Here is a 57,671-nt window from a genome sequence, read left to right as displayed (position 1 = left end):
TTGAGCCAGCGATGGGTCAGCGCTTCGTCGTCGGCCATGCCCTTCTTCTGCACCCAGTCGAGCACCTTGTTGTTGCCGAAGATGCGCATGAGATCGTCTTCGAGCGACAGGAAGAACTTGGAGGCGCCGGGATCGCCCTGGCGGCCTGAGCGGCCGCGCAGCTGGTTGTCGATGCGCCGGCTCTCATGGCGCTCCGTGCCGACGACATAGAGGCCGCCAGCGGCGAGGACGATCTCGCGGTCGCGTTCGACGCCGGCGCGGATCTCGGTGGCGATCCGTGCGATCTCGGCGTGGCGCGCCGTCTCGTCGGGGAACTTGGCGACGATTTCGGGCTCGCTCTGGCGCAACAGCATGTCGACGTTGCCGCCGAGCTGGATGTCGGTGCCGCGGCCCGCCATGTTGGTGGCGATCGTGACGGAGCCCGGCCGTCCGGCCTGAGCGATGATCTGGGCCTCCTGTTCGTGATAGCGGGCATTGAGTACGTTGTGCGGAACTTTGCGCCTCTTCAGTTCCTCCGACAGCGCCTCCGACTTCTCGATCGACACCGTGCCCACCAGCATCGGCTGCTGGCGCGCGCGGCATTCCTCGATCAGCTTGGCGATAGCGCGCGTCTTGTCGTCGAGCGTGCGGTAGATCTCGTCGTCATGGTCCTGGCGGGCGACAGGCACGTTCGTCGGGATCTCGACCACTTCCAGGCGGTAGATCTCGGCAAACTCGGCCGCCTCCGTCATCGCCGTGCCGGTCATGCCAGCCAGCTTGGGGTACATGCGAAAGAGGTTCTGGAAGGTGATCGAGGCGAGCGTTTGGTTCTCGCGCTGGATCTCGACCCGCTCCTTCGCCTCGAGCGCCTGATGCAGGCCCTCCGAATAGCGTCGGCCCGGCATCATGCGGCCGGTGAACTCGTCGATGATGACGACCTGGCCGTCCTTGACGATGTAGTCGACGTCGCGGCTGAACAGCTTGTGGGCGCGCAGGGCCTGGGTGACGTGGTGCAGAAGCGTCACCTGGGTCGGCGCATAGAGACTCTGGCCCTCGGGCAACAGCCCGTCGGTGCGCAGCAGATCCTCGACCGCCTCGACCCCGGCCTCGGTGAACGTGACCGTCCTCTGCTTCTCGTCCTTCTCATAGGCGTCGGTCTTGAGGCGCGGGATCACCGCATCGGCGCGCCGGTAGAGCTCCGACGAATCCTCGGCTGGCCCGGAGATGATCAGCGGCGTGCGCGCCTCGTCGATCAGGATCGAATCGACCTCGTCGACGATCGCGTAGTTGAAAGGCCGCTGGACCATCACGTCCAGCCGGTACTTCATGTTGTCGCGCAGGTAGTCGAAACCGATCTCGTTGTTGGTGCCGTAAGTGACGTCGCAGGCATAGGCTTCCTTGCGCTGCTCGTCGCTGAGATCGTGAACGATCACGCCCACCGTAAGGCCGAGGAACTTGTAGACCCGCCCCATCCATTCGGCGTCGCGGCGGGCGAGGTAGTCGTTCACCGTGACGACGTGAACGCCCTTGCCTTCCAGCGCGTTGAGATAGACCGGCAGGGTGGCGACCAGCGTCTTGCCCTCGCCGGTCTTCATCTCGGCGATCTTGCCCTGGTGAAGGACCATGCCGCCCTTGAGCTGGACGTCGAAATGGCGCTGGCCGAGCGTCCGCTTGGCGGCCTCGCGGACCGTGGCGAAGGCCTCGACCATCAGGTCGTCGAGCGTCTCGCCCTTGGCCAGACGCTCGCGATACTCGGTCGTCTTGGCGCGCAACTGCTCGTCGCTGAGCTTGGCAATCTCCGGTTCGAGCGTGTTGATCCTCGCCACGGGCTTGTCGAAGCCTTTGACGATCCGGTCGTTGGCCGTCCCGAACAAGCTTCGGGCGAGCGCGCCCAGCATTGAAAACCTCGTGATCCTAAAGACTTAGGCGGGCACCCGGCCCGCCGCCCGAACAGAGATAGAGAGCGTGCCGGAGAGTGTCAACGCAACCGGCCGGGCAACCCGCCGCCCAATGTGAGCCCATCACGCAAATGTGCCGCAATTGGCGCGCAAGAGTGCCGTGAGCCCGGTGTCGCCGCTTGCTTGCAGGGAGCCAGCCTGTGTAAACGAGGAGCTGCCCCGCGCCGTCCGTTCCTGCCTTCGGAGCCCCGTCATGACTGGTCGTCTGCGCCTTCTGCGCCTCGTTGTCCTGTGTGGCGCGGCCGCGACCGTCTTCGGATCGGCCGAAGCCCAGCAACCGCCGCCCAAGCCGCAACCGCAGGCGCAGGCCCAACCGCTCAAGGACCCGATCGTCGCGCGGGTGAATGGCCAGCCGGTCCGGCTGTCCGAACTCGAGATCGCGCAGCAGGCCCTGCCGCAGCAATATCGCAATATGCCCTTGCAGGCGGTCTTCGCCGCGCTGCTCGACCGCATCATCGACAGCAAGCTGGTCGTCGCCGACGGGCGCAAGAACAAGATCACCGACGATCCCACCTTCAAGAAACGAATGGCGTTCGTCGAGGAGCAGGTAATCCAGGATTTCTGGCTGCAGCGCGAAATTGCCCGCAAGGTGACTCCCGAGATGATGCGGCAGCGCTACACCGAGCGTCTCAAGTCGATCCCCGCGGAGGAGGAAGTGCATGCCAAGCACATTCTCGTCGCGACGGAGGACGAGGCCAAGGCCCTGATCGCCGAGCTGAAGAAGGGTGGCTCCTTCGAGAAGCTCGCCAAGGAGAAGTCGACCGACAAGGCGTCGGGTGCGGAGGGTGGCGACCTCGGCTGGTTCAAGAAGACCGACATGGTGAAGGAGTTCGCCGACTCGGCGTTCGCGCTCAAGAAGGGCGAGCTGACGCCGACGCCGGTGAAGACGCAGTTCGGCTTCCACGTCATCCTGGTGGAGGATCGTCGGCAGGCGCCGCCGCCATCGTTCGAGGAGATGGCCGAGCAGTTGCGCGAGGAGCTGGCCCGCGAGACGGTGTCGACGATGCTCGATCAACTGCGCGCCAACGCCAAGATCGAGAAGTTCAACATCGACGGCAGCAAGCCCGAGACGGCACCGACTCCGACGCCTGCGGCTCCGGCGCGGCCGGCCGCCCCGGCCCCGGGCGCGACCAAGTAAAACTCACGTTTGGCGGCTTTTCTGGTGTAGGCTTTGCGCTTCGGCCACCGGTTTGCCTGTCCGGAGGCTGCAAGGGGAGCCCAATGGCCGTCAAGCTTGCCGTTTCGCCGCTCGCGCCCAAGTCGACGCCGACGCTGCCGCGCATCCCAGGCGTCAAGCTGGCCGCGGCCGCATCGGGCGTTCGCTATAGCGATCGCGACGACGTCATGGTCGCCCTGCTGCCGGCCGGCGCCACGATCGCGGGCGTCTTGACCAAATCCAAGACGAGTTCCGCGCCCGTCGACTGGTGTCGCAAGAACCTCGCGCGCGGCAAGGTGCGCGCCATCCTCGTCAATGCCGGCAACGCCAATGCCTTCACCGGCAAGGTTGGCGACAAGGCCGTCGAGGAAAGCACGCGTGCGGTCGCGCAGACCCTGGGCTGCCCCCGCAACGAGGTCTTCATGGCCTCGACGGGCGTGATCGGCCAGCCGCTCGACTGGGAGAAGATCACCGCCGTCGTGCCGGCGCTCCTCAAGGGCGCGCGCGAAGACGGCTGGGCCGCCGCCGCGGCGGCCATCATGACGACCGACACCTTCCCCAAGCTCGCCACCCGCCAGGCCAAGATCGGCGAGCGCACGGTGACGCTGAACGGCTTCCTCAAGGGCTCGGGCATGATCGCGCCCGACATGGCGACCATGCTGGGCTTCGTCTTCACCGACGCGAAGATCCCCGGCAACGTCCTGCAGAAGCTGCTGGGCGACGCCGCCGACAAGTCGCTGAACTGCGTGACTGTGGACGGCGACACTTCGACCAGCGACACGCTGCTGCTCGCCGCCAGCGGCACCGCCCGCCATTCGCCGATCGATGAGGCGGACGATCCGATGTTGGCCGATTTCAAGCGTGCGCTCGACGAGCTGCTGATCGAGCTCGCCCAGCTGCTCGCTCGCGACGGCGAAGGCGCCACCAAGTTCGTGACCATCAATGTCGGCGGCGCCTCGTCGAACGGCGCGGCGCGCAAGATCGGGCTGGCGGTGGCGAACTCGCCGCTGGTCAAGACGGCGATTGCCGGCGAGGACGCCAATTGGGGCCGCATCGTCATGGCCGTCGGCAAGTCGGGCGAGCGCGCCGACCGCGACAAGCTCAGGATCTCGATCGGCGGCGTGAAGATCACCGATGGCGGACAGGTCGTGCCGAACTACGATGAGGCGCCGGTGGCGCACCACATCAAGGGCTCCGACATCGTCATCGACATCGATCTCGGTATCGGGCGCGGTCGTGCCACGGTCTGGACCTGCGACCTGACGCACGGCTACATCGACATCAACGGCAGCTACCGTTCTTGACGGCATCGTTTGACGAGGAATGCCCGGGCAGCCCACCGCCGCTGGGCGACCGACCGTTGGTGCTGGTGGCCGCCGTCGCGCTGGTCGATGTCGACGGCCGCGTGCTCATCGCACGCCGTCCCGAAGGCAAGTCGATGGCAGGCCTTTGGGAGTTCCCCGGTGGCAAGGTCGATGCGGGCGAGACACCCGAGCAGGCGCTGGTGCGCGAGCTTCGCGAGGAGCTCGGAATCGAAACGGCGACGAGCTGCCTGGCGCCGATCGCGTTTGCCAGCCACGGCTACGATGCGTTCCATCTGCTGATGCCCGTGTTCGCGTGTCGCAAATGGAAGGGCCCGCCGCAATCGCGCGAGGGCCAGGCGTTGAAGTGGGTGTTCCCTAGCGAGTTGTCGCGCTACGCCATGCCGCCAGCCGATCTACCGCTGGTCGGTCTGCTGCGCGACCTTCTCTGATCCGCTATCGCTCCGGCGGCGCCAGCACGGTTCCGTCGCGCCATCCAGTCAGCTTGCGGAAGATCACGGCCTGCGCCGTTGCGAGCAGAGCCGCGCCGCCATAGGACACCAGGATCGCGATCGTCCAAGCGACGATGGCGGCACCGGTCGGTGCACCCATCCCGCGGAACAGGCTGAGCGGGATCAGTATCGACATCATGGTCGCGATGCCGCTGGCGAACATGATCAGGAACAGGCTGGCGACGATCGTCCAGGCGTTGCCGCGGCTGTAGCCCCACGACAGACGCGGCGAGAAGGGGACATCGACCGCCGTCGCGGCGAGGCCGAAGCTCACCCGTAAGGCGAGCAGGGCGGAGACGAGGAATCCTATGGCTAGCGGCGCCGCCGTCGCCTCGCGCTGCGCCAGTTCTGGATCGATGGGCCGCTGGCCGAGCGTCGCCGGGTCGATCGAACCGACGGTGAGGAAGAAGAGGACGATGAGGACGAAGGTTATTCCGGCAACCTTGAGCAAATGCAGGAAGAACCCGCTCTCGCGGGCCGTCCACCCCGTGCCGGGCAGGCGCTCGAGGCGTGCAGGCCCGAGCAGCACCACCCGCATCCAGCCGACCATGAACATGATGGTGGGAACGAAATCGATTGCCTTCTCGACCAGCATGCCAGCGAGCGAATCGACGCCGATCGCCGCGCCGCCGATCCGCAGCACCAGCGAGGCGATCCACGGGATCGTCACGAGATGGAAGAAGAGGCGCAGATTCCCGAAGAGGAAGGTAAAGCTTTCCGACACCACCTCGGCCAGCGACAATTTTGCTGCAGCCACTCTTCAGCTCCGTTCGACCTTGACGCCCGTACTGTACTCCGTTGTGCCCAGCGCCGTCGCCAGTCGTTCGCCGGCGCTTCCCGGCCTCAACGCCTTCTGCTGGGACCCGTGCGGCACCCAGCCGTGGAGGAACAGGACCTCGAAGCTCGCCTCGACGCGGCCCGACGAGCACGTGAAGCGCTCGCCGTAGATCGTCGCCGCCCGTGCCAGCGTGTCACGCCGCGTCGCGCCGCGCCGGCGTTCGACAACGAGGTTGCTCTCGCCCATGGCATTGAGGTCGCGCATCAGCGCCAGGGCATCGTCGTATTCCACCTCGATCGTCTCGCTGTCAGCCACCGGCAGGGCGAAGCCCGCGCGCTGCAGCAGGCCGGCGGCGTCGCGCAGGTCGGCGAACGGCGAGATGCGCGGGCTTAGCCCGCCTTCGATCTCGCTTTCGGCCGCCGCCAGCGCCTGCCGCAACTGCCACAGCGTGCCGCCGCCCAGCATCGCCGCGAGGAACAGCCCGTCCTCCTTGAGGATGCGGCCGATCTGGACCAGCGTGCCGGGCAGGTCGTTGACCCAGTGCAGGGTCATCGCGCTCAACACCAGGTCGAAGACGCGCGGGGCGAACGGCAGCGCCTCCTCGTCGGCGACGAGGGCGGCACCGTCGGCTCGCCGCGCGAAGGCCGGCGACAGGTCGGAGCGGACCAGCCGCTCGACGGCAGGCCTGCCGGCCAGGGCCTGCGCGACCTCGTCGCCGTGGCAACCCAGGTCGAGGGCGAGGGGAAAGATCCGCCTCACGTCGGCAAGCCGTTCGGCCAGCCGTTGCGCGATCTCGCGCTTGAGAAACGCGTGGCGATCCCAATGGTGCGCGCTGCGCTGGCGCCTCAGGCGCAGCGTTGCACGATCGAAGACGAGCAGAGGATCGGGGCCAGCCACACCGGCTATGTAGGGCCAAAGGCCGGTGGCGCCTAGGGCACTCCCGCCTCGATGCGGGCCGATTTGCCGGTAGAATAGGGCGTGGAGTTGATCCAAGCCTGTGCCCGGGCGGGACGTCGTCTGGTCGACGTCGTTCTCCCGCCCTTGTGCCTTCGGTGCGGCGAAATCGTCGCCGAACCGGGCGCCCTCTGTGCGGCCTGCTGGCCGGGGCTGGCTTTCGTCGCACCGCCGCATTGTGCGCGATGCGGTGTGCCGTTTGCGGAGGATCTTGGGCCCGACGCGTGGTGCGCGGAATGCTTGAACCGTCCTCCCGCCTTCAGGCACGCCCGTGCCGCCCTCGTCTACGACGACGACAGCCGCCGGCTCATCCTGCCCTTCAAGCACGGCGACCGCACCGACCTTGCTAAGGCCTGCGGGCGATGGATGGCGCAGGCGGGTGCTCAGCTCGCCGCCGCCGCCGACCTGGTCGTTCCGGTGCCGCTTCATTGGCGTCGGCTCCTGTGGCGACGCTACAATCAGGCGGGCCTGCTGGCGGGCATCGTGGCCCGACAGACCGGGCGCCGGTTCGCGCCCGATCTGCTGCGCCGCCGCCGCTGGACCGGATCGCAGGCCGGCCTGGATTCGAGGGAGAGGCGGCGCAATGTCAGGCTCGCCTTCGACATCCATCCGGACTGGGCGGGCGAACTGGAGGACAAGACCGTTCTGCTGGTCGACGACGTGCTCACGACGGGCGCGACGGTGGAGGCCTGCGCGCGCGTCCTGCGGCGCGGCGGCGCGCGTCACGTCGATGTCCTGACGCTGGCGCGGGTCGTGAGGGCGGCGGTATAGTCGGGTGAAGGAGTTTTCGATGGCCAGGATCGAGATCTACACTACCCCGTTCTGCGGCTATTGCGCGCGCGCCAAGGCGCTGCTTGAGAGCAAGGGCGCGGCCTACGACGAGACCGACGTGATGATGGACGACAGGAAGCGTGGCGAGATGCGCGAGCGGTCGAGGCGCACGACGGTCCCCCAGATCTTCATCAACGGCCAGCATATCGGCGGCTCGGACGAACTCGCCGCCCTCGAACAGGCCGGCAAGCTCGACGCCCTGCTGGCCCAACCCGGCTGAGGCACGTCTCATGTCCGTCACGTTCCGCGCCGGCCTGATCCAGACCAACGTCAGCAACGACATGGCCGAGAACGTGGCCTTCGTGCGCGAGCAATCGCGCCTGGCTCGCGATGCGGGGGCCGATTTCATCATGACGCCGGAGAACACCGGCCTGATCGGCGCCAACCGCGCCGAGACGCTGGAGAAGGCGCAGACGGAGGATACGCACGTCGTGCTGGCGGCGTGCCGTGCGGTCGCGCGCGACACCGGCGCGTGGTTCCTGCTCGGCTCCATCCACGTGCGCGTGCCGGGCGAGGAGCAGATACGCAACCGCTCCTACCTGATCGACGGCGCGGGCGGCATCGTCGCGAGTTACGACAAGATCCACATGTTCGATGTCCAGCTTGCCGGCGGCGAGAATTATCGAGAATCGTCGACGTTCAGGCCGGGCGAACGGTCGGTGCTCACCGAGACGCCTTGGGGCGTGCTCGGCATGACCATCTGCTATGATTTGCGCTTCCCTTATCTCTATCGCGAACTGGCGCATGCCGGTGCCGTCATGCTGTCGATTCCCTCGTCGTTCACGGTGCCGACCGGCCAGGCGCATTGGCATGCGCTCATGTGCGCGCGTGCCATCGAGACGGGTTGCTTCGTCTTCGCGCCGGCGCAGGTCGGCACGCACAAGGGCTCGAACCGCAAGACCTACGGCCATTCGATCGCTGTGGCGCCGTGGGGCGAGGTGCTGGTCGACGCCGGCGGCGAGAAGGCGGGCTTCGTGGTCGTCGAGATCGATCTCGCCAAGGTCGCCGAGGCACGCAGGATGGTGCCGTCGCTCCAACACGACAGGAAGTACGCCCCGCCCGTGATTCACAAGTCGGCGATGCCCAGGGCGGCCGAGTGACTAGAGGCGGCGTGCCGCGATCCGCTGCACCATGGCCATGCGCGGCGTGCTGACGAGGCGCGCCTCGTAGGCGACGACCGAGAAGCGGCCGCGCACCGCTTCCAGCAACTCACCGTCCCTCAGCAGGAACTCGGGCCGGCTCGGCTTTCCGAACCGGTCGTTGCCCACCATGAAGGTCTCGTAGAGCAGCGCTCCACCCGGCTCGACCGCGTTGAGCAACATCGGCATCAGTGGACGGTGAAGATAGTTGGTGACGACCACTGCGGCGAAGCGCCGGTTCGCGAGCGGCCAGGCACTGCCATCCTCCAGATCGGCGGTGACGATCTCGAGGTTCGGTCCGGCAACGAGTGCGGTCGTGTCGCGATCGATCGCGGTGACGCGATGCCCCAGGGACGCGAAATGGCGGGCATGGCGGCCGCCGCCTGCGGCGACGTCGAGCACCGGCGCACCCGGCGGTATCAGGCCCGACCACCGCACGATCCAGGGCGATGCAAACCCACTTGCGTCCACCACACTTAGTCCCCATTCTCTTGGCACTCACCCGGCGCGAGTGCCAACCTGACAAGACAAGTACCTGTTTCAGATGATCCTTTATCGACTCCGCTGCCGCAAAGGCCACGAATTCGAAAGTTGGTTCAAGGACAGCAAGGCCTATGAACGGCAGGAGAAGCGCTCCCTGATCGGCTGCCCGGTATGCGGCACTGCCAAGGTGGAGCGCGCCATCATGGCGCCGCGCATTGGCAAGGGGCCGACGAAGACGGCCGTCGAGGCGGAAGCGCCGGCCGCCGTACCCGCTCCCACGCCGACGCCCGAGCAGCAGCAGATGGCGGCGCTGACGCGCAGGATACCGAAGGAGCTGCGCGAGGCGCTGCTGAAGGTGCAAGCCGAGGTCGAGAAGAGTTGCGAGCATGTCGGTAATCGTTTCGCCGAAGAGGCGCGCAAGATTCACTATGGCGAAAGCGACAAGCGAGGCATCTACGGTCAAACCTCGGACGAGGAGGCCGAGGCACTGGCCGAGGAGGGCATCGAGTTCGGCCGCCTGCCTTGGATCCCGCGCGGCAACTAAGGTTGCGCCGCGCCATACAGCATGTAGTTGACGTCAAGGTCGGTCCGGCTGAGCGACCAGGCGCGGTTGAGCGGACTGTAGACCACGCCCACGACCTCGCGAGCGTCGATGCCGCCGGCTGCCAGCCCGCGCACCGCTTCGGACGGTTTCACGAACTTCCGCCAGTTGTGCGTTCCGCGCGGCAACCAGCCGAGCACATACTCTGCGCCGACGATCGCCAACGCCCAAGCCTTGGCTGTACGGTTGAGGGTCGAGAGGAACAGCAGGCCGCCCGGCTTGACCAGGCGCGCGCACGATTGAAGGAACAAGTCGACATCCGCCACATGCTCGACGATCTCGAGGGCGAGGACGATGTCGTACCGCCGTCCATCGGCGGCGATGGCTTCCGCGCTTCCCTGGCGATAGTCGATCGGCAGTTCCTGCTTCTCGGCATGCAGCCGCGCGACCGCGACGTTGCGGGCGGCGGCATCCACCCCGGTGACGACGGCTCCCAGCCGCGCCATCGGCTCGCACAGCAAGCCGCCGCCGCAACCGATATCGAGCAGCGACAGGTCCCGCAGGGGGATCGCGGCCAGGGGATCGCGTCCCCAATGCGTGGCCGCGTGGTCGCGGACATAGCCGATGCGCATCGGATTGAGCCGATGCAATGGGGCGAACTTGCCCTGGGGATCCCACCATTCGTCGGCGATGCGCGCGAAGCGTTCGACTTCCGCCGGGTCGACGGTGGTGGCAGCGATTTCGGTCATGGCCGGCCTTGACCCCAATGGTTCGAACGGTGTCTATACCCCGCTTTCGAGCAGGTCCATGGCGCGCATTGTTCTCAAATTCGGCGGAACCTCGGTCGGCGACATCGATCGCATCAAGAACGTCGCGCGCAAGGTCAAGGCCGAGGTCGACTACGGCAACCAGGTCGCCGTGGTCGTGTCGGCGATGTCGGGGGCCACGAACCAGCTGGTCAAGTGGGTCAACGACATCGCGCCGCTGCACGATGCCGGCGAGTACGACGTGGTCGTCGCCACTGGCGAACAGGTGACGATCGGCCTGCTGGCGCTCGCCCTGCAGCAGGAAGGTGTCAAGTCGCGCTCCTGGGTCTCCTGGCAGATCCCGATCCGCACCGACGCAAGCCACGGCAAGGCGCGCATCGTCGAAATCGACACCGAGGCCATGGCCGAAACCATGGCCGCCGGTGAGGTGCCGATCGTGCCGGGTTTCCAGGGTGTGGCGCCGAACGGCCGCATCACCACGCTGGGGCGCGGCGGCTCGGACACCTCAGCGGTGGCGCTCGCGGCGGCGCTCAAGGCCGACCGCTGCGACATCTACACCGACGTCGACGGCGTCTACACGACGGATCCGCGGATCGTCGAGAAGGCGCGCAAGATCGACCAGGTCACCTACGAGGAAATGCTCGAGATGGCATCGCAGGGCTCCAAGGTCCTGCAAACCCGCTCGGTTGAATTGGCAATGAACCATCACGTACGTGTGCAGGTGCTGTCGTCGTTCGACGAGGCCCTCGGCAGCGACCTGCCCGGCACGATGGTCGTGGATGAGGATGAGATCATGGCTCAGGGACTCGAGAAATCCGTCGTGAGCGGCATCGCCTTCTCCAAGGATGAGGCCAAGATCACGGTCACGCGCGTGGCCGATCGGCCTGGCGTCGCGGCGGCGATCTTCGGTCCGCTCGCCGAAGCCAACATCAACGTCGACATGATCGTGCAAAATGTGTCGCTCGACGGCAGCTCGACTGACATCACGTTCACCGTGCCGCGTGCCGACCTCGCGCGCGCAGTGCAGCGGCTGGAACAGGCCCAGGCCGAGCTGAAGTTCGCCGAGATCAAATCCGACACCAACGTCGCCAAGATCTCGGTGATCGGCGTTGGCATGCGCAGCCACGCAGGTGTGGCGCTCAAAATGTTCGAGACCCTGGCAGGCAAGGGAATAAACATCCAGGTGATCTCCACGTCGGAGATCAAAGTGAGCGTGCTAGTGGCCGCTGAGTATACCGAGCTGGCGGTTCGCGCGCTGCACACTGCCTATGAACTGGACGCAGCCTGATCGCCCGGGGTGGGTCTGACGATCCCATTTAGCAGGTAGGCAGTTCGGCGCACCTCTTGCTATAAGCGGACCATGCGCGCGCCGTCCGCCCCGGACTTCACCCGACACCTCCATGCCATGACGGCATGGCGCGTCTGCGCCTGCGCCATCGACCGCAGCTTCGTCGTCATCCGACTCAAGTATCCCGCGGTCTGACCATGGAGAGAGCAACTCCTCTGGCCGGACCGCGAATGCTCCTCAAGCGGCTCCGGGACACGATGGCGCGTGTCGGCGAGGCGGAGGAAACGCTGGGCGAGGTTGTGCGCTTGGTCGCCAACGAAATGGTGGCGGAAGTCTGCTCCATCTACCTGCTGCGTGCCGGCGAGGTACTGGAGCTGTTCGCCACCCAGGGCCTCAACCCGACCGCCGTTCACCGCACGAGGCTGAGGGTGGGCGAGGGCCTGGTCGGCGATATCGCCGCCCACGGTCGCGCGCTCGCGCTCGACGATGCACAGAGCCATCCGCAATTCGCGTACCGTCCGGAGACTGGCGAGGAGATCTATCACTCGCTGGCCGGCGTACCGATCGTTCGTTCCGGCCGCGTCCTCGGCGTGCTGGTGGTGCAGAACCGCACTCGCCGCCAGTACGACGAGGAGGAGATCGAGACGCTGCAAACCATCGCCATGGTGCTGGCGGAGATGGTCGCGGCCGGCCACTTCGTCAGCCCCAACGAGGTCGAGCAGGTCGATGGACTCGGGCTGCTGCCGCTGCGCATCGACGGTGTGCAGCTTACGCCAGGCGTTGCCATCGGCCGCGCCGTCCTGCACGAGCCGCGCATCGTCATCCAGAAAGTCGTCGCCGAGGATGTCGCGCAGGAGCACGCACGATTCCAGGAGGCGTTGGGCGCGGTTCGTGACGACGTCGACCGCATGCTCGACGCGCACGACATGCAGTCGGGCGAACACCGCGAGATTCTCGAGACCTTCCGCATGTTCATCGACGACCGCGGCTGGATGGAACGCGTGCGCGAGGCCGTCGACGGCGGCCTCACTGCGGAGGCGGGGGTGCAGCGCGCGTTCGACGACGTGCGTGGGCGCTTGGGCCAGTCGACCGATCCCTACATTCGCGAGCGCCTGAGCGACCTGCAGGACCTGGCCAATCGCCTGCTGCTGCGCCTAACCGGGCGAACCACCGCCGATCCCAGCTCATTGCCCGAAGACATGGTCGTAGTCGCGCGCGACATGGGGCCCGCCGAACTGCTCGACTACGATCGCACGCGTCTGCGTGGCCTCGTACTGGAAGAAGGTTCGGCGATGAGCCACGTCGCCATCGTGGCGCGCGCCCTCGACATCCCCGTCGTCGGCCGCGCGCCCGACGTGCTGTCGCGCGTCGAACCCGGAGATCCTATGGTGGTCGACGGCGACAACGCGCAGGTTCTCGTCCGTCCCTCAGAGGAGGTCGTGCAGTCGATCCACGCTGCGATAGCGGCGCGCGTGGAGCGTCGTCGCAAGTATACCGCGCTGCGCGAACTGCCATCGGCGACGCGTGACCAGGCGCGCATCGGCCTGCACATGAACGCCGGCCTGCTGATCGACATGCAGCATCTCGAGGAGACGGGAGCCGACGGCATCGGCCTCTACCGCACCGAGATACCGTTCATGGTGCGTTCCGAGTTTCCCGACGTCGACGCCCAGGCATGGCTCTATAGTCGCGTGCTCGACCTCGCCGACGGCCGGCCGGTGACCTTCCGAACGCTCGATGTCGGTGGCGACAAGGTGTTGCCCTATGTCGGCGCCTTCGGCGACGACAACCCGGCCATGGGTTGGCGAGCCATCCGCATTGGCCTCGATCGTCCGGCGATGTTGCGCCGGCAACTGCGCGCGCTCGTGCAAGGCGCGAACGGACGGCCGTTGTCGGTAATGTTCCCGATGATCTCAGAGGTTGCCGAGTTGCGTGCCGCGCGTGGATTGCTCGAACTCGAACTCGGACGAGCGAAGAGGCGCGGGCAGGCGCTGCCCGAGCGCCTGCGTATTGGCGTTATGTTCGAGGTGCCCGCTCTGGCGTGGCAACTCGACGGCCTGTTGCCTCACATCGACTTCATATCGGTCGGGACGAACGATCTGCTGCAGTTCCTCTTTGCCGCCGACCGGGGCAACAGCCGATTGTCCGGCCGCTACGACAGCTTGTCGCCGGCGTTGCTCCGGCTACTACATTTTGTGGTCGAGAGGACGAGGCCCGCCGGAGTGGACTTGGCAGTGTGCGGGGAGATGGCCGGGCGGCCCGTCGACGCACTGGCCCTGCTCGCGGTGGGTGTACGAAACCTTTCGATGGCTCCCGGTTCGATCGGTCCGGTGAAGGCCATGATCCGTTCTCTCGATCTCGCCGAAGTGACCGGGTTCATGACAGCGGCTCTGTCTCGACCGGACCAGCCATTGCGCGAGACGCTGCGCTTGTTCGCCGCCGACCACGCCATCGAAATCTGAGCGATCCGGATCGAATCGTTTTTGCCCTGCCATAGGGCCTCTGCTAAAACATCCCTGCGAGGGGACAATTTGGATGCCAGATCAGGTTGATTGGCGATCGGTCGAGCGCGAGGCCACACCAGGCCGTGCGGTTGGTCGACTGTTGCGCGACCAGCGTGAGGCGAAAGGCCTCGGCGTTGCCGACGTCGAGCGCCGACTGCGCATTCGTCATCAGCACATCGAGGCGATCGAGCAAGGCCGGTTCGACCTGCTCCCCGGCGCGGCCTACATTCCGGCCTTCCTTCGCGCATATGCCGCGCATCTCGACCTCGATCCCGAGAAGGTTCTGACGGCCTACCATCTGTCCGGCGCCGTGCCGATCAAGCGGCCGGTCGCCTTGCCGGCGGATTTCCCGATCGTCGAACGACGGGCGCCCGTCGGATTGGCCGTTCTCACCGTCCTGTTGGTCGTCGCCGCGGGTTACGCGGTGTGGCACTACCTGCCGAGGCAACAGACCGTGGTCGCCGAGAAGGTGCCACCGGTTCCCGATCGCTTGCTGGCATCGCAGCCCGCTCCTGCACCTACCGAGCAAACTTCGATCGTCGTGCCCGACGCGAAGTCGGAGGTGAAGGGAGTGCGGCAACCGCAGTCGGTGTCGCCGGCGTATACTTGGCCCGGGACCTCGCCTGTGCGCGGTTCGCAGGAGGAGTCGAGTGCCGTTGCATCGCCGCAGGCGCCGCCGCATCCTCCCACGCCTGCTCCTGCTCCGGTCGTGCCGCCGATCGTCGTCGCGGTTCCCGCTTCACCGCCGCCCGTCGTCATGACCGCGCCCGGTATCGGGCAAGCCCAAGCCGCGCAGCCGGCGCCAGAACCTCAGCAGGCGCGTGCCGTGCCGGCGCCGGAGACCCAGCCTACTCCCGCGGAACCGACGCCTCCTGCCGTGAGCCTGCCGACACGCAGCGATACGCCGGTGCTGGTGCGCACGAATAGCTGGGTCGAGCTGAGGGCGCCCAACGGCGACATTCTCGCCATGACCTATGTCCGGGCGGGCGAAAGTTACGTCGTGCCGGCGGGAATCGCCTACCGCGTCATCGACGCCCGCTAGTTCCCCCGCATCAATAGGCTTAGATTAGGGGCATGAGCATCAGGCCCTATCGCGACATCGTGCGCCGCAAGTCGCGGAAGGTCATGGTTGGCCAGGTTCCCGTGGGCGGCGATGCACCCATCACGGTCCAGACCATGACCAATACGCCGACGGCCGACGCCGCGTCCACCATCGCCCAGATTCGGCGATGCGAGGAGGTGGGCGTCGACATCATCCGCGTCTCTTGCCCGGACGAGGAAGCGACCGCCGCGCTGCCGGCGATCGTCAAGGCGAGCCGGGTGCCGATCGTCGCCGACATCCACTTCCACTATCGCCGGGCCATCGAGGCGGCCAAGGCGGGGGTGGCCTGCCTGCGCATCAACCCCGGCAACATCGGCAGCGCCGATCGCGTGCGCGAGGTGGTGAAGGCTGCGCGCGACCATGGCTGCTCCATGCGCATCGGCGTGAATGCGGGGTCGCTCGAGAAGGATCTGCTGGAGAAGTACGGCGAGCCGTGCCCGGAGGCGATGGTCGAGAGCGCGCTCGACCATGCACGCATCCTGCAGGATCACGATTTCCACGAGTTCAAGATCAGCGTGAAGGCGTCCGACGTGTTCCTCGCGGTCGCGGCCTACCAGCAGCTGGCGGATGCCTGCGACTATCCGCTGCATATCGGGGTGACCGAGGCCGGCGCGTTGCGGACGGGGACGGTGAAGTCGTCGATCGGGCTGGGGTCTCTGCTGTGGGCCGGCATCGGCGATACGATCCGCGTCTCGCTGTCGGCCGAACCGGAAGAAGAGGTCCGTGTCGGCTTCGAGCTCCTGAAGGCGCTCAACCTCCGGTACCGCGGCGTCAACATCGTCTCCTGCCCATCCTGCGCGCGGCAGCAATACGACGTCATCCGCACCGTCGAGGCACTCGAGAAGCGCGTTGCCCACATCACCACGCCCATGACGGTGTCGGTGATCGGCTGCGTGGTCAACGGACCGGGCGAAGCGCGCGAAACCGACATCGGCTTCACCGGCGGCGGCAACGGCACGCACCAGGTCTATGTCGCCGGCGTGCCGCATCATAGGCTCAAGGACGCCGACATCGTCGAGCACCTCGCGGGATTGATCGAGAAGAAGGCTGCCGAGATCGAGTCGGCGAAAGCCGCGGAAGCAGATCGACATCGGGTCGCCGCGGAGTAGCGGCCCGATCACCATCCTTCCGACAACGATCTCATAAGGCAAATTCCCGTGAGCAAGCTTCAACCCGTGCGTGGCACGCACGACATCCTCCCCGACGAATTCCGGCGCTTCGCGCACGTCGTCGACACGGCGCGCGACGTGGCGCGGCTTTACGGCTACCGCGAGATGGCGACGCCGATCTTCGAGTTCACCGAGCTTTTCGCGCGCGGCATCGGCGAGACGACCGACGTGGTCTCCAAGGAGATGTACACGTTCCAGGATCGCGGGAACGAATCGCTCACGCTGCGCCCCGAGTACACCGCCGGCATCTGCCGCGCCTTCGTCTCCAACGGCGAGCTGGCCCAGCAGCTGCCGCTCAAGGTCTTTGCGGCGGGGCCGATGTTCCGCTACGAGCGCCCGCAGAAGGGCCGGCAACGGCAGTTCCACCAGATCGACATCGAGGTACTGGGCGCACCCGAACCGGGATGCGACGTCGAGGTGATCTCGGTCGCTGCCGACATCCTCGAGCGACTCGACATCCTCGGGCGCTGCGTGCTCAAGGTCAATTCGCTCGGCGACCCCGAAAGCCGAGCCACCTACCGCAAGGTGCTGGTCGACTACTACTCGGCGCACACGGCGAAGCTCTCGCAGGACTCGCGTGACCGGCTGCAGCGCAATCCGCTGCGCATCCTCGACAGCAAGGACGAGGGCGACAAGGCGATCAACGCCGGCGCGCCGTCCCTTGCCGATCACCTCAACCAGACCAGCCGCGACTTCTTCAGGCACGTGCAGGACGGGCTCGCCGCCGCGGGCATCTCCTTCGAGGTCGACCCCGGCCTCGTCCGCGGCCTCGACTACTACACGCACACCGCCTTCGAGTTCGTGACCACGCATCTCGGCGCCCAGGGCACGGTCATCGGCGGTGGTCGCTACGATGGCCTGATCGCGGGGATCGGCGGGCCGCCGACCGCCGGCATCGGTTGGGCAGGCGGCATTGAGCGGCTCGTGATGCTGTGCAACGAGCCGAAGGCGTTGCCGCGCCCGGTGGTCATGGCGCCGCTTGGTGGGGCGGCCGAGGCCAGGGCGCTCGCGATCGCGCGCGCTCTGAGGCGCGCCGGCATTGCGGTCGAGCAGGACTATCGCGGCAACATGAAGCGGCGCATGCAGCGGGCCAACAAGATCAACGCGCGGGCCGCGCTGATCATCGGCGACCACGAACTCGCCGGGGGCGTGGCGCAGCTCAAGGATCTCGACAGCGGGGAACAGCGGGAAGTTGCTTTCGACGCGCTTGTCGAGGCGTTGAAGGGTTGACCCGTGTCACTTCTGCAAAAGCTCGATCAGGTCGTTGCCCGGCATGCCGAACTTCAGGCCGCGCTGTCGGGTGGTGCACTCGATTCGCAGAAGTTCGTCTCTGCCTCCAAGGAGTATGCCGAACTCGGTCCACTGGTCGACGCGGTGAACGCCTGGCGCAAGGCCGAGCAGGACCTCAAGGACACGGAGGCCCTCGCTGCCGATCCCGAGATGAAGGCGATCGCGGAAGAGGAGGCGGCCGAGTTGAGGAAGCGGCTTCCCGAGCTCGAGCGGACCGTTAAGCTCATGCTCCTGCCCAAGGACGCGGCGGACGAGAGGAACGCCATCCTCGAAATCCGCGCCGGCACGGGAGGCGAGGAGGCCGCACTGTTCGCCGCCGACCTGTTCCGCATGTATCAGCGCTATGCCGCCGAGCATCGGTGGAAGTTCGAAGTCATGGAGCTCTCCGATACCGGCATCGGTGGCTACAAGGAAGCGATCGCCACCATCTCCGGCCGCGGCGTGTTCGCTCGGCTCAAGTTCGAATCGGGTGTGCATCGCGTGCAGCGCGTGCCGGCGACTGAAGCGTCGGGCCGCATCCACACCTCAGCGGCGACCGTGGCCGTGCTGCCGGAGGCCGAGGACGTCGACATCAAGGTCGACGAGAAGGACCTGCGCATTGACGTCTTTCGCGCCTCCGGGCCGGGCGGGCAGTCGGTCAACACCACTGATTCGGCGGTGCGCATCACCCACATTCCCACTGGCGTCGTCGTCAGCCAGCAGGACGAGAAGAGTCAGCACAAGAACCGGGCCAAAGCGATGAAGATCCTGCGCGCCCGCCTCTACGACGCCGAGCGCCAGCGCCTCGATGCCGAGCGCGCGGCGACCCGCAGGGGCCAGGTTGGCAGCGGCGATCGCAGCGAACGCATCCGCACCTACAATTTCCCCCAGAGCCGGGTGACCGACCATCGCATCAACCTCACGCTCTACAATCTCGCCGAGGTGATGGAGGGGCGCGCGCTCGACCAGATCGTCGATGCGCTGATCGCCGATGACGAGGCATCGCGCCTGGCGGAGATCGCGGCCTGAGCACGTCCTTCGACGCGCTGTTGCGCGATGCGGCCGTCGCGCTGACGGCGGCGGGCATCGACAACGTTCGTCTGGAAGCGCGGCTGCTGGTGTCGAAGGCGGCGGGGCTGACGATCGAACAGCTGATTTCGAGAGGGCACGAGCCGGCGCCGGCGCAGGTTGTCGCCGATCTGCGTGCGCTCACCGCACGGCGCGTCCAGCGCGAACCGCTGGCCTACATCTTGGGTGAGCGCGAATTCTGGGGCCTGACATTCAAGGTGTCGCCAGCGGTGCTGGTGCCGCGGCCCGAGAGCGAGACGCTGGTTGAGGCGGCGCTCGCCCTGCTGCCCGAGCGACATCGACCGCTGCGGATCCTCGATCTGGGGGTCGGATCGGGCTGCCTGCTGCTGACGTTGCTTCGCGAGTTTCCGCAGTCGACCGGCGTCGGTGTCGACGCCTCGCCCGAGGCGCTCGCGGTTGCGCGCGCCAATGCGTCGAACCTAGGGGTCGCCGACAGGGTGCGGCTGGTGCAGGCCGACTGGCGGGAGCGCGGCTGGCACGGCGCACTCGGGGGGCCCGTCGACCTGCTCGTGTCCAACCCGCCTTACATAGAGAGCGCGGCCATCGCGAGACTGATGCCCGAGGTGGCGTGCTTCGAGCCTCGGCTGGCCGTCGACGGCGGCGCCGACGGCCTAGGCGCCTATCGCTCGATCGCCGGGGTGGCCCCCCGATTGGTCACAGCTGGAGGGCTGGCCCTGCTCGAGGCAGGACAGGGGCAAGCCGTTGTAATTCAAAGTCTTTTGTCGGCCGCCGGATTCCACGCGTTGCCTTCCCGGAAGGACCTCTCGGGGATCGATCGAATCGTCGTTGCCAAGCATTAAGGGGTTGGCAATGAAGGGGATTGCGACTACGTTCCGCTTGCCCCTTGGAGGGCACGGCCCGGTTCTGCGGGCAACCATCCCTCCGTTTTTGAGCCGCGACGGCGCCCGGGAAGGGCAGGGGGAGCCAAGAATCTACACCCGTCCGGCGTGTAACTGGCCTTAGGTTAATGAGACCAAACAATCGTCAGCGGTCGCGCGGCGGCCGCGGTGGTGGCGGCGGCGGTGGCGGCCACGGGCATCACAAGCAGCATCACACTCACAATCCCAATCGTCCGCCGAATCGAAATCAGATTTTCGACAGCAGCGGTCCGGATGTGCGTGTGCGCGGCAATGCCCATCAGGTGTTCGACAAATACCAGGCGCTTGCACGGGAAGCGGCGGCGTCGGGCGATCGGATCCAGGCGGAGGCCTATTGGCAGTACGCCGATCACTACTATCGCGTCATCCAGACCATGGGCGGCTTCAGCCAGCGCAATAACCAGGGTTGGGGCGAAGGCGGCGGCGAGGAAGGCCAGCAGGCGCAGCAGCCGGGGCAGCCCAACCAGGGTCAAGCCGGCGCCAACGGTCATGGCCAAGGCGATCGCCCGACTGGCCAGCCAGAGGGCAATGGCGACAGCGAGCCCGGTCTGGGCGGCGTCGCTTTCCTGCAGAATGGACGCGGCTCCTCGGCCAATCCGGATCCCGCGGTCGACGACCAACCCGAAGTCCCGGAGTTTACCCCGACGGCCGGCCGGCGCGGCACCTAGAGTTCGATCGACGTCGGCGCGAAGAAAGCAGGCCGACGATATGTGATGAGGCGATCGCCTTGTCGCACGATTCCTTTGCTCTTGGGGCGGGGCATCAATCCCTCGCAGTCCTCGCGCGTCTCCGGCGCGCATCGATCGCATCGGCGGCAGAAGCGTGGTCGTCTTGTCGGATGGCTCGATCTGATCGAGGCCGCCGGACGTGAAACGCCCCCGTCTTTGATCTGGATCGTGTCCGGACGAAAGCTGCCCTGGCATAGTTGAAGTGAAAAGCCTCAACACCCTTCCGGTCTTGCACGCCGCGTCTTCCATCCCATATCGGACGCAGGATGCCCGGATAGGGGTCCGCTCTTTCGCCTGCCGCTTGCCGGGGGCGCGATGGAAAGGGTCGAGTGATGAATCAAGAGAAGTACACGGAGCGCATGCGGGGCTTCCTGCAAAGCGCCCAGATGCTGGCGTTGCGAGAAGGCCACCAGCGACTTGTTCCCGATCACGTTCTGAAGGTGCTGCTGGACGACCCGGAGGGACTGGCGGCCAACCTCATCGCCACCGCCGGCGGCGATTCGCGCGCTGTGCACCGTGCTATCGAAGCCACGCTCGCCAAGCAACCCAAGATCGAGGGCCAGGGCGCCGGTCAGATCTACATGGCGCCGGAGACCGCCCGCCTGTTCGACCAGGCCGAGGCAGTCGCCGAGAAGGCGGGCGATTCGTTCGTGACCGTGGAACGCATGCTGATGGCGCTCGCGCTCGCCAAGGGCACCGAGGCCGCCGACGCGCTCGCCAAGGGTGGCGTCAAGCCCCAGGCGCTCGAGAAGGCGATCCAGGAATTGCGCAAGGGCCGCAAGGCCGACACCGCGTCGGCTGAGAGCGGCTACGACGCGCTGAAGAAGTACGCGCGCGATCTGACGCAGTCGGCGCGCGACGGCAAGCTCGATCCCGTGATCGGCCGCGACGAGGAAATCCGGCGCGCCATCCAGGTGCTGAGCCGCCGCACCAAGAACAACCCCGTGCTGATCGGCGAGCCCGGCGTCGGCAAGACGGCGATCGCCGAGGGCTTGGCGCTGCGCATCGTAAACGACGACGTGCCCGAGTCGCTCAAGGGCAAGAAGCTCATGGCACTCGATCTCGGAGCAATGGTCGCCGGCGCCAAGTATCGCGGCGAATTCGAGGAACGGCTGAAGGCCGTGCTGTCGGAGATTGCCGCCGCGGAAGGCGACATTGTCGTCTTTATCGACGAGCTCCATACGCTGATCGGTGCCGGCAAGGCCGATGGCGCCATGGATGCCTCCAACATGCTGAAGCCCGCGCTAGCGCGCGGCGAGCTGCATTGCGTCGGCGCCACTACACTTGACGAGTACCGCAAGCACATCGAGAAAGACGCCGCCCTGGCGCGCCGCTTCCAGCCGGTGTTCGTCGCCGAGCCGACGGTCGAGGACACGATCTCGATCTTGCGCGGACTCAAGGAGAAGTACGAGCTGCACCATGGCGTGCGCATCGCCGACGGCGCGATCGTCGCCGCCGCCACGCTGTCGAACCGCTACATCACCGACCGGTTCCTTCCGGACAAGGCGATAGACCTGATGGACGAGGCGGCGAGCCGCATCCGCATGCAGGTCGACAGCAAGCCCGAGGAGCTCGACGAGTTCGACCGGCGCATCATCATGCTCAAGATCGAGCGCGAGGCGCTGAAGAAGGAGACCGACCAGGCCTCGCGCGACCGGCTCGAGCGCCTCGAGAAGGAGCTCTCCGATCTCGAGCAGAAGTCGGCCGCGCTCACCGCGCAGTGGAAGTCGGCCAAGGACAAGCTGTCCGATGCTCAGAAGCTGAAGGAGCAGCTCGACAAGGCGCGCTCCGAACTCGACGTCGCCCAGCGCAAGGGCGAGTTGGCGCGGGCCGGCGAGCTCGCCTACGGCGTCATCCCCGACCTCGAGAAGAGGCTCAAGGCCGCCGAAGGGCAGGACGTCGCCGGCGGCAAGGGCGTCAAGGAAGAGGTCACGCCCGAGGACATCGCGGCCGTCGTGTCGCGCTGGACCGGCGTGCCGGTCGACAAGATGCTGGAGGGCGAGCGCGCCAAGCTGCTTCGCATGGAAGAGCAGATCGGCAAGCGCGTGATCGGCCAGGACGAGGCCGTGCGCGCCGTCGCCAACGCCGTGCGCCGCGCCCGAGCCGGCCTGCAGGATCCGAACCGGCCGATCGGCTCGTTCCTGTTCCTGGGCCCGACCGGCGTCGGCAAGACCGAGCTCACCAAGGCGATCGCCGAGTTCCTGTTCGACGACGACCAGGCGATGGTGCGCATCGACATGAGCGAGTTCATGGAGAAGCACGCCGTTAGCCGGCTGATCGGCGCGCCTCCGGGCTATGTCGGCTACGACGAGGGTGGCGTGCTCACCGAGGCGGTGCGTCGCCGACCTTACCAGGTGATTCTGTTCGACGAGGTCGAGAAGGCACACCCCGACGTGTTCAACGTCCTGTTGCAGGTTCTGGACGACGGTCGTCTGACCGACGGTCAGGGCCGCACCGTCGACTTCAAGAACACGCTGATCGTGCTTACGTCCAACCTCGGCAGCTCGCATCTCGCCGCGCTGCGCGACGGCGAGCCGGCCGAGTCGGTGCGCGAAGCCGTGATGGAGGAGGTTCGCCGCGCCTTCCGGCCTGAGTTCCTCAACCGGCTCGACGAGGTCCTGCTGTTCAGCCGACTGAGCCGCGCCAACATGACCGACATCGTCGAGATCCAGCTCAACCGGCTGCACAAGCTGCTGGCCGATCGCAAGATCGAGCTGAAGTTCGACGCCAAGGCGCTGCAATGGCTCGCGAACCGCGGCTACGATCCGGTCTACGGCGCCCGTCCGCTCAAGCGCGTGATTCAGCGCAGCCTGCAGAATCCGCTGGCGACGCTGCTGCTCGAAGGCCGCGTCGCCGACGGCGAAACCGTCGAGATCGGCATCGAGAACGGCGAGCTCACGGTCGCCGGCGAGCGCGTGCTGAGCGAGGCCGCCGACTAGCTAGTCGCTGCGGGCGACCTGCGAAGGCGGAGCCTGCTTCGGCTTCGCAGGCGCGGAGTCGGCGACGGCGGGCGCGTTCTTGAGCTGAGCTAGGTATTGGCGCGACAGTTTCTGGAAGGTCGCCAGGTCCTTGCCACCGACGGTGGCGCGCATTGCAAACTTCTGGGTCAGCGGATTGACTTGCTTGCCGCCGCGATGGAACTCGTAGTGCAAGTGCGGACCGGTCGACATTCCCGTCGAGCCGACGAAGCCGATCACCTGGCCTTGGCGCACGGAGATACCGGGCTTGATGCCTGGACCTAGCCGCGACATGTGGGCGTAGGCCGTGGCGACGTCGTTGGTGTGCTGCAGCTTCACGTAGAGGCCGTAGCCGCCGTTGGGACCCGCCGCCACGACCTTGCCTGCGCCTGCCGCGAGGATCGGCGTGCCGGTCGGCGCGGCGAAGTCGACGCCGGCGTGCATTGCACTGAAGCCGAGAATGGGATGCTCGCGCACGCCGAAGCGCGACGTGACCTTGGAGACATCCATCGGCGTGCGCAGGAACGATCGTACCACGCTCTCGCCTTGTGGATTGAAGAAGCCCTCGGCGCCACCTTGCGGCCTGAAGCGGATCACAGTTACGGTGCGCTTCAGCAGGTGCAGCTCGCCGGCCAGCAGGCGGCCGGGATGCGTTACGCGGCCATCGCTGGTCACGAGCTGCTCGAGGAGCACGGAGAACTTCTGGCCCTCCTTGAGTTCGCGCTGGAAGTCGACATCGTAGGCGAGCGCGCGGATGAACTCGACCATTGCCGCCGACGGCGCTCCGGCCCTGACGCCACTTTGCTGCAGGGAGCCCTGGCGGGTCGTCTCGACGCGCACGATGCGCGGGCTCACCTTGTAGACCTTGGCCTCGCCGTCGTAGCCGCCGTCGTTCCGTCGCGTCACGATGTATTCGCGTTCCGGTTGCGGTCGGACCGACATCGACAGCACGCGCAGCACGTCCGGTTGCTCGGCGACATTCTGGATCAGGAGGTTGATCTCCTGGCCGACCGGAAGCCTTCGCTTCTTGAGCAGCTCATTGAGCTTTGCTGCGATGTTCTTGCGATCGGCTTCGACCACTTCGATGTCGGCCAGCAGCTTCTCGACCGTATCCCCGCGCTCGAGCCGCAGCGTGAGGTCGTAGCGGTCGGTCGGCGGCTTGGCCTCGGTCGGCTGTTCCTGGTCGTCGGCTGGCGGGCTCAACTGGAAGCCCTTGAAGGACGAGGCGACGTCGGCGGGCGTGATGGGCGGTGGTGGCTCCGGATCGGCCAGCACGACGTTCGCCGGCGGCGTTGCCGAGACCTCGATCGGCGGAGCCGGTTCGTGGGCGAGGACGAGCACGTCTGCCGCAAGGCCGGCGACGCCGATGGCGAACAGGATCGGCCCGATGAGCGCGGAAGCGTTGCTTCTGCGGCTTTCCGACCGGCCCGACGGAGGAGGGGAGTCCGTCATGACCCTTGACCTATTGCGAGTCCGTTGATGCCGGACCTCGGTTTCGGAGGGCCGCGGTGCACAGTTCTGTCCCCAACGGCCGAGCGCTATATATTGATGCCGGAAACGCCGGGAATGCACAAGAATACAATAGTTTGATGAGCTTCCGGCGAATGCTTAAACCCCCTCAGCACATTTGCAATTTTGCGTTTGACACCCCAAAAGCCCCCCCATATAAGCGCGGCTCCCACGGCGAACGGGGCGTAACCAAAACGTCGCGCGTACTAGCGGCGAAGGGTTCTGTGACCCAAGTGGTTGCCTCGTCTGTCGAAGGGTCCCGACCTCCGGGTCGTGTGTTCTATGCATCGTTTGTTTGGAAAGGGATACGCCGGCGGCGGCGAACGTCAGTGCTTCGGCATGGGCGTTTTCGTCGTCGCTAGTTCGAAGTCCGACTTTCGAGTCGGGCAGTAATCTAGTGACGGGATCTCAAAGTCTCCCCTTCTCTGATGAGGGGGCGGGAGACACGTTAAACTTGAGAGTTTGATCCTGGCTCAGAACGAACGCTGGCGGCAGGCTTAACACATGCAAGTCGAACGCGTGTAGCAATACACGAGTGGCGCACGGGTGAGTAACGCGTGGATATCTGCCTTCTGGTTCGGAATAACCCCGGGAAACTGGGGCTAATACCGAATGGTTCCTACGGGATAAAGATTTATCGCCAGAAGATGAGTCCGCGTCCGATTAGCTAGTTGGTGAGGTAATGGCTCACCAAGGCGACGATCGGTAGCTGGTCTGAGAGGACGATCAGCCACACTGGGACTGAGACACGGCCCAGACTCCTACGGGAGGCAGCAGTGGGGAATATTGGACAATGGGGGCAACCCTGATCCAGCCATGCCGCGTGAGTGATGAAGGCCTTCGGGTTGTAAAGCTCTTTTGGCGGGGACGATGATGACGGTACCCGCAGAATAAGCCCCGGCTAACTTCGTGCCAGCAGCCGCGGTAAGACGAAGGGGGCTAGCGTTGTTCGGAATTACTGGGCGTAAAGCGCGTGTAGGCGGTTGTCCAAGTCGGGTGTGAAAGCCTTGAGCTCAACTCAAGAAATGCACTCGATACTGGATGACTAGAGGACCGGAGAGGATAGTGGAATTCCCAGTGTAGTGGTGAAATACGTAGAGATTGGGAAGAACACCAGTGGCGAAGGCGGCTATCTGGACGGTTTCTGACGCTAAGACGCGAAAGCGTGGGGAGCAAACAGGATTAGATACCCTGGTAGTCCACGCCGTAAACGATGGGTGCTAGACGTTGGCGAGCTTGCTCGTCAGTGTCGCAGCTAACGCGTTAAGCACCCCGCCTGGGGAGTACGGCCGCAAGGTTGAAACTCAAAGGAATTGACGGGGGCCCGCACAAGCGGTGGAGCATGTGGTTCAATTCGACGCAACGCGCAGAACCTTACCAGCCCTTGACATGGGACTCGCCGGGACCAGAGACGGTCCCTTCGGTTCGGCCGGAGTCCGCACAGGTGCTGCATGGCTGTCGTCAGCTCGTGTCGTGAGATGTTGGGTTAAGTCCCGCAACGAGCGCAACCCTCGTCTCCAGTTGCCATCAGGTTATGCTGGGCACTTTGGAGAAACTGCCGGTGACAAGCCGGAGGAAGGTGGGGATGACGTCAAGTCCTCATGGCCCTTACGGGCTGGGCTACACACGTGCTACAATGGCGGTGACAATGGGACGCGATGGCGCGAGCCGGAGCCGATCCTAAAAAGCCGTCTCAGTTCGGATTGCACTCTGCAACTCGAGTGCATGAAGTTGGAATCGCTAGTAATCGAGGATCAGCATGCCTCGGTGAATACGTTCCCGGGCCTTGTACACACCGCCCGTCACGCCATGGGAGTTGGTTCTACCCGAAGACGGTGCGCTAACCGCAAGGAGGCAGCCGGCCACGGTAGGATCAATGACTGGGGCGAAGTCGTAACAAGGTAGCCGTAGGGGAACCTGCGGCTGGATCACCTCCTTTCTAAGGATGATCGGAAGCAATTCCGATCGTACTTACACAAAATCGAAGTCCGGTTTCTCAAGCTGGACCGCCGCCGTCGACGCATCCCTTTCCTGATGATGGTTTCTGGCGAGACAGGGCAACCGCCCTGTCGCTTCGTCTGCCCGGACACGGGCTAGTAGCTCAGTTGGTTAGAGCGCGCGCTTGATAAGCGTGAGGTCGGAGGTTCAAATCCTCCCTGGCCCACCACTTCGCGCGATCGGCTCGACCCTCGGGGAACGGCCGGTTCGCGCCGGCGACGAAGAGGATCTCGCGACCCCAATGCTCTGAAGTGGGCTCGAACGAACGGGGGCATAGCTCAGTTGGGAGAGCGCCTGCTTTGCAAGCAGGAGGTCGTCGGTTCGATCCCGTCTGCCTCCACCATCATCTGCACGGAACACGCGGCGCCGCACGGCGTCGAGTTCGTTCTTTGACATCGTTCATCGGAAGAGGTCTGAAAGTCTAGATCTCCAGAGTCGCGCTCAACGTGGCTTTGGAAGGGTAACAAGGCTGTTTGCGTGTGGGGGTCGTCCCCTGCACGGAACGAGCCGAGTGGCGATCGCAAGATCGTCATTCGCTGACATGTGAAATCAAGCGCAAGAAGGGCGTTTGGCGGATGCCTTGGCACTGAGAGGCGATGAAGGACGTGGCAGGCTGCGATAAGCTTCGGGGAGTTGCCAGCACACTTTGATCCGAAGATTTCCGAATGGGGAAACCCCATCCATCAGGATGATCGTCGACTGAATCCATAGGTCGACGAAGCGAACCCAGGGAACTGAAACATCTCAGTACCTGGAGGAAAGGACATCAACAGAGACTCCGCTAGTAGTGGCGAGCGAACGCGGACCAGGCCAGTGATACGATCGTAAGAACCGGAACACTCTGGAAAGAGTGGCCATAGCGGGTGATAGCCCCGTACGGGTAGAAAGCGGTCGTATCCTCGAGTAGGGCGGGACACGTGCAATCCTGCCTGAACACGGGGGGATCACCCTCCAAGCCTAAGTACTCCTCAGTGACCGATAGTGAACAAGTACCGTGAGGGAAAGGTGAAAAGCACCCCGACAAGGGGAGTGAAAAAGACCTGAAACCGAACGCCTACAAACAGTCGGAGGGCGCAAGCCTGACGGCGTACCTTTTGTATAATGGGTCAGCGACTTACTCTGTGCAGCAAGCTTAAGCCGATAGGTGTAGGCGCAGCGAAAGCGAGTCTGAATAGGGCGACCAGTTGCACGGAGTAGACCCGAAACCGGGTGATCTAGTCATGGGCAGGTTGAAGGCGTGGTAACGCGCGCTGGAGGACCGAACCGGTTACCGTTGCAAAGGTATCGGATGACCTGTGATTAGGGGTGAAAGGCCAACCAAACTCGGAAATAGCTGGTTCTCCGCGAAAACTATTTAGGTAGTGCGTCGTGTGATTGCCATCGGGGGTAGAGCACTGGATGGGCTAGGGGGATCCAAAGTCTTACCAAACCTAACCAAACTCCGAATACCGATGAGTACAGCACGGCAGACAGACGGCGGGTGCTAAGGTCCGTCGTCGAGAGGGAAACAGCCCAGACCGCCAGCTAAGGTCCCCAAGTCATGGCTAAGTGGGAAAGGATGTGGGAAGGCCAAAACAACCAGGAGGTTGGCTTAGAAGCAGCCATCCTTTAAAGAAAGCGTAATAGCTCACTGGTCTAAACAAGCCAGCCTGCGCCGAAGATGTACCGGGGCTCAAGCCATGCACCGAAGCTGCGGACTCGAAAGAGTGGTAGCGGAGCGTTCCGTAAGCCTGTGAAGGGAGACTCGTGAGAGCTCCTGGAGGTATCGGAAGTGAGAATGCTGACATGAGTAGCGATAAGAAGCGTGAGAGACGCTTCCGCCGTAAGTCCAAGGGTTCCTGCGCAAGGTCAATCCGCGCAGGGTTAGCCGGCCCCTAAGGTGAGGGCGACAGCCGTAGCCGATGGGAACCACGTCAATATTCGTGGGCCTGCTGGAAGTGACGGATCCGAAAAGTGGCTCGAGCTCGTTGGCGAATGCTCGGGCGGCCCAAGGGTTCCAGGAAATAACTCCAGCGTATAGACCGTACCCTAAACCGACACAGGTGGACTGGTAGAGTATACCAAGGCGCTTGAGGGAACTGTGTTGAAGGAACTAGGCAATTTACCCCCGTAACTTCGGGATAAGGGGGCCTCTGTCGGTCTCGACAGAGGGGCACAGACCAGGGGGTGGCGACTGTTTAACAAAAACACAGGGCTCTGCTAAGCCGTGAGGCGAAGTATAGGGTCTGACGCCTGCCCGGTGCCGGAAGGTTAAGAGGAGAGGTTCACGCCTTGAATCGAAGCCCCGGTAAACGGCGGCCGTAACTATAACGGTCCTAAGGTAGCGAAATTCCTTGTCGGGTAAGTTCCGACCTGCACGAATGGCGTAACGACTTCCCCGCTGTCTCCAACACAGGCTCGGCGAAATTGAATTCCCCGTGAAGATGCGGGGTACCCGCAGTTAGACGGAAAGACCCCGTGCACCTTTACTACAACTTTGCAGTGGCATTAGAGATTGGATGTGTAGGATAGGCGGGAGCCTTTGAATCCCGGGCGCCAGCTCGGGTGGAGGCAACCTTGAAATACCGCCCTTTTGATCTTTGATGTCTAACCGAGGTCGGTCATCCCGATCCGGGACCCTGCATGGTGGGTAGTTTGACTGGGGCGGTCGCCTCCCAAAGAGTAACGGAGGCGCGCGATGGTGGGCTCAGGCCGGTCGGAAATCGGCTGCTGAGTGCAATGGCACAAGCCCGCCTGACTGCGAGACTGACAAGTCGAGCAGGGACGAAAGTCGGCCATAGTGATCCGGTGGTTCCGCGTGAGTGGGCCATCGCTCAACGGATAAAAGGTACGCCGGGGATAACAGGCTGATACCACCCAAGCGTCCACAGCGACGGTGGTGTTTGGCACCTCGATGTCGACTCATCACATCCTGGGGCTGGAGCAGGTCCCAAGGGTTCGGCTGTTCGCCGATTAAAGTGGTACGTGAGTTGGGTTCAAAACGTCGTGAGACAGTTTGGTCCCTATCTGCTGTGGGTGTTCGAGACTTGAGAGGAGCCGTCCTTAGTACGAGAGGACCGGGATGGACGTACCTCTGGTGTACCGGTTGTGACGCCAGTCGCAGCGCCGGGTAGCTATGTACTGAAGGGATAAACGCTGAAAGCATCTAAGCGTGAAACCCGCCTCAAAACTAGGTCTCGCTGAGAGTCGTGGTAGACCACCACGTTGATAGGCCGCATGTGCAAGTGCAGTGATGCATTCAGCTTAGCGGTACTAATAGCTCGATCGGCTTGATTTCATGCGTTCCGTGCAGCGGTCGACATCCGCCGCACGCCTTGTGCCACGGACTTTCAGATCCTTCTTCGCGCTTCGACGACCTGGTGGCAGTAGCGAGGGGTGAACACCCGATCCCATTCCGAACTCGGCCGTGAAAACCCTCAGCGCCGATGGTACTGTGTCTCAAGACACGGGAGAGTAGGTCGCTGCCAGGTCTTCCAAGCGCGAAGATCCTCTTCCGATCGACGACGACGCACGCGCAGGATTTCGACGCGGGGTGGAGCAGCCCGGTAGCTCGTCAGGCTCATAACCTGAAGGTCGTAGGTTCAAATCCTGCCCCCGCAACCATCTCAACTTGCGAAGCCAAGTTGGACAGAACAGCCGCCCTACCAGGGCGGCTTTTTTGTGTCTGCGACGGTCCTTCTCCCTTCACTGCGATCGTCAGGATGCCGGCCAGATCGCCGATCAACTCGATCTTGAGTTCGCCGTTTTCCGGCGTGAGGACGATCCGTTGCACGAGCGAACGCAGGACTTCGCCGGCTTCCAATCGCTTCTCTTCAGTCTCTTCCCGAAGTGCCGTGTGAAGATGGGTAACCTGTTCGCGGTAGTAGGTAGCCATGCTGGGATGAAGGAGGGTCGGCGGCTCTTCTGCCGTTGCAAGAAGCGTTGTTAGCTCGGCCTTGCGCTCTTCGCGTTCAATAAACTGATCCTTGAGGGTCGCGCCGGGTACGCCATCTGTGATCGCTTGGATCAGTTTCTTGAGTTCCCTGTCGATACGCTCCAATTCTCCTCGAGCGGCCTCAAGCGTAGCCCGCGCCTCGATTCGGGCTCGATTCACCTCTCGTGTATATTCGTCGCAGAATGCCGCGAACAATGCGGGATCCATGAGTCGGTCACGCAATGCCGTGAGCACACGGGCCTCGATCCGATCTCGGCGGATGTTAAGGCGGTTCGAGCACGTGCCCTTGTTGCGCGCGGTCGCGCAGCCAACGAGATCGGCGGAGATCATCGTATAGCCGCCACCGCAGCAGCCGCACTGCGTCAGGCCTGAGAACAGGTATTTGGGCCGCCGCCGATCCCGGAAGTGATTCTCAGCCTCCTGGCCGTCGGTTGTGCGCATCACTTTGACGGCCTGTTGACGCAGCTTCGTTGCCTGCCAGAGCTCGTCGGTGATGATCCGAAGATCTGGCACGTCCTTGATGATCCATTCCTCTTGTGGATTGAGCCGCGACACGCGCTTGCCGGTATCGGGATCCTTCATGAAGCGCTGTCGGTTCCAGACGATCCGGCCGACATACATCTCGTTGTTGAGGATGCCGGTGCCGCGCTTGGGATTGCCGTTTATTGTGCTGAAGCCCCAAGCCCCTCCGCTGGGGGCAGCCACGCCCTCACGATTGAGTTCCAGGGCGATCCGCTTTGCCGACTTTCCGGCGGCGTAGCTGCTAAAAATGCGTCGAACGATCTCGGCTTCGACCTTGTTGATGGTGCGATTACCACGCATCGGTTCGCCGCCCGCGGTCAGCTGTACGACGACGTCATAGCCATAGCTGTTGCCCCCTCCCGACTTGCCGTCTTCGACGCGACCGCGCAGTCCGCGTCGCGTCTTGTCGGCCAGATCTTTGAGGAACAGGGCGTTCATCGTGCCCTTGAGGCCGACATGCAGCTCCGAGATCTCACCCTCGGCAAGGGTCGCAATCTGGACGCCGGAGAACCGAAGGCGCTTGTAGAGGCCGGCGATGTCCTCCTGATCTCGGCTCAGCCGATCCAGTGCCTCGGCCAGCACGAACTGAAATCGCCCGGCCAGCGCATCTCTGATCAGCGCTTGGATGCCCGGTCGGAGAATGAGCGTTGAACCGCTGATCGCCTGGTCGGAGTACTGCTCGACGACCGACCAGCCTTGTTTCTCGGCGTGGCTAAGGCAAACGCGGAACTGATCGGCGATAGACGCGACTCGCTGGTTGTCGGTCGAATAGCGGGCATAGATCGCGACCTTCACCTAATCACCTCCACCGTGATCAAACTGGAGGCGAATCTGCCTCCTCCGCTCGACTTTGCCCCTCCAGCTGCTGCGCATACCAGCGGCGCGCCGCTCGTCTCGCCAGGATGCGGACCAGTTCCACGAGACGCGGATCCGGTCCATCGCCGCAACGCGACGCGAGGGTCAATCCCGTCTCGTGAAACGGAGTAAATTCCTCCGGCTGCCGTCCAGTCGTCTTTCGCATGGTACCATCGCACATGGTCAAGATCATCAGTCGGGACAGCAGACTCGGCATTGCAACCGTTTCGGGCAATTCGAATCGTTGGTGTGCCATTGGCGTCGTTTAGGCTGCCAGGGCGTTCATTGGCGTATGCTGGCGGGCCGGTGAGCGCTCCAGCGTCGCACAATGACTTGCCCGTTTCGGTGTTGCTCACCGTTTTCGTTCTCCACGCCTGTCCAACGATTCCAGGTTCAGCCGGAGACCGGACGAGTCCCGTCTTCCGAGCGATCGATATGCTGCCCCCTCCTAGGCGCGCTCAACGCTGTGAGGAGATCACTTTGAATGCCAGGAGAGTGAGAGGGCTGCGCCGCTTTCCGTGACGGATTTCCAGGCCGAGAGAAAGTCTCCCGGCCGTCCGTCGCGGAGTGTCTATCATGGCAAAAGCCGTTCAGAAGATCACCCTTAGCGCCTCGCGCGACATCCCCTTCAACACGCTGGTGCTCAGCCAGTCGAACGTGCGGCGCCTGAAGGCCGGCGTCTCGATCGAGGACCTCGCCGAGGACATAGCCCGGCGCGGGCTGCTGCAGAGCCTCAACGTTCGGCCGGTCCTCGATACTAAGGGCGCCGAGACCGGCATGTTCGAAATTCCGGCCGGCGGCCGCCGCTACCGCGCTCTCGAGCGGCTGGTAAAGCAGAAGCGTCTGTCGAAGACGGCGCCGATCCCCTGCATCGTGCGCGATCCCGCGGTCGAGAACTCGGCGGAAGAGGATTCGCTGGCCGAGAATGTCCAGCGCGTCGCCCTGCATCCGCTGGACCAGTTGCGCGCCTTCAAGACGCTGCGCGACCAGGGTGCCGGCGAAGAGGAGATCGCCGCCCGCTTCTTCGTTGCCCCGGCCGTGGTGAAGCAGCGGCTGCGCCTGGTATCTGTCTCCGAGAAGCTGCTCGGAATCTATGCCGAGGACGGCATGACCCTGGAGCAGCTGATGGCCTTCACCGTCACCAGCGACCACACCCGGCAGGAGCAGGTCTGGGAGGCATTGCAGCGGTCCTACGACAAGGAGCCCTACTTCATCCGACGCCAAATCACCGAGAGTGCCGTGCGCGCCACGGACCGTCGGGCGCGGTTCGTCGGACTCGATGTTTATGAGGCAGCGGGTGGCACGGTCCTGCGGGACCTGTTCGAAGATGATGGTGGCGGCTGGCTCCAAGACGTGGCGCTGCTCGATCGCCTGGTAACCGAGAAGCTTGCGGCCGAGGCCGAGAAGATCGCCGCCGAAGGCTGGAAGTGGATCGAGGTGGCTGTCGATTTCCGGTACGGCCATGCTAGTCACCTCCGGCGGCTCGACGGCACGGTGGTCGAACTTGCGCCCAACGAACAGGCGACGTTCGACGCGCTGACCGCCGAGCAGGCGAAGCTTGAGAGCGAGTACGCAGGCGCCGACGAGTTGCCGAACGAGGTCGATGCCCGCTTGGGCGAGATCGAGGAAGCTCTGACCGTCTTCGAGACTCGTCCGGTCCGCTACGAGCCGGCCGAGATCACGCGCGCCGGCGTCTTCGTCAGCATCGATGCGGACGGACGCCTTGCCGCTGATCGCGGCTATGTCCGGCCGGAGGACGAGCCGATGCCGGTCGGCAGCGAAGGCCCGACAGAGGGCGAGACCGGCGGATCGGGTGAAACTGCGCCTGCCGCTCCTGCGCAACGCACCGTCATCACTATCGGCGGCGACCAATCGGAGGACGACAGTGACGACGACACCATCAAGCCGCTGCCGGAACGGCTCTTGGGCGAATTGACGGCTCACCGCACGCTCGCGCTGCGGGACGCGGTCGCGAGGAATCCGCAGGCTGCCCTGACGGCACTGCTGCACAAGCTCTGCCTCGACACGTTCCAGCACAGCGCCCCCGGCGCCTGCCTGGAGGCGTCGGTGCGGCACGTGTTCTTTCCCGTCCAGGCCACCAACCTGAAGGACAGCCCGTCCGCTGCGGCGGTGGCCGAGCGCCACGAGGCTTGGCAAGCCGAGCTGCCCAAGGATGACGACGCGCTGTGGGATTGGCTCGCCGCGCTCGACGACAGCCGCCGCGGCGCACTGCTGGCGCATTGCGTCTCGTTCGGGGTGAACGCTCTTTATGAGAAGGGCGACCGTTACGGCGGCCCGGGCGTCTCGGCGCACGGCGTGCAGCAGCGCATCGCCCAGGCCGACCGGCTGGCCCGCGCCGTCGGTCTCGACATGGTGGAAGCCGGCTGGCGGCCGACGATCGACAACTATCTCGGCCGCGTCACCAAGCCCCGCATCCTCAAGGCGGTGCGGGAGGCCAAGGGCGACCAGTCCGCGCAGCTCATCGACCATCTGAAGAAGGGCGAGATGGCGAAGGAGGCTGAGCGGTTGCTCGATGGCACGGGCTGGCTGCCTGAACCGCTGCGGCTCGCCGACAGCGCAGGCGCATCGGACAGTTCGACTACGACCCTCGAGGAACTGCCGGCCTTTCTTGACGATGAGGAAGGGCAGACTCCCGCGGTAGAAGAATCGGACCGACATCCCATCGCTGCTGAATAGCTGGCGACGCGTGGGGCGGCTTCGGCTGCCCCCGCTTCTCGCAATCAATCGACGGATAAGCCCGGCCGCCGTGCCGGGCTTTTCCTATTGAGGGCGTCCTCACATCCGATGCCCGAGAGGGAGAGCACGGCCGGGACGGATTTGAGCCGGTGGGGTCAAGAGAGAGCGCCTTCCGGTTCGGACCGTTCCCGCTCTCCCGAGGTCTCCTTCATGTCGAAGCTTTCCCTTTCGGCCATGCCTGCGCCGCTGAGCTCGCTTGCCTGCACGTCAACCGATTCGTCCGCCGGCATCTTCGCTGCCGCGCATCACCTTCTCCTTGATCTCGAACGCGGCCGTCGCATCGATGCGGCCATCCTGCGCGCGGCCATGGAGCGCGCCTTCGGCGGCTCCGATGCTGCCGGCGCCTGGGACTGGAAGACCGCCTACGACGCCTGCGAGGCGGCGACCGTGCTGTTCATGCGCAAGTTCGGTCCGGTCATCCGGTCGAGGGCTGGATCTGCGGCGGCAGAACTGTCCATGCTGGGCAGGATCGCCGCACTTCTTCCCACCCATACGCGACGCTCCGAGGAGAGTCAGGCGCGGCAGCAATTCTCGACGCCGCTTGCGCTGGGATATGTCGCTGCCAGCGCGGCCTCGATCACCCCGGTCGATCTCGTCCTCGAGCCGTCGGCTGGCACAGGCCTGCTTGCTGTCTTCTCCGAGCTTGCCGGCAGCGGACTGGCCCTGAACGAGCTGGCGGAGGGCCGCGCGGCTCTGCTCGGGCAGCTCTTTCCGAGGAATGCGGTCACGCGGCACGACGCAGCCCATATCCACGATCATCTCGACGATGCCGTGCGGCCGAGCGTCGTGCTGATGAACCCGCCGTTCTCGGCCGCGGCTCACGTCCGGGGGCCGGTTGCCGACGCCGCCCTGCGCCATGTCACTTCCGCGTTGGCCCGCGTCGTCGAGGGTGGCCGCCTGGTTGCAATCACCGGCGCCGGTCTCTCGCCGGACCATCCAACCTGGCGCAATGACTTCATCCAGCTGCAGGAGCGCGGCCGCATTGTGTTCTCGGCTGCAATCGATGGGCGTGTCTATGCCCGTCAGGGCACGACAGTCGAGATCCGCCTCACCGTCATCGATCGCGTACCCGCCGATGATCCGAGATCGTTCCCGACGTCACCGGGCATGGCCTCCGATGTGGCGACGTTGCTCTCCTGGGTGCTGCAGCACGTCCCGCCACGCCTGAAGGTCGACAGCGTCGAAGCCGTGCGGGCAAACACTCGACCTGTCCCGCTTCGTGCCAAGCATGTTCCTCTATCCCGGCCAGCGTCCATCATGCCGGCAGCATTCGAGCCCAATGGCGTCGAGCTGGCCTACGAGACGGTCGACTGGAAGCCCAGCGAGGGCGGTCGTCTCACCGAGGCGCTGTATGAGGGATACGAGGCGCAGTCGATTCGGATTGCCGGTGCGCAGATGCATCCGACACGTCTCGTGCAGTCGGCGGCCATGGCGTCGGTCGCGCCACCCAAGCCGACCTATCGGCCACGTCTGCCGGCCAGCGTCGTCACCGATGGGCTCCTGTCAGACGCGCAGCTCGAGAGCGTCATCTATGCCGGCGAAGCGCACTGCGGCCACCTTGCCGGATCTTGGACAGTGGACGAGACCTTCGACGTCGTGTCGGCGGCGCCCGATGACGCCGAGAACGCCGTCCGCTTTCGGCGCGGCTGGATGCTGGGCGACGGCACCGGTGCCGGCAAGGGCCGCCAAGTCGCCGGCATCATTTTAGACAACTGGCTGCAGGGCCGACGCCGCGCGGTGTGGATCTCGAAGTCCGACAAGCTGATCGAGGACGCGCAGCGCGACTGGTCGGCACTGGGGATGGAGCGCCTGCTGGTCACGCCGCTCGCGCGCTTCCGCCAGGGCACGCCGATCCGCCTGGAGCAGGGCATCCTTTTTGCCACCTACGCCACGCTACGGACCGACGCACGCGAGGAAAGGGTTTCGCGGGTCCAGCAGATCGTCGATTGGCTGGGATCGGACTTCGACGGAGTGATCGTGTTCGACGAAAGCCATGCCATGGCGAATGCCGCCGGCGGCAAGGCCGAACGCGGCGACCAGGCGCCTTCGCAGCAGGGCCGCGCCGGGCTGCGCCTCCAGCATGCGCTGGCCAACGCCCGCGTCGTGTACGTGTCGGCCACGGGCGCCACCACCGTGCAAAACCTCGCCTATGCCCAGCGGCTCGGGCTGTGGGGTGGCGAGGACTTTCCGTTCGCCACCCGCGCTGAGTTCGTGCAGGCCATTGAGGCCGGCGGCGTTGCCGCGATGGAGGTACTGGCCCGCGATCTGAAGGCACTCGGCCTCTATGCGGCGCGGTCCCTCTCCTACGAGGGTGTCGAGTACGAGCTGGTCGAGCATGCGCTTACGCCCGAGCAGGTCCGCATCTACGACGCCTATGCCGGCGCCTTTCAGATCATCCACAACAACCTCGATGCCGCCCTGCAAGCGGCCAACGTCACGGGCGAGCGCGGCACCCTCAATGCGCAGGCAAAGTCCTCGGCACGGTCGGCCTTCGAGTCGGCCAAGCAGCGCTTCTTCTCGCACCTCATTACCTCGATGAAGACGCCGACCCTGATCCGGGCCATCGAGCGCGATCTCGAGGCCGGCCATGCCGCCGTCGTGCAGATCGTGTCGACCGGCGAGGCCCTGATGGAGCGGCGGCTTGCCGACATCCCGACTGAAGAGTGGGGCGACGTCCAGGTCGACATCACGCCGCGCGAGTACGTGCTCGACTACCTGGCGCACAGCTTCCCGACCCAGCTGTTCGAGCCCTTCACCGACGGCGAGGGCAACCTCTCCTCCCGGCCGGTCTATCGCGACGGCCAGCCCGTGCAGTGCCGCGACGCCGTCGATCGCCGCGATCGCTTGATCGAGCGGCTGGCCTCGCTCGCTCCTGTCCAGGGCGCGCTCGATCAGATCGTGCAGCGCTTCGGCACCGACCTGGTCGCGGAGGTGACCGGACGGTCGCGGCGGATCGTCCGCAAGGGCGACCGGCTCTGCGTCGAGAACCGGCCAGGCTCCGCCAACCTCGCGGAGGCGCAGGCCTTCATGGACGACGACAAGCGCATCCTGGTGTTCAGCGATGCCGGCGGCACCGGCCGCTCCTACCATGCCGACCTTGCGGCCCGGAACCAGCGCCTGCGCGTCCACTACCTGCTGGAGGCCGGCTGGAAGGCCGACACTGCCATCCAGGGCCTGGGGCGAAGCAACCGCACCAACCAGGCCCAGCCGCCGCTGTTTCGGCCGATCGCCACCGACGTGAAGGCCGAGAAGCGCTTCCTGTCGACCATCGCCCGCCGGCTCGACACGCTGGGCGCCATCACCAAAGGCCAGCGCCAGACCGGCGGCCAGGGCCTGTTCCGGGCCGATGACAATCTCGAATCGCCGTACGGCCGGGCGGCCCTGCGCCAGCTCTACCTGCTGCTGTTCGCTGGAAAGGTCGATGGCTGTTCGCTTGCGGCTTTCCAGGCGGCCACTGGGCTTCATCTAACCGACCAGGATGGCAGCCTGCGCGAGGAGCTGCCGCCGATCACGACCTTCCTCAACCGGCTGCTGGCGCTCACCATCGAGTTGCAGAACACGCTGTTCGGCGTGTTCGAGGATCTTCTGCGGGCGAAGATCGAGGGGGCGCAGTCCTCCGGGACCTACGATGTCGGCGTCGAGACACTGACCGCCGAGAGCCTGGTCGTCACCGACCGACGCGCGCTTTACGTCCATCCGCAGACTGCCGCTGAGACGCAGGTGTTCACCATCCGCCGGCGCGAGCGCAATCGACCGTTCACCTTGGCCGAGGCGCTGGAGCGTGCCGACGATCCGCGCGCGGTCCTGCTGGTCAACAGCCAGTCGGGCCGCGCCGCCGTGCAGGTCCCGGCGCCCAGCGTCATGCTGGACGACGGCGAGGTCGAGCGACGCGTCCGTCTGCTGCGCCCGATGGAGCGGACGGCCATCTCACTGGCGGCTCTGGACCAGACGCACTGGGAACGGGTCGATCGGGCGGGCTTTGCCCAAGCCTGGGAGCGGGAATTCGCTGAGGTTCCCGCTTTCACCGAGACCGACCTTCACATCGTCACCGGCCTGCTGCTGCCAATCTGGAAGCGCCTGCCGGACGACTCCATGCGGGTCTATCGCCTGCAGACCGACGCGGGAGAGCGCGTCATCGGCCGCCTGGTCTCTCCGGCGTGGGTGGCGCAGGCCGTCAATGTCGAGGCCGTCAGCATCACCCCGGCGGATACCTGGGCTGCCGTGCTCGACGGTCGGACCATCCTCGAGTTGCAGGACGGGCTCAGCCTTCGCCGCGCCAGGGTGATGGGTCTTTATCGAGTGGAGCTCTGCGGCTTCACCGACGGCATGGTCGATCGCCTGAAGGCGATGGGGCTGATCTCCGAGATCATTAGCTGGAAGCTCCGGCTGTTCGTGCCGACGAGTGCCAATGGCCCCGAGATCCTGGCGGCGTTGATGGACCGCTACCCGATCGTGCGCATCGCCGATCGGACCGCGGCGTGAGGAGGCAGCAATGCCGTCGCACGCCGCGGACCTGGCCCGCCGTCTCGCGCGCAATGCCGAAGCCGTGTGCCGCCACTATCTTTCCAACGGCCATCGAGAGGGTCGCTACTGGCTGGTCGGCGATGTCGCCAACACGAAGGGCCGCAGCCTGTTCGTCCGCTTGAGCGGGCCGGACCATGGCAAGGGCGCCGCCGGCAAGTGGACCGACGCCGCGACCGGCGAGCATGGCGATCTTCTGGACCTGATCGCCCTCAATCGTGGTCTTGATCGCCTTCGCGATACGCTGGACGAGGCGCGCACGTTCCTCGCCTTGCCGCCGGACCGGATCGCTGCCCGGCAGGATCGACTTCCTACGCCTCGCGGCTCGCCTGAGTCCGCGCGACGTCTCTATGCCATGTCGCGCCCGATCGCAGGGACCTTGGCGCAGACCTACCTGCACAGTCGCGGCATCACGACTGTGCCTCAAGGCGATCCGCTCCGCTTCCATCCGCGCTGCTACTACCGCCGCGACGAGGACAGCCCGACCGAGACTTGGCCTGCTTTGATCGCCGCAGTCACCGACCTTGGCGGCAGGATCACTGGCGTGCATCGCATTTGGCTCGGTCGCTCGGGTCACGGCAAGGCACCGATCGATGCGCCGCGCCGGTCCATGGGCCAGGTCCTGGGGCATGGCATCCGCTTCGGAGCGGCGAGCGACGTGATGGCGGCCGGCGAGGGGATCGAGACCGTGCTGTCGTTGCGCGGTGTCTTGCCCACCCTGCAGCTGGTCGCAGCAACCTCCGCCAACCACCTTGCTGCGCTGCTGTTTCCTCCGACATTGCGCCGTCTCTACGTCATCCTCGACCGCGATCCGGCCGGCGACGCCGCGATGGCCAGCCTGGGACGACGCGCAGAGGCCGCTGGGATCGAGATGCTCGGCCTGTCGCCTGCTTTCGACGACCTCAACGAGGATCTTCGCCGCCTTGGCATCGACGGGTTCCGGGCCTCGTTGCTTCCACAGCTCGCGTCGCAGGACATGGCGCGCTTCATGTCTTCGGCGATGGCCGGGAAGGGAGCATGACGGCTCGCGCCTGGCCCCGTCGGTCGCCGGGATAGCCTTCGGATCGGCGGAGCCGCGCCCCGGCCTTCTAGGGGCGATCGGACGGCAGGCCGGCCGGTCCGGCAACGGCGGTCCTGCGGCTTTCTTCCCCTGCCGGCTTCGCCGGCATTCCTCGCGAGGCAAGAAAGCCTTGTCCCGCCGTCCTCCGCTGCGCTCCGGCCGCAAGCGGTGCCGGCCCGGCCGGCCTGCCGTCGGAGTGATCGCCACGAAGGCCGCGATGGGCGCGGCCGATCCGACAAAGGACATCATCATGGCGACCGACCGCGACACCGAATTCGAGCCCGTGCACGCATCCTCCCCGACCGATCACGTCCTCACCGAGCTGCAGCTCCATGGCCACCGTCCCTTCGAGGACGAGCCCGATCCCCGGCCACTGCCGGAAGCCAACGCCATCACCGGCGCCGTGGTCGACATCTTCGACGCGTTCGTCGCGACGCTGACCGACACCCGCCTCGAGCCCGATCTCGAGGGCCTGCTGTGGTCGACCGTCAACCTGTTCCACCGCGCCGTCGACCGCATCGAGCGTGAGCTCGACAATAACGAGCGGGACCAGCAGCGCAGTCAGCGCGAGCAGAACGGCTCGGAGGTCCGCTCGGTCGAGCTGGAGCGGCTCACCGCCCAGGGGCTGACGCTGATCGAACGCCGCAACGCCATTGAGCTCTTTCGCGACCAGGCGGCCGAGCGCTTCGAAGCCCACACTGGCTCAGCCTGGCGGCCGCGCACCGGGTCGATGGTCAATCACCGGGCTCTCACCGCCGCGATGATCGACAGCCGGGAATTCCTCGCCGCTCGCCGCCGGGCAGAGAGCGAGCTGCTGGTGCCGGCCGGACCCAAGATCGCCTTCACGGGCGGCGCCGACTTCAACGATCATCGCCTGATCTGGGGCACCTTGGACAAGGTCCGCGCCAAGCATCCCGACATGGTCCTGCTGCACGGTGGCTCTCCGACCGGCGCCGAACGCATCGCCGCCCGCTGGGCCGATACCCGCAAGGTGACGCACATCCCGTTCAAGCCGGATTGGACGCGCCACGCCAAGGCAGCTCCCTTCAAGCGCAACGACCAGATCCTGGAGGTCCTGCCGATCGGCGTCATCGTGTTCCCGGGCTCCGGCATCCAAGAGAACCTCGCCGACAAGGCGCGCAAGCTCGGCATTCCGGTCTGGCGCTTCGGTTCGGGTGGCGCGTGAGCGCCACCTCTTCTCCTTGCCGACGGCGGATCGCCGGGCTCGCAAGAGCAAGAGGCGGGCCCCGAGCGGGTGAGCCGTTGGGTCTTCAGAGAGAGCGGGCCGGCGGCTCGCCCCTTCCTGCTCTCCGGAACAAGATCCATGTCCGCATCATCTTTGCCTTCTGCATCCGCGTCGCCGCGCCAAGAGCCAATCATGAGTGGCAATCTTGCCGTTTTGCCGTCGGCAGAGACGGCAGAGCAGGACCTGCTCGCTGGATTGCTGGCGTCACCGCAAAGCAAAGCGTGCGCGTCCGCCCTCTTGCAGCACTTTCCCAGCATCGGGCACGTAGTCACCGCCGAAGCAGTGCAGCTTCGCGCATTCGGATTGACAGGCCACGACATCGCCGCGTTTCGCTTGGTCCGCGAGATCGCCTGCCGCATGGCCAGAGCCGAGGTGTGCCGCCGTCCCGTCCTCACCAATTGGCAGGCGCTGATTGCCTACCTGCAGACGGCAATGGCTTACGAGCAGGTCGAGCAGTTCCGAATTCTGTTCCTTGATCGCAAGAACAGTCTCATCGCCGACGAGGTGCAGCAGCGCGGCACCGTCAATCACGCGCCGGTTTACCCGCGTGAGGTCATCAAGCGCGCCTTGATCCTCAATGCCTCCGCTCTCATCGTTGTCCACAATCATCCGTCCGGCGATCCCAAGCCGTCCCGGGACGACATCGCGATGACGCGCGAACTGAAAGCGGCCTCGAATGTTCTCGAGATTGAACTGCACGACCATGTCGTGATCGGGCACGGGGCCCATGCCTCCTTCCGGTCACTTGGACTGCTCTAGTCTAGACCGGAGTCAGGGACGGCGGCGCTCTCGCTTCAGCTCGGGCGGCGCCTGAAGCGCCGCCCGTTCATCGGGACAACCCTCTTTCGTGCCGGCCTACAGCATTCCCGGACGGAACTGTGACCTGCGGCTGATGATCTTGCCGGAGACCATGAACACGCCGTCACCGGTATAGTGCAGCGTCTCGGGATGCTTCGGCGAAGCCGCCACATGGGCCTTCACGACCTCGAAGATAAAGAAATTGTACTTCGAGATCAGGCTGCCGTCCGCCAGCCGGCATTCGAAGTTGGCATGGCATTCGGCGATCAGCGACGCATTGACCTCCTGCGCCTTTTGCGGGGTCAGCTTGAACGTCTCGAACTTGTCGATCTCCGCTCCTGACGTGTTGCCGACACCGACCACCTGGTCGGTGAGCGCCGTGGTTGGAAGGTTGATCACGCACCCCTTGCTGCGTCGGATCAGGCCGAAACTGTGATTGCCGCTGGCGATCACGCATCCGACCAGGGAAGGCGTGAATTCCATCACCGTGTGCCAGCCCATGGTCATGATATTGCGCTCGTCATCATGCGCCGATGTGACCAGCACGATCGGTCCAGGTTCCAGGTAGCGCCGGATCTCCGAAACCGGCAGGTCAGTCTTGCGACGGGGCCTCGCCATCTTCTCTCCCTGGGCTGGAATGCGGTTACTTGAAGTCAATGAGGTTTAGCGTCTCTCATTTGCAACCCAAAGTCTCTCTTCGACCACTTTCAATCCTGATAAGATCCGGTGGCGCCATGGTGGTGGTGGAAGGCGCGACCGTTCGACCTTGGTCACGGAGACTCACCAATGCTTGCTGTCGGTGTCGCTCTCAGCATTGTCGGCCTCGGCTTCTTCTGCTGGCTGCTGTTCACGCTCGCGATCTACGCGCTTCCTACCTTTGCTGGGTTGACCGCGGGGTTGGAGGCGTTTCACAGCGGGGCCGGTGTCATTGGTGCGCTCGTTGTCGGATTAGTGGCGGGCGGCGCAGCCTTGGCGCTTGGACAGTTCGCCTTCGCTGCCACCCGCACTCCGCTAATCCGCTCCGTTATCGGTCTGGTGTACGGCGTGCCAGCAGCCATCGCCGGCTATCAGGTGTCGTTTGCCTTGGCCGGCATCGGCATGCCCGGCAGCGGATGGCAGGCGGCATTCGCCGTGGTCGGCGCCGTTCTCTCTGGCTGCACTGCCTTCTCGCGTATGGCGTTGTTTGTCCTGCCGCCGGACGGGCAGGGCACCGGGGGCGCCTGCTCGCCTGCTGACGGGCAGCTGCGCGACCAGAGTCACTGACGCTCTCTGCGTCCCCCAACCATCGAAACAGGCTGGCAAAGATCGGGTTCGTGAAGCTCGGATCGTCCAACTTGAGCGAGAGGTAATCGCGGCCCTCGCTGGAACGCTTTGACCAAGCGGCCCCGATTTCGGCCCTGCCGACATAGACCCGGTGGCTGGGCGCGTTATCGTTCGATCGGTCGGGCTGAGACGATGCCGTCCTTTTTCTACGCTGTGGCCGCCATCTCTTCGCCCGTGATGCCGGTTCTCTTGCGCAGGACCCTTCAGATTGGCCACGACTTCTCCCGAGGTTGCTGTTCGGCGCGCGACCCACGGCCTCTCGTTGGCTGATCTGGCCAGAGGACGGCTGCGCCTCGATCGCCTGAGCCGCAACGGCGTCGGTTCGACTTTCTTCCCCTGGGCTTCGCCCATTCCTCGCGAGGCAAGAAAGTCGTCCCGCCGCCATCCTCCGCTCTGCTCCGGCCCGCAAGCGGGTGCGGCGTCGATCGCCTCCGGCCTGCAGATCGCCATCGAGGCCGCGATGGTCGCGGGGCTCGAAACAGCAAGGAGAAGTCACATGGCTAACATCGGTTCCTTCAAGAAGTCCGGCAACGAATACCAGGGCGAGATCGTGACGTTCAGCGTCCAGGCCAGGGGCGTGCGCATCGTCCCCGAGGCCAACCGGTCGAACGACAACGCGCCCAGCCACCGGGTCTATGTCGGCCGGGCTGAAATCGGGGCCGCCTGGTCAAAGCGCTCCAGCGAGGGCCGCGACTACCTCTCGCTCAAGTTGGACGACCCGAGCTTCGCGAACCCGATCTTCGCCAACCTGTTCGACGACGAGGACGGCGAGGGCTTCACCCTGATCTGGTCGCGCAGCCGCAAGAAGAACGGCGAGTAAGCCGACGCCCCCGAGGCCCCGCCCGGTTCGCCGGGCGGGGCCTTCTTTGCCCGCCAAGCGCGAGAGGGCCATGAAGCCAGAGAGAACGGCGCCGACCACGGCGAATGCCGTCTGCCATCCGCTGCTGGCCATGCCGATGCCAGCCAACGCAACGACACCTGATAGTTGGCGACCGCGGCTGAGCGAACGCCTGCTCCAGGCAAATGAGGGCGGTCTACGAGACGGCCCGACGCGCACAAGCATCTCGAAGGTGCCGCCACTCGCCTCTTTCACAAAACACAGTGCCTTCGGATCACCTGACCACAATCCCTATGGATTGACTCTGGCATCACATGTTCTCATTTTGTTCTAGTCGCTGGCAGTCAAATTCCCGCCCAGGAGCTCGATGCGAAGTGATCTCTCCATCCGCGGACCTTCACGACGTTTGGAAATCCCATCAGCCGCTGGGTGTCTCCTGCAGGCATTGCTGGCATCGGGCGCTTGTCGCACGGGAGTGCATCGGTGCTCGCCAAGGCAACCTGCGATGCGTCGATACGCTGAGATTCCGCTGCACCAGATGCCGGCGGCACGATGTCGAGCTTCACCTGTTCCCTGATCGTCGAAGTGCCAAGCGTTTCATCGCGGAGTACCGATGATGGAGTGGTTGGTCGAAGGTGCGCACTGTGGCTACCTCCCATTGATCAGCGGCGAGTGCTGTCATCCCATCAGGATTGCGCGGATCGCTCGCGGTGACCTCACCCCTGCCGAGAAGAGCAGGATCAATGAACGCGCCGCGCGCATCGAAGCGCAATGGCGCGGCGGCTACTTCAACGGTCTCGAGTATTTCCGCTTCCGGCTTCCGGAGCAGGGTGTTGCCATGGCCGCGTTCATCTTGAAGGAACGCCTGCACCGGCTTGTGCCGGGCAGCACCTGCGCCCCGACGGCTGGGGAAGTCGAGGCCGCATGGCATCGGATGGCCGAACAGCGCGAGGCCATTCTTGTCTGGGCGAGAGGCAACAAGGCGCTCATGGAAATCGTGCAGACCTATCGCTTCGAGCGGCGGCAGGGCGCCTGTTCTCTCGACGCGCATGCTGCTGCCGCCAGGACGGTCGAGCAGATCGATCGCTCCATCACCGACGCCAGGACTTACGCGGGCGTGTGCATCGAATGGGCCGAGTGCGAGTACCGGCAATGGTTCTGGCGCTGTGCGCCGAACCATCAGGTGCTGTAGCCGGGCCAACGCAGGACACTCACGATGGACCTTCCCAGGGACCGCTTCATCGATCAGTTCGCGATAACCTTCGGCGTGCATTGCCTGCGGCACTGGTCGATGCGCCACAAGGCGGCGCCGACCTACCTCTCGCCGTGCTTCTACGGATGGATCAAGACGAACGGCGGCCTGATCGGGCTCTCTCCGGCAGAATTCGCCGAACTGGCGGAGCCCGTCATAGAGGCCGTGCATCGCCTCACGCCAAAGGGTCAGCGGCCGGACGCAAGGCTGCTCGCGGGCCGGCTCTATGATGCGCTGGACGCGGCAAAGGTCGAGGTCACGCTCAAGCCATTCGCAATGGTGACAGCCGCGCGGTAGGACGGCCGCGTCGGGCGCTGTGCCCGGTGAAGCGCCTGCGCTAACCTCGCGAGGAATGGTGTGGGTCTGACGGCATGCGGCGCAAGACCAGGTCGAGAGCGCCAGGTTGCGACGCAGCTCATCCGCCGACATGGATCGAGCCTCAGTTGACGCGCCTCGTCGAGGACGCGCCCAGCGGCTCAGACTGGCTGCACGAGATCAAGTTGGACGGCTATCGAATGCACGCTCGACTGGATCGCGGACAGATTCGGCTGCTGACCCGCACGGGCCTCGACTGGTCGCAAAGATATCGGCACACGGTCGAAGCTCTTCGTAAACTGCCAGTGAAGACGGCCTATTTGGATGGCGAGCTTTGTGCGGTCCGGCCGGACGGGATCACCTCATTCAGCCGCCTGCAGGCGGCCATGGACGAAGGGCCCACCGACGGTCTGGTCTTCTTTGTCTTCGACCTTCTCTACTTTGAGGGTGAGAACACGAGCATGCTGCCGCTCGTCCAGCGCAAGGAGCGGCTGGAGGCGCTGTTCGTGCGCGACGTCCCGGGCGTCCGCTTCACCGAGCATGTTGTCGGCGACGGTCCGCGCTTTCGCCAGCATGCCTGCCAGCTGTCTCTCGAAGGCGTCATCTCCAAGCGCGTCGACAGGCCGTATGCTCCAGGAAACCGGGGCCTCTGGGTCAAGTCGAAGTGCCTGAACCGCGAAGAGTTCGTGGTCGTGGGGTGGACCGACCCAACCGGAAGCCGGCCGGAGATCGGCTCGCTCCTCCTCGGCTACTATACCGACGACGGGCGGCTGCACTATGCGGGGCGTGCCGGTACCGGCATCACGGTACCGGAGCTCAGGCGTCTGGCGAGGCGGCTCAATGCGTTGCAGACGGCGAAGATGCCTCTCGACCAACCACCGCCGCGCGACAACCGGTTTGGCTCACCGCTCGAGCTGGCGCGCGTCCACTGGGTGCGGCCTGACATGGTGGTGGAAGTGACCTACCTGAGCTGGACCGAGGACAACCTGCTGCGCCAAGTCTCCTACCACGGCGAGCGCGAAGACAAGCCGGCGAAGCAGGTGGTTCGGTCCATTCCCCATCCACCTCGGCCGACGCGCGCAACGAACAGACGTTGAGGGTGCGTCGATCGGGCGGTCACTCATCCTCCGAGGTACCACCCGCTCTGTAGACGGCTTTGGCGATTTCAGGTTCAGCCGACTTGCTCCACTGCGAGCGACCCGGCGGGCAACGGCTTCAGCAGCGATCGCGCCGACACCGAAGGGTCGAGCCAGTCGGCCCATTGAGCACGGTTCAGGATCGCGACCTGCCGGTCATGATAGGGCGCGATGTCCGGCCCGGGCGGCAGGGTCAACATGGTGAAGGCCTCGCCAACGTCGGCGGTGTTTCGCCAGATGCCGGCGATGCAGAACCAGGGCTCGTGTTTCTTCGTGAACAGCCACTTGTCCTTGCGTTTCTTCTTCTTGTCCTTCGGATCGGTGAATTCGTAGAAGCCGTCGGCGATGATCAGGCAGCGGCCCGACGCGAACTCGCGCCCGTCCGACCGGAAATTGTAGACAGGCCGCTTGTTCTGTCCCGGCCAGCTCCAGCGGCGCTGAACAAGATCGCCTGCTTCCCGGTCGCCGTCGACCGTGCGGACGATCGGCGCGGTGTCGGTGATTTTGATGTCATCCCGCGCCTCGATGTTGGGCGTGCCCTCAGGGAAGCGGATCTTGATTTTGATGTTGGAGAAGTCGTCGGCGATCGTCCCGGCGCCGACATGGAGGCGATAGTCGTTGCACATCTTGCTTCACCAGCCCGTTGCGCTTTGTTGATGTTCCTATTATGTTCTCTGCCATGAAGGCAGCCGCTTTCGATATGGACGTCCCGCTGGACGAGCGCCGCATCATCGTACGGTACGGCGACGACGGCGTGGAGATGGTCGAGTTGCCGTGGGGCCTGAAGCCGAAGGAGCCTGGCGGACGGCCGTTCAATCTGGTGCGCGGCGAAGCGCGGACGTTTCCCACCCATCGCTGCCTGGTGCCGGCATCGGAGTTCCGGCTCGTCCATCGAGGGCAGCGCTACGCATTCTCGCTTGCTGACGGCGACTGGTTTTATTTCGCCGGGATCTGGCGGCCTGCGTCAGCACACTGGCCGGAGGCCTACGCCATCCTGACCGTGGCGGCCAATGCCGAGGTGGCGCGCTACCAAGGCCGGCAGATGGCGGTGCTGCGACGCCTGCAGCGGATGGATTGGCTGGATCTCTCGCGCCCGGAGGACGAGCTGCTGAAGCCGCTACCCCGAGGGGCGTTCCGTGTCGAGCGGGTGTTCACTGCCAAATCCTCTGCACATGGTCACGAGGTTCAACGGACGGCTTAGGCGTGGCAGTCCGACGAACGCAGGCGTTCATCGCTCTCAACCAACTTGATGGTAGAATCGACGCAAGTGAACGGCTTCACTGGCGCGATCTGCTTAGGCGACAGGACTCTGCTAGGCGGTTGGCGACCGCATGAAGCCGCCCTGGATCGAAGCGAAGGAGGGGTGTCTTCGCTTCCCTCGCGCTATGAGGCTTTCGCCCTAGACACGCTTTCTTCGAGCAATGCGGAGGGTCGCACGCTCAGTGCCTCCGATATCTGCAGGATCGTGATGAGAGTTGCGTTCTGCAGGCCGCGCTCGATCGCACTTACATGTGCTCGGTCAACACCCATCCGCTCCGCCAGGGCCGCCTGGCTGAGATCAGCCGCTAGCCGATAACGCCGAACGTTTGCCCCGAAGACCCTGCGGATGTCCATCCGCAGGATAGGAAGCGCTCGCGTATTTTAGTGCGACGTATTATAATACGCGGCCCGTCGATCGAGGGATCTCGCCATGTCTCAGCAGCGGCATGCATTAGGCGCAGACGTGCCATCGATCGGAGCTTTACAGCTTATGGTGATGCACAGCAGCGACCCACGCGATGCCTCGTGCGCATCGATATTGCAATCCCAATTGCTTAGAATCGCTTGGCATGACCATACCGGCCTTCGATGACAGCCCTCCGATGAGCGCGAAACTCACGCCGTACGATGAGCGGCATCTCGTGACCTATCTCCGCCTGCTCGATGCCGCAGAAGAAGGTGCCGATTGGCGCGAAGCAGTGAGAATTATTTTTGGCCTCGATCCGGAGCGTGAAGCAGAACGTGCTCGCGTCGTTCATGACAGCCACCTGGCGCGAGCTCGCTGGATGACAGAGACCGGGTATCGCCATCTCCTGCGTCCTCCCCTGAACTGATCAGCATCGTCACGAATCTGTCGTCTCACTTAAACGCACTCCGGCGCGCTTGGCGCATCGCGTGTTCTAAGTCCGAGGACTTCCGCGCCCACTGCGATGTGAATATGTCGGCGATCTCTACCGTGTAGCGTTTTGGATGAGGTCGCACATGCCAAGGAGACAGGATTGGAGATCAGTCGCCACCATTGAAACCTTGAACCGCATCGACCGGGGTGGGTTCGCGTGGGAATTCTTGCGACGAAATCCCCGTTACCGGCGAGAGTACGACCAGATTTCCAAGCAGGTCCCGAACGCGGCCTCGGTCAGAGAAGCCGTTGGTCAACGTTGGGGGCTTTGTTTTCGCCTGCGATCCAAAGCTGGCGACCTCCGCCGCTCCGGTGGTCTGGCGACCGGAGCTTGTGCCTCACAGCGTGATCCTGGCCTCGGCACCGACTAACTTCGAGGACGCGCATCGACTCGTTTCCGCCGACCTCGCTGGTCAGCTGATCGCCTATGATGGAGGCGACGGCCGTCACGTCGTCCTGCGAGACCTGTTGGGCTATCATCGAGTATGGCTGCGGGACCTGCGGGCGGGAGTAGGGATGGCGGCCATCATTCCCTTGGATGAAAGCATGCTGCTCCGTGTTGCAGGCCTGCTGCGCCTTCAGCGTCGATTCGCTGGCAAAGCACCAGGACCTGTACCCCGAGGATGGGACCTGACCGCACGCCTTCGTCAGCGCCTCATCCTGATGGTTCGCGCCCTTGACGGCCACCAGGCTCAAGCCAGCTATCGCGAGATTGCCCTGGCCCTTTATGGGCCGGCTGCCGTGGCCAGGTATCCCTGGAAGACGTCTTCCATACGCGGCCAGACGATCCGGCTCGTCAAAGACGCCGTCGCCACCATGGAAGGTGGCTATCGCAAACTACTCCGCGGCCGCTAGCACAGAAAAAGAGCGCCTCCGATTGGCCGTCGGAGGGGTGCCGCTAACCAGGCCACCCCACTCCGTCATCCGTCTACGCAGGCGTTCTTCGCCACCGTGGTCCCCGACCCGCCGTCGCCGTCGACGGCTCTCGCCAGGACCACGGAGCCTCTCGCATGCCCGATCCGACAGCCGGTCTTCCTCCACGCTATCTCCGTACGCCCGAAGCGGCGCGCTTCCTCAGCCTGTCTGGGCGCACGCTCGAGAAGCATCGCACCTATGGCACTGGCCCTGCCTACCGGAAGATCGGCGGGCGCGTCGTCTACGCGATTGACGACCTGAAGGCGTGGGCAGACCGCGGCACCAAGATGTCAACGTCGGACCCTGGGACAGGGACCGTGCTGCCGGCCAAACGGCACGTCGCCGTCTCGCCCGCGTACGCCGATCGGATTCGGCGCTGACGTGTGCCGGCACTGCCAATGCGCCGCAAACCTCCATCTGAACGCGACCAGCTCGACTTATTTCGGGCGTTGCCCGGCGATCTGGCGCCTCGCGATTCGCAGGACCTCATGGCCTATCCGTTCTTCTCACTGGCCAAGTCAAAGCGCCTCGTGCCGATCGACTTCCGCGTTGGGGGCATTCAGATACGCGTCGAAGCCGTTCCGGAACACGGCATGGCCACCATTTGGGACGCAGACGTCCTAATTTGGGCCGCCTCACAAATCATCGAGGCGCGCGATGCTGGCTTGAAGACGTCCCGTCTCATGGCTGCCACGCCGTATGAGATTCTGACGTTCGTCGGGCGTGGTACTAGCGTGCGTGACTATGATCGTCTGAAGGCTGCGCTCGACCGTCTGCAGTCGACGACGGTGCTGACGTCCATCCGCCAGCCGGCGGAGCGCCGACGACACCGCTTCTCCTGGATCAATGAATGGAAAGAGACAGCCGATGCACACGGTCGACCGCTTGGCCTTGAACTGATCCTGCCCGATTGGTTCTACGCGGGCGTGCTGGATGAAGCACTGGTGTTGACTATCGACCGCGCGTATTTCGAGCTGACGGGCGGGCTTGAGCGCTGGCTCTACCGCGTGGTGCGCAAGCATGGCGGGCACCAGGTCGGCGGCTGGAGCTTCGATATTCTGCACCTGCATCGTAAATCGGGCAGCCTCTCACCGCCCAAGCACTTCGCGTACGACCTGCGCGAGATTGTGCGCCGACAGACCCTGCCGGGCTACCAGCTGGTCATCCAGCGCGACTCGCGCGGGATCGAACGACTCATTTTCTCGCCCATGGTCGTTCGCCCTGGGGATAAGCTGTGACTCGGCTCGTGCTGTCGGGGACCCCGACTATCGTGCCATCGGGGACCCGATCCTCGTGCTATCGGGGACCCGATTTAGCGATTTGTCCTTGGTGCTCAGCGACTTGGACCGCCCTTAACTTCCCTAACTCAGATTCCTTCGGAATCTGTCTAACGGACGACGTGCATCCACAACTGGGGATAGCCGGTGGGCCGGGACGGGAGCAGCTGGTGCGTCCGCTTGGCGTCGGTCGTGCAGCATGAGCGATCTCACCCGCGTCGAGCTCCTGTGGCTCGAGAAGCACATCGAGCACTGGATCCGCTTCGGCCGACCGGCGGCCGAACAGATCCTCGATCGCCGACGGCGTGTCCTGTCGTTCACGCCCGGCAGCATCTTTGCCTTCGTCCGCTGGGCCGCCAACGATTTCGGCACCATCGTGTCCCGCATCGACATCCTACGCACGGTACCGGCCGGTGCGTCGTGCGCCACCGTCCCCTACGTGCGCCCTGGAGGCGACATCCTGCTGCGGATCTCCGGCTGGGCGAAGGTCCAGCAGGTACTGCAGATGATCGATACCGTTGAAGCAATTGGTGTCGATCCTGCTGACGCGGCGCCGGACTACTGGCGGCATGTCCATAACCGTCTGTCTGCCGGCGAGACGCCGCGATGGTACACGCGCTCGCGTCATCAGGCCTGGCTGCAGCGTCAACGGATCGAGCCGTGACCCCGCGCAGAGCGATCCTGGTCTGCGCTCTGGGTAGCACTGGCGTGCTGGCTCTGGCCTGTGGCCACGGGCATACACCGCTTTACATATGGAACGCCTCGGCGAGCGTTCCGCTCGGCCTATACAGCTTGCACCCAAGCAAGGTTCGGCATGTCGGCGAGCTTGTCGCTGTGCTGCCGCCGGACCCGCTCGCAAGCTTCCTCGCCGATCGTAGCTATCTGCCGCGCGGTGTCCCCATGCTGAAACATGTTTTGGCCCTCCCTGGACAAGTCGTTTGCAGGGTAAGGCTCTCGATCTTCGTCGATGCCGTCGCCGTGGGCGTTGCGCGAGAGCGAGACAGTCGCGGCCGACCGCTGCCGGTCTGGCAAGGATGTCGCGTCATAGCTGCCGACGAAGTCTTCCTCATGAATTGGCAATCAGCCGATTCGTTTGACGGCCGATACTTTGGACCGATCTCGTCCTCTGCCGTTCTCGCGCGCGCACAGCCCGTTTGGATCGAGAAGGAATGACCATGCACTCCTTTTGTGTTCGAACTGCCAACCGCTTCCCCGCCAAGCATCTCAACCTTGCTCCCTTCCCGGTCATGAACCGGCGAGGTGTTGGTCGGCTTGGCGCGGTGCTGGCCATGGTTCTTCTGCCTTTGCTGACCGCGGCAGTAGCTTGCCCCACGCATGCCGAACCATTCGTCGTCAATCAGTCGAAGAGGGAAGCTGCTGCGGATCCATTTGCCGACTTCGTTGCTGAGGCTGCGCGGCGCTTCGATGTGCCGATCCCTTGGATCAATGCTGTCATGATGCTGGAAAGCGGTGGAGATGCGCGCGCCGTCTCGCCGGGGGGCGCGATGGGTCTCATGCAGATTATGCCTGATACGTGGACCGACTTGCGGTCCCGCCATGGCTTCGGCGTCGATCCCTTTGACCCGCGCGACAACATTCTTGCTGGCGCCGCATACCTGCGGGAGATGCATGACCGCTACGGGTCACCTGGATTTCTGGCGGCCTACAATGCAGGTCCCCAACGCTACGAGAAATACTTGGCGTCTGGTCGGGAGCTGCCGAACGAGACGCAGCTCTACGTCGCAACAATCGCCCCGATGATCGGCGAGACGCAGCGTGGAGGTGCCCTCGCTATCACCCGGCGTGCGATCCCTTGGCAAGAAGCGGCGCTATTCGCGTCGCGTAGTCCTGGCGGTTCGCGGGCAGGATCATTGTCACCGCTACCACCATCCGGCCGCGCTTCCGTTGGCCGTTCCCTTGCCGGCGAGTTTGCGCTGCAGCCCCGGGCCGAGGGACTGTTCGTCGGCCGGACAGGTGCAGCGCGGTTCGAATGATGCGACATGTCGACAGCGGCCCCTGTTCCTGCATTCTCCCGATTGCCCGAGTGAGCTGGAGGCCTCAGGAAAGCCCAATCCACGGACGGCAAGATAAAAGCGCCGACCGCGGTCGGGCGCATGTGGTTGGTGGGATTGAGGTTTCTGCCAATCCTTCGCGTCGCGATGCCGGCGCTCGCGCGAGAAAAGCCAGTGATATCAACGGCCCAAGCGCCATCTCTCCTATCAATGCCAAGGGACGAAGGCCGTGAGAAGGGGCGACGACGACCTCCGGGTTCGGCCTGGCCGTATTCGCGACGGAGGTCGCTGGGCAGCCAGGCCCAAGAGTTTCGTCGCGCAGGTCATGCGGGCCGCGAAGAAAGCGGGCCATACCGGGCCGGCCTTCGGCCGCGCCAGGGGCGGGGCGGGGTCCCGCTTCGGCCGCGGCCGCCGCGCCGCCCTCGCTCTTTCCCTGCGATCTCCCGGTCGGCGGGTCGTCATCATGACCCGGGTGGTTCGCCATCAGGGAAAGCAGTTCCGTTCGGCGCCTCTGGCCAAGCATGTCGCCTATTTGAAGCGCGACGGCGTGACCCGTGATGGCGCTGACGCGCGGATGTTCGATGCGAGATCGGAAGATGCGGACAGCCAGGCCTTTGCCGAGCGGTGCGAGCAGGACCGCCATCACTTCCGCTTCACCATTTCGCCAGAAGATGCCGCCCGGATGTCGGACTTGCAGGCCTTTACCCGAGAGCTGATGGCGGAGGCCGAAGGGGACCTTGGAACCAAGCTGGACTGGATCGCCGTCGATCACTGGAACACCGACAATCCGCACGTCCACGTGCTGGTGCGTGGGCGGGCCGATGATGGCAAGGACCTCGTCATCAGTCGTGACTACATCAGCCGCGGTATGCGGGCACGAGCGGCCGACCGGGTTACACTCGAGCTCGGCCCACGCAGCGATCGCGAGATCAGTTCAGCTCTTGAAAGAGAGGTCGAGGCTGAACGGTGGACCGGCCTTGATCGGGCGCTCCGTGCCGCCGCGGACGAAGGGGGAGGGGTCGCCGATCTTCGTCCGGGGTCGCCTGATGAGGACCCCGAGCTACGCCGTCTGATGGTCGGTCGGATAGCGAAGCTCGAGCGGCTTGGGCTTGGCGACCAGGTCGCCCCGGGTCGCTGGACCTTCAAGCCCGGGCTGGAGCAGACGCTGCGCGATCTCTCCATTCGGGGAGACATCATCAAGACCATGCACCGTGCCATGGTCGCGGCCGGGCGTGAGGCGGATGTTTCTGGCTTTGCACTCCATGGTGATCGGGTGACCGACCAGGTGCTGGGCCGCCTTGTCGAGCGCGGACTGCACGATGAACTCAGAGGATCTGCCTATGCCATCGTCGATGGGATTGATGGTCGCACGCACCATCTCCAGTTCTCTGCGCTCGAGATGACCGGTGATGCCAAGCCGGGAGCCATTGTCGAGGCGCGCGCCTACCGGGACGACAAAGGTTACGACCGACTGTCGCTCGCTGTTCGATCTGACCTCTCGCTGCAAGAACAGGTTTTCGCGCCTGGGGCGACTTGGCTCGATCGCCAGCTGCTTTCGCGCGACACCGCGACCGGTTCGGGTTTTGGAGTCGCTGTACGGGATGCCATGGATCGGAGGATCGACCATCTCGCGACTGAAGGCTTGGCCCGACGGCAAGGGCAGCAAACGGTCTTCGCTCGCGACTTGCTCGACACGCTGCGACGTCGCGAGATCAATGAGGCGGCCGCCAAGCTCGCGGTCGAGACGGGACTGGCCTACCAGCCCGCGGGCGAAGGTAAGCACGTCGCTGGCATCTATCGCCAGCGTATCGTCCTGTCATCGGGCCGCTTTGCGATGATCGATGACGGGCTGGGCTTTCAGCTCGTGCCCTGGCGGCCTGCTCTGGAGCGGCACGCCAACGAGCATGTTGCCGGCGTGGTCCTACCGGGTGGCCACGTTGATTGGAACCTTGGTCGCAAGCGTGGCCTCAGCCTCTGACTGTCCAGCGTGCGTCGTCCGAATTGCACGCTACGACCGCCACCGAGACGTTGCACCCTTGTCGTCATGATGGTCTCTCGCCTCATGTTGCAGCCATGTCTGCGACCAAAATCCTTTGGGGCCAGATCACGATCGTCTTCTCGATCGTGCTGGTCACGCTCTGGGTGGCCACGCAGTGGACTGCCTGGCGGCTTGGCTATCAGCCTCAGCTTGGGCATCCCTGGTTCGAGATTGCAGGCGGCATACCCGTCTACTTTCCTCCGTCGTTCTTCGCCTGGTGGTACTCCTATGACGCCTACGCGCCCGCCATCTTCGTCGAGGGAGCCTTTATTGCCGCATCGGGCGGATTCATATCCATCGCCGTCGCTATCGGCATGTCGGTGTGGCGGGCGCGTGAGGCGAAGAACGTCGCCACCTACGGCTCAGCGCGTTGGGCGACGGCGCGTGAGGCACGCAGCGCTCGTCTTCTAGGGCCAGACGGCGTCGTGCTTGGACGGCTCGATCACGAGTACCTGCGCCACGACGGCCCAGAGCACGTGTTGTGTTTTGCACCGACGCGCAGCGGCAAGGGTGTTGGGCTCGTGGTCCCAACTCTGCTCACGTGGCCGGGCAGCGCGATCGTTCATGACATCAAGGGAGAGAACTTCCAGCTGACTTCGGGGTTTCGGGCTCAGCACGGCCGCATTCTGCTGTTCGATCCAACGAACGCGCAGTCGGCCGCCTACAATCCTCTGCTGGAAGTCCGTCGCGGCGAGTGGGAGGTGCGAGACGTCCAGAACATTGCCGACGTCCTGGTAGATCCCGAGGGAGCTCTGGAGCGGAGGAATCACTGGGAGAAGACAAGCCACTCCCTTCTGGTCGGAGCGATCCTGCACGTGCTGTACGCCGAGGAGGAGAAGACATTGGCGAGCGTCTCGGCTCTGCTATCAGACCCCAAGCGGGCGATCGAGAAGACACTTCACGCGATGATGACGACGCCGCATCTCGGGGCGGCCGGCCCGCACCCCGTGGTCGCCTCGGCCGCGAGAGAGCTCCTGAACAAGAGCGAGAACGAACGCTCCGGCGTTCTCTCGACCGCCATGTCCTTTCTCGGTCTCTACCGCGATCCCGTGGTCGCCCAGGTAACTCGGCGCTGCGATTGGCGCATTCGTGACCTCATTGAGGACGAACGACCGACCACGCTCTACCTCGTGGTGCCGCCCTCCGACATCAGCCGAACCAAGCCGCTCATCAGGCTCGTTTTGAACCAGATCGGTCGCCGGCTCACCGAGGATCTCCATGACCAGCGTCGACAACAGCGGCTCTTACTGATGCTAGACGAGTTCCCGGCACTGGGCCGCCTAGACTTTTTCGAGTCGGCGCTCGCCTTCATGGCCGGGTATGGGCTGAAGAGCTTTCTCATCGCTCAGTCGCTCAATCAGATCGAGAAGGCCTACGGACCGAACAACGCCATCCTCGACAATTGCCACGTGCGAGTCTCCTTCGCGACCAACGACGAACGCACGGCCAAGCGCGTCTCCGATGCGTTGGGTACGGCAACCGAGATTCGCGATGCCAAAAACTATGCTGGCCACCGCCTCAGTCCTTGGCTTGGCCATCTTATGGTGTCGCGCCAGGAGACCGCACGGCCACTGCTCACGCCCGGTGAAGTAATGCAGCTCCCTCCGACCGACGAGCTGGTCCTGGTCTCCGGCTGCCCTCCGATCCGGGCGAAAAAGGTCCGGTACTATGAGGACCAACAGCTCAAGGATCGGATCCTACCGTCGCCGAAGACGACAAGTGCCGAGCCGAGGAGAGCGACCGCGATAGACGACTGGAGTGGATCGGATGCTCCGTGCAGCGACCGCGCTAGGACCGAGCCGCGCTCGCCGGGTGCGCCTACTG

General features: G+C 64.7%; 47 protein-coding genes, 3 tRNA genes, 3 rRNA genes and 1 pseudogene (2 of these 54 only partly in view). 42 read left to right on the top strand and 12 right to left on the bottom strand.

What is annotated here, in order from left to right; genetic code table 11:
- Nucleotides 1–1,877, bottom strand: the 5' portion of a protein-coding gene (gene secA / locus KIT25_19225; GenBank protein ID UYN94148.1) for a preprotein translocase subunit SecA. Its footprint begins 883 nt before the window's first position; 1,877 of the gene's 2,760 nt are visible here — the first part of the coding sequence; the start codon lies at nt 1,875–1,877; the stop codon falls past the left edge of the window.
- Nucleotides 1,878–2,130: 253 nt separating this feature from the next.
- On the opposite strand from secA, the gene KIT25_19220 reads away from it, so the two are divergent.
- The 3 genes from KIT25_19220 to mutT all read left to right on the top strand — a co-directional run bounded on the left by KIT25_19220 (nt 2,131) and on the right by mutT (nt 4,846).
- A complete protein-coding gene (locus KIT25_19220) occupies nt 2,131–3,075 on the top strand; it encodes a peptidylprolyl isomerase (GenBank protein ID UYN94147.1) in 945 nt (314 codons plus the stop codon).
- Between the two features lie 83 nt (nt 3,076–3,158).
- Entirely contained in the window at nt 3,159–4,397 is a 1,239-nt protein-coding gene (gene argJ / locus KIT25_19215; GenBank protein ID UYN94146.1) for a bifunctional glutamate N-acetyltransferase/amino-acid acetyltransferase ArgJ, read from the top strand.
- Nucleotides 4,394–4,846, top strand: coding sequence for an 8-oxo-dGTP diphosphatase MutT (mutT, locus tag KIT25_19210; GenBank protein ID UYN94145.1), 453 nt, complete (start codon nt 4,394–4,396; stop codon nt 4,844–4,846). Before argJ ends, mutT begins: the two co-directional genes overlap by 4 nt.
- A gap of 4 nt (nt 4,847–4,850) precedes the next feature.
- Here the strand turns inward: mutT and KIT25_19205 are convergent, their stop codons facing one another.
- The gene (locus tag KIT25_19205; GenBank protein UYN94144.1) at nt 4,851–5,663 is read right to left on the bottom strand and encodes a hypothetical protein; all 813 of its coding nucleotides are present in this window, start codon (nt 5,661–5,663) and stop codon (nt 4,851–4,853) included.
- A gap of 3 nt (nt 5,664–5,666) precedes the next feature.
- Nucleotides 5,667–6,581: a methyltransferase domain-containing protein gene (locus KIT25_19200; GenBank protein UYN94143.1), complete on the bottom strand. Its 915-nt coding sequence runs from the start codon at nt 6,579–6,581 to the stop codon at nt 5,667–5,669.
- Between the two features lie 87 nt (nt 6,582–6,668).
- Here KIT25_19200 and KIT25_19195 point away from each other — a divergent pair, with 87 nt between their 5' ends.
- Genes KIT25_19195 through KIT25_19185 form a run of 3 tightly spaced genes read left to right on the top strand, consistent with a single transcriptional unit; the run spans nt 6,669 to nt 8,569 of the window.
- Nucleotides 6,669–7,409, top strand: a complete 741-nt coding sequence (locus KIT25_19195; GenBank protein UYN97992.1) for a ComF family protein — start codon at nt 6,669–6,671, stop codon at nt 7,407–7,409.
- Nucleotides 7,410–7,428: 19 nt separating this feature from the next.
- A complete protein-coding gene (grxC, locus tag KIT25_19190) occupies nt 7,429–7,689 on the top strand; it encodes a glutaredoxin 3 (GenBank protein ID UYN94142.1) in 261 nt (86 codons plus the stop codon).
- Between the two features lie 10 nt (nt 7,690–7,699).
- Nucleotides 7,700–8,569 (top strand): carbon-nitrogen hydrolase family protein, encoded by an 870-nt coding sequence (locus tag KIT25_19185; GenBank protein ID UYN94141.1) that lies wholly within the window; start codon nt 7,700–7,702, stop codon nt 8,567–8,569.
- On the opposite strand, the gene KIT25_19180 is transcribed toward KIT25_19185, so the two are convergent.
- Entirely contained in the window at nt 8,570–9,079 is a 510-nt protein-coding gene (locus KIT25_19180) for a class I SAM-dependent methyltransferase (protein ID UYN97991.1), read from the bottom strand.
- A gap of 73 nt (nt 9,080–9,152) precedes the next feature.
- Between KIT25_19180 and KIT25_19175 the strand changes: the two genes are divergently transcribed.
- On the top strand, nt 9,153–9,635 hold the full coding sequence (locus KIT25_19175; protein UYN94140.1) for a DUF1178 family protein: 483 nt from the start codon (nt 9,153–9,155) through the stop codon (nt 9,633–9,635).
- Here KIT25_19175 and ubiG read toward each other — a convergent pair.
- Nucleotides 9,632–10,381: a bifunctional 2-polyprenyl-6-hydroxyphenol methylase/3-demethylubiquinol 3-O-methyltransferase UbiG gene (gene ubiG, locus KIT25_19170; protein UYN94139.1), complete on the bottom strand. Its 750-nt coding sequence runs from the start codon at nt 10,379–10,381 to the stop codon at nt 9,632–9,634. The genes KIT25_19175 and ubiG overlap by 4 nt on opposite strands.
- A 58-nt stretch (nt 10,382–10,439) precedes the next feature.
- Here ubiG and KIT25_19165 point away from each other — a divergent pair, with 58 nt between their 5' ends.
- The 9 genes from KIT25_19165 (at nt 10,440) to clpB (ending at nt 23,365) form a co-directional block, all read left to right on the top strand.
- Nucleotides 10,440–11,687: an aspartate kinase gene (locus tag KIT25_19165; GenBank protein ID UYN94138.1), complete on the top strand. Its 1,248-nt coding sequence runs from the start codon at nt 10,440–10,442 to the stop codon at nt 11,685–11,687.
- A 197-nt stretch (nt 11,688–11,884) separates the two neighbouring features.
- On the top strand, nt 11,885–14,149 hold the full coding sequence (gene ptsP, locus KIT25_19160) for a phosphoenolpyruvate--protein phosphotransferase (GenBank protein UYN94137.1): 2,265 nt from the start codon (nt 11,885–11,887) through the stop codon (nt 14,147–14,149).
- Between the two features lie 73 nt (nt 14,150–14,222).
- Nucleotides 14,223–15,233, top strand: a complete 1,011-nt coding sequence (locus tag KIT25_19155; protein ID UYN94136.1) for a helix-turn-helix domain-containing protein — start codon at nt 14,223–14,225, stop codon at nt 15,231–15,233.
- Nucleotides 15,234–15,265: 32 nt separating this feature from the next.
- Nucleotides 15,266–16,402 (top strand): flavodoxin-dependent (E)-4-hydroxy-3-methylbut-2-enyl-diphosphate synthase, encoded by a 1,137-nt coding sequence (ispG, locus tag KIT25_19150; protein UYN94135.1) that lies wholly within the window; start codon nt 15,266–15,268, stop codon nt 16,400–16,402.
- Between the two features lie 48 nt (nt 16,403–16,450).
- Nucleotides 16,451–17,692: a histidine--tRNA ligase gene (hisS, locus tag KIT25_19145; GenBank protein UYN94134.1), complete on the top strand. Its 1,242-nt coding sequence runs from the start codon at nt 16,451–16,453 to the stop codon at nt 17,690–17,692.
- Nucleotides 17,693–17,695: 3 nt separating this feature from the next.
- A complete protein-coding gene (prfA, locus tag KIT25_19140; GenBank protein ID UYN94133.1) occupies nt 17,696–18,760 on the top strand; it encodes a peptide chain release factor 1 in 1,065 nt (354 codons plus the stop codon).
- Between the two features lie 17 nt (nt 18,761–18,777).
- Complete coding sequence (gene prmC / locus KIT25_19135; GenBank protein ID UYN97990.1) at nt 18,778–19,620, top strand: peptide chain release factor N(5)-glutamine methyltransferase; 843 nt, start codon at nt 18,778–18,780, stop codon at nt 19,618–19,620.
- A 167-nt stretch (nt 19,621–19,787) separates the two neighbouring features.
- A complete protein-coding gene (locus tag KIT25_19130; GenBank protein ID UYN94132.1) occupies nt 19,788–20,366 on the top strand; it encodes a DUF4167 domain-containing protein in 579 nt (192 codons plus the stop codon).
- Nucleotides 20,367–20,758: 392 nt separating this feature from the next.
- A complete protein-coding gene (clpB, locus tag KIT25_19125) occupies nt 20,759–23,365 on the top strand; it encodes an ATP-dependent chaperone ClpB (protein UYN94131.1) in 2,607 nt (868 codons plus the stop codon).
- On the opposite strand, the gene KIT25_19120 is transcribed toward clpB, so the two are convergent.
- On the bottom strand, nt 23,366–24,835 hold the full coding sequence (locus KIT25_19120; protein UYN94130.1) for a peptidoglycan DD-metalloendopeptidase family protein: 1,470 nt from the start codon (nt 24,833–24,835) through the stop codon (nt 23,366–23,368).
- A gap of 507 nt (nt 24,836–25,342) precedes the next feature.
- Here KIT25_19120 and KIT25_19115 point away from each other — a divergent pair.
- The 6 genes from KIT25_19115 (at nt 25,343) to KIT25_19090 (ending at nt 30,493) form a co-directional block, all read left to right on the top strand.
- Nucleotides 25,343–26,831 (top strand): 16S ribosomal RNA (locus tag KIT25_19115).
- Nucleotides 26,832–26,982: 151 nt separating this feature from the next.
- Nucleotides 26,983–27,059: transfer RNA gene (locus KIT25_19110), tRNA-Ile, on the top strand.
- A 98-nt stretch (nt 27,060–27,157) separates the two neighbouring features.
- Nucleotides 27,158–27,233, top strand: a tRNA-Ala gene (locus tag KIT25_19105).
- Between the two features lie 204 nt (nt 27,234–27,437).
- Nucleotides 27,438–30,167: ribosomal RNA gene (locus tag KIT25_19100) — 23S ribosomal RNA — on the top strand.
- A 78-nt stretch (nt 30,168–30,245) separates the two neighbouring features.
- A 5S ribosomal RNA gene (gene rrf / locus KIT25_19095) occupies nt 30,246–30,360 on the top strand.
- The 16S, 23S and 5S rRNA genes sit together here with 3 tRNA genes alongside, the layout of an rRNA operon.
- Before the next feature lie 56 nt (nt 30,361–30,416).
- Nucleotides 30,417–30,493 (top strand) — tRNA-Met (locus tag KIT25_19090).
- On the opposite strand, the gene KIT25_19085 is transcribed toward KIT25_19090, so the two are convergent.
- A complete protein-coding gene (locus tag KIT25_19085; protein ID UYN97989.1) occupies nt 30,450–32,141 on the bottom strand; it encodes a recombinase family protein in 1,692 nt (563 codons plus the stop codon). The genes KIT25_19090 and KIT25_19085 overlap by 44 nt on opposite strands.
- Before the next feature lie 636 nt (nt 32,142–32,777).
- On the opposite strand from KIT25_19085, the gene KIT25_19080 reads away from it, so the two are divergent.
- The 5 genes from KIT25_19080 to radC all read left to right on the top strand — a co-directional run bounded on the left by KIT25_19080 (nt 32,778) and on the right by radC (nt 42,544).
- Nucleotides 32,778–34,898 (top strand): ParB/RepB/Spo0J family partition protein, encoded by a 2,121-nt coding sequence (locus KIT25_19080; GenBank protein UYN94129.1) that lies wholly within the window; start codon nt 32,778–32,780, stop codon nt 34,896–34,898.
- A gap of 210 nt (nt 34,899–35,108) precedes the next feature.
- Nucleotides 35,109–39,440 (top strand): strawberry notch family protein, encoded by a 4,332-nt coding sequence (locus KIT25_19075; protein UYN94128.1) that lies wholly within the window; start codon nt 35,109–35,111, stop codon nt 39,438–39,440.
- Nucleotides 39,441–39,450: 10 nt separating this feature from the next.
- Nucleotides 39,451–40,500 carry a toprim domain-containing protein gene (locus tag KIT25_19070; GenBank protein UYN94127.1) on the top strand — a complete coding sequence of 350 codons (1,050 nt, stop codon included), beginning with the start codon at nt 39,451–39,453 and terminating at the stop codon, nt 40,498–40,500.
- Nucleotides 40,501–40,789: 289 nt separating this feature from the next.
- Nucleotides 40,790–41,725 (top strand): DUF2493 domain-containing protein, encoded by a 936-nt coding sequence (locus KIT25_19065; GenBank protein UYN97988.1) that lies wholly within the window; start codon nt 40,790–40,792, stop codon nt 41,723–41,725.
- 138 nt (nt 41,726–41,863) lie between these two features.
- Entirely contained in the window at nt 41,864–42,544 is a 681-nt protein-coding gene (radC, locus tag KIT25_19060; protein UYN94126.1) for a DNA repair protein RadC, read from the top strand.
- A gap of 96 nt (nt 42,545–42,640) precedes the next feature.
- Here radC and KIT25_19055 read toward each other — a convergent pair whose 3' ends face one another.
- The gene (locus KIT25_19055; GenBank protein ID UYN94125.1) at nt 42,641–43,201 is read right to left on the bottom strand and encodes a flavin reductase family protein; all 561 of its coding nucleotides are present in this window, start codon (nt 43,199–43,201) and stop codon (nt 42,641–42,643) included.
- A 168-nt stretch (nt 43,202–43,369) separates the two neighbouring features.
- Here KIT25_19055 and KIT25_19050 point away from each other — a divergent pair, with 168 nt between their 5' ends.
- Nucleotides 43,370–43,846 carry a hypothetical protein gene (locus KIT25_19050; protein UYN98066.1) on the top strand — a complete coding sequence of 159 codons (477 nt, stop codon included), beginning with the start codon at nt 43,370–43,372 and terminating at the stop codon, nt 43,844–43,846.
- Between the two features lie 25 nt (nt 43,847–43,871).
- Here the strand turns inward: KIT25_19050 and KIT25_19045 are convergent.
- Nucleotides 43,872–44,159: pseudogene (locus tag KIT25_19045) on the bottom strand (DUF736 domain-containing protein).
- Nucleotides 44,160–44,402: 243 nt separating this feature from the next.
- On the opposite strand from KIT25_19045, the gene KIT25_19040 reads away from it, so the two are divergent.
- The gene (locus KIT25_19040; protein ID UYN94124.1) at nt 44,403–44,726 is read left to right on the top strand and encodes a DUF736 domain-containing protein; all 324 of its coding nucleotides are present in this window, start codon (nt 44,403–44,405) and stop codon (nt 44,724–44,726) included.
- Nucleotides 44,727–45,088: 362 nt separating this feature from the next.
- Here KIT25_19040 and KIT25_19035 read toward each other — a convergent pair whose 3' ends face one another.
- Complete coding sequence (locus KIT25_19035; GenBank protein UYN94123.1) at nt 45,089–45,310, bottom strand: hypothetical protein; 222 nt, start codon at nt 45,308–45,310, stop codon at nt 45,089–45,091.
- A gap of 47 nt (nt 45,311–45,357) precedes the next feature.
- Here KIT25_19035 and KIT25_19030 point away from each other — a divergent pair, with 47 nt between their 5' ends.
- From KIT25_19030 to ligD, 3 genes are all read left to right on the top strand, one after another.
- Nucleotides 45,358–45,936: a hypothetical protein gene (locus KIT25_19030; GenBank protein ID UYN94122.1), complete on the top strand. Its 579-nt coding sequence runs from the start codon at nt 45,358–45,360 to the stop codon at nt 45,934–45,936.
- A gap of 24 nt (nt 45,937–45,960) precedes the next feature.
- Nucleotides 45,961–46,293 (top strand): hypothetical protein, encoded by a 333-nt coding sequence (locus tag KIT25_19025; protein ID UYN94121.1) that lies wholly within the window; start codon nt 45,961–45,963, stop codon nt 46,291–46,293.
- 146 nt (nt 46,294–46,439) lie between these two features.
- On the top strand, nt 46,440–47,408 hold the full coding sequence (gene ligD / locus KIT25_19020; GenBank protein ID UYN94120.1) for a non-homologous end-joining DNA ligase: 969 nt from the start codon (nt 46,440–46,442) through the stop codon (nt 47,406–47,408).
- A gap of 74 nt (nt 47,409–47,482) precedes the next feature.
- Here ligD and KIT25_19015 read toward each other — a convergent pair whose 3' ends face one another.
- Nucleotides 47,483–48,073, bottom strand: coding sequence for an SOS response-associated peptidase (locus KIT25_19015; protein ID UYN94119.1), 591 nt, complete (start codon nt 48,071–48,073; stop codon nt 47,483–47,485).
- A 53-nt stretch (nt 48,074–48,126) separates the two neighbouring features.
- Here KIT25_19015 and KIT25_19010 point away from each other — a divergent pair, with 53 nt between their 5' ends.
- On the top strand, nt 48,127–48,648 hold the full coding sequence (locus KIT25_19010) for an SOS response-associated peptidase family protein (protein ID UYN94118.1): 522 nt from the start codon (nt 48,127–48,129) through the stop codon (nt 48,646–48,648).
- A gap of 182 nt (nt 48,649–48,830) precedes the next feature.
- On the opposite strand, the gene KIT25_19005 is transcribed toward KIT25_19010, so the two are convergent.
- On the bottom strand, nt 48,831–49,061 hold the full coding sequence (locus tag KIT25_19005) for a helix-turn-helix transcriptional regulator (GenBank protein ID UYN94117.1): 231 nt from the start codon (nt 49,059–49,061) through the stop codon (nt 48,831–48,833).
- Between the two features lie 215 nt (nt 49,062–49,276).
- On the opposite strand from KIT25_19005, the gene KIT25_19000 reads away from it, so the two are divergent.
- From KIT25_19000 to KIT25_18960, 9 genes are all read left to right on the top strand, one after another.
- Complete coding sequence (locus KIT25_19000) at nt 49,277–49,540, top strand: DUF2285 domain-containing protein (protein ID UYN94116.1); 264 nt, start codon at nt 49,277–49,279, stop codon at nt 49,538–49,540.
- A 581-nt stretch (nt 49,541–50,121) separates the two neighbouring features.
- On the top strand, nt 50,122–50,460 hold the full coding sequence (locus tag KIT25_18995; GenBank protein UYN97987.1) for a DUF2285 domain-containing protein: 339 nt from the start codon (nt 50,122–50,124) through the stop codon (nt 50,458–50,460).
- A gap of 155 nt (nt 50,461–50,615) precedes the next feature.
- A complete protein-coding gene (locus tag KIT25_18990; protein UYN94115.1) occupies nt 50,616–50,900 on the top strand; it encodes a helix-turn-helix domain-containing protein in 285 nt (94 codons plus the stop codon).
- A gap of 18 nt (nt 50,901–50,918) precedes the next feature.
- Nucleotides 50,919–51,758 carry a replication initiator protein A gene (locus KIT25_18985; GenBank protein UYN94114.1) on the top strand — a complete coding sequence of 280 codons (840 nt, stop codon included), beginning with the start codon at nt 50,919–50,921 and terminating at the stop codon, nt 51,756–51,758.
- A 238-nt stretch (nt 51,759–51,996) separates the two neighbouring features.
- Entirely contained in the window at nt 51,997–52,461 is a 465-nt protein-coding gene (locus KIT25_18980) for a DUF2840 domain-containing protein (GenBank protein UYN94113.1), read from the top strand.
- Nucleotides 52,458–52,970 carry a S26 family signal peptidase gene (locus KIT25_18975; GenBank protein ID UYN94112.1) on the top strand — a complete coding sequence of 171 codons (513 nt, stop codon included), beginning with the start codon at nt 52,458–52,460 and terminating at the stop codon, nt 52,968–52,970. The genes KIT25_18980 and KIT25_18975 overlap by 4 nt, the downstream gene beginning before the upstream one ends.
- Before the next feature lie 116 nt (nt 52,971–53,086).
- Nucleotides 53,087–53,791 carry a lytic transglycosylase domain-containing protein gene (locus KIT25_18970; GenBank protein UYN97986.1) on the top strand — a complete coding sequence of 235 codons (705 nt, stop codon included), beginning with the start codon at nt 53,087–53,089 and terminating at the stop codon, nt 53,789–53,791.
- Between the two features lie 247 nt (nt 53,792–54,038).
- Nucleotides 54,039–55,787: a DUF3363 domain-containing protein gene (locus KIT25_18965; protein ID UYN94111.1), complete on the top strand. Its 1,749-nt coding sequence runs from the start codon at nt 54,039–54,041 to the stop codon at nt 55,785–55,787.
- Between the two features lie 95 nt (nt 55,788–55,882).
- A protein-coding gene (locus KIT25_18960; protein ID UYN94110.1) for a conjugal transfer protein TraG crosses the window boundary here: on the top strand, nt 55,883–57,671 show its 5' portion. Its footprint extends 209 nt past the window's final position; only the first 1,789 of its 1,998 coding nucleotides appear in the window; its start codon is at nt 55,883–55,885; its stop codon lies off the right edge, out of view.

It is taken from the genome of Enhydrobacter sp., from assembly GCA_025808875.1.
In the GTDB taxonomy this organism is placed as follows: Bacteria; Pseudomonadota; Alphaproteobacteria; order Reyranellales; family Reyranellaceae; genus Reyranella.
This window is presented reverse-complemented; position numbering and strand designations above follow the sequence as displayed.

Excerpts from the sequence above, each read along its gene's own strand:
- KIT25_18980 (UYN94113.1), top strand. The coding sequence starts at position 51,997 with ATGAGCGATCTCACCCGCGTCGAGCTCCTGTGGCTCGAGAAGCACATC.
- KIT25_19165 (UYN94138.1), top strand. The coding sequence starts at position 10,440 with ATGGCGCGCATTGTTCTCAAATTCGGCGGAACCTCGGTCGGCGACATC.
- KIT25_18990 (UYN94115.1), top strand. The coding sequence starts at position 50,616 with ATGCCCGATCCGACAGCCGGTCTTCCTCCACGCTATCTCCGTACGCCC.
- ispG (UYN94135.1), top strand. The coding sequence starts at position 15,266 with ATGAGCATCAGGCCCTATCGCGACATCGTGCGCCGCAAGTCGCGGAAG.
- KIT25_19050 (UYN98066.1), top strand. The coding sequence starts at position 43,370 with ATGCTTGCTGTCGGTGTCGCTCTCAGCATTGTCGGCCTCGGCTTCTTC.
- KIT25_19220 (UYN94147.1), top strand. The coding sequence starts at position 2,131 with ATGACTGGTCGTCTGCGCCTTCTGCGCCTCGTTGTCCTGTGTGGCGCG.
- ptsP (UYN94137.1), top strand. The coding sequence starts at position 11,885 with ATGGAGAGAGCAACTCCTCTGGCCGGACCGCGAATGCTCCTCAAGCGG.
- KIT25_19025 (UYN94121.1), top strand. The coding sequence starts at position 45,961 with ATGGACCTTCCCAGGGACCGCTTCATCGATCAGTTCGCGATAACCTTC.
- KIT25_19040 (UYN94124.1), top strand. The coding sequence starts at position 44,403 with ATGGCTAACATCGGTTCCTTCAAGAAGTCCGGCAACGAATACCAGGGC.
- KIT25_19130 (UYN94132.1), top strand. The coding sequence starts at position 19,788 with ATGAGACCAAACAATCGTCAGCGGTCGCGCGGCGGCCGCGGTGGTGGC.
- KIT25_18985 (UYN94114.1), top strand. The coding sequence starts at position 50,919 with ATGCGCCGCAAACCTCCATCTGAACGCGACCAGCTCGACTTATTTCGG.
- grxC (UYN94142.1), top strand. The coding sequence starts at position 7,429 with ATGGCCAGGATCGAGATCTACACTACCCCGTTCTGCGGCTATTGCGCG.
- KIT25_19075 (UYN94128.1), top strand. The coding sequence starts at position 35,109 with ATGTCGAAGCTTTCCCTTTCGGCCATGCCTGCGCCGCTGAGCTCGCTT.
- KIT25_19175 (UYN94140.1), top strand. The coding sequence starts at position 9,153 with ATGATCCTTTATCGACTCCGCTGCCGCAAAGGCCACGAATTCGAAAGT.
- KIT25_18970 (UYN97986.1), top strand. The coding sequence starts at position 53,087 with ATGGTTCTTCTGCCTTTGCTGACCGCGGCAGTAGCTTGCCCCACGCAT.
- radC (UYN94126.1), top strand. The coding sequence starts at position 41,864 with ATGTCCGCATCATCTTTGCCTTCTGCATCCGCGTCGCCGCGCCAAGAG.
- KIT25_19005 (UYN94117.1), bottom strand. The coding sequence starts at position 49,061 with ATGGACATCCGCAGGGTCTTCGGGGCAAACGTTCGGCGTTATCGGCTA.
- KIT25_19010 (UYN94118.1), top strand. The coding sequence starts at position 48,127 with ATGAAGGCAGCCGCTTTCGATATGGACGTCCCGCTGGACGAGCGCCGC.
- argJ (UYN94146.1), top strand. The coding sequence starts at position 3,159 with ATGGCCGTCAAGCTTGCCGTTTCGCCGCTCGCGCCCAAGTCGACGCCG.
- KIT25_18995 (UYN97987.1), top strand. The coding sequence starts at position 50,122 with ATGGCGGCCATCATTCCCTTGGATGAAAGCATGCTGCTCCGTGTTGCA.
- KIT25_19065 (UYN97988.1), top strand. The coding sequence starts at position 40,790 with ATGGCGACCGACCGCGACACCGAATTCGAGCCCGTGCACGCATCCTCC.
- ubiG (UYN94139.1), bottom strand. The coding sequence starts at position 10,381 with ATGACCGAAATCGCTGCCACCACCGTCGACCCGGCGGAAGTCGAACGC.
- KIT25_19055 (UYN94125.1), bottom strand. The coding sequence starts at position 43,201 with ATGGCGAGGCCCCGTCGCAAGACTGACCTGCCGGTTTCGGAGATCCGG.
- KIT25_19155 (UYN94136.1), top strand. The coding sequence starts at position 14,223 with ATGCCAGATCAGGTTGATTGGCGATCGGTCGAGCGCGAGGCCACACCA.
- KIT25_19070 (UYN94127.1), top strand. The coding sequence starts at position 39,451 with ATGCCGTCGCACGCCGCGGACCTGGCCCGCCGTCTCGCGCGCAATGCC.
- clpB (UYN94131.1), top strand. The coding sequence starts at position 20,759 with ATGAATCAAGAGAAGTACACGGAGCGCATGCGGGGCTTCCTGCAAAGC.
- KIT25_19185 (UYN94141.1), top strand. The coding sequence starts at position 7,700 with ATGTCCGTCACGTTCCGCGCCGGCCTGATCCAGACCAACGTCAGCAAC.
- KIT25_19015 (UYN94119.1), bottom strand. The coding sequence starts at position 48,073 with ATGTGCAACGACTATCGCCTCCATGTCGGCGCCGGGACGATCGCCGAC.
- KIT25_19080 (UYN94129.1), top strand. The coding sequence starts at position 32,778 with ATGGCAAAAGCCGTTCAGAAGATCACCCTTAGCGCCTCGCGCGACATC.
- KIT25_19120 (UYN94130.1), bottom strand. The coding sequence starts at position 24,835 with ATGACGGACTCCCCTCCTCCGTCGGGCCGGTCGGAAAGCCGCAGAAGC.
- KIT25_19000 (UYN94116.1), top strand. The coding sequence starts at position 49,277 with ATGACCATACCGGCCTTCGATGACAGCCCTCCGATGAGCGCGAAACTC.
- KIT25_19030 (UYN94122.1), top strand. The coding sequence starts at position 45,358 with ATGATGGAGTGGTTGGTCGAAGGTGCGCACTGTGGCTACCTCCCATTG.